The following is a 54,443-nucleotide window of genomic DNA, read 5'->3' as shown; positions in this document are numbered from 1 at the left end:
CGCGCGGCGAGGCGGTCGCCCTCATGAAGGCGGACGGGGTCGAGTACGAGGAGCGCATGGAGCGCCTCCAGGACATCTCGTATCCCAAGCCGCTCGAAGAGCTGCTCTTCCACGCCTACAACACGTACCGCACGAGCCACCCGTGGGTCGGTGACCACCCGCTGTCGCCGAAGTCCGTCATCCGCGACATGTACGAACGGGCGATGACGTTCACGGAGTTCGTCTCCCACTACGAGCTGGCCCGCACCGAGGGCATCGTCCTGCGGTACCTGGCGAGCGCGTACAAGACGCTCGACCACACCGTGCCCGACGACCTGAAGTCGGAGGACCTGGAGGACCTGATCGCCTGGCTCGGCGAGATGGTGCGCCAGGTCGACTCCAGCCTCCTGGACGAGTGGGAGCAGCTCGCCAACCCCGAGGTGATGAGCGCCGAGGAGGCGCAGGAGAAGGCTGACCAGGTCAAGCCGGTCACGGCGAACGCCCGGGCCTTCCGCGTGCTCGTCCGCAACGCCATGTTCCGCCGGGTCGAGCTCGCCGCGCTCGACGACGTGGCCGAGCTGGGCGAGATGGACGGCGAGTCGGGCTGGGACGAGGACGCCTGGGGCGAGGCCATGGACGCTTACTGGGACGAGTACGAGGACCTCGGAACGGGTCCCGACGCCCGCGGCCCCAAGCTCCTCATGATCGAGGAGGACCCCGGGCACGGGCTGTGGAAGGTCCGGCAGACGTTCGCCGATCCCAACGGCGACCACGACTGGGGCATCAGCGCCGAAGTCGACCTCGCGGCCTCCGACGCCGAGGGCCGTGCCGTCGTCCGGGTCACGGACGTCGGCCAGTTGTAGATCCCGGGCCGCGGGGACCGTCGTGTCCCCGCGCGTCCACGCGCCGGAGCGGTCCGGCCGCACACACGAGAGAGAACCACGCATGACGAATCCTGCGGAGCGGCTCGTCGACCTGCTCGACCTGGAGCAGATCGAGGTCAACATCTTCCGCGGACGCAGCCCGCAGGAGTCCCTGCAGCGGGTCTTCGGCGGCCAGGTGGCCGGCCAGGCCCTGGTCGCAGCCGGCCGCACCACGGACGGCGACCGGCCCGTGCACTCGCTGCACGCGTACTTCCTGCGTCCGGGCCGCCCGGGCGTCCCCATCGTGTACCAGGTCGAACGGGTCCGCGACGGCCGCTCGTTCACCACCCGCCGGGTCACCGGCGTGCAGCAGGGTCGCACGATCTTCAATCTCACCGCCTCCTTTCACAAGCCCGAAGAAGGAGCCTTCGAGCATCAGTTGCCGCCGGCCCGGCAGGTGCCGGACCCGGAGTCGCTGCCGACGATCGCCGACGAGATCCGGGGGCATCTGGGCGCGCTGCCCGAGGCCCTGGAGCGCATGGCGCGCCGCCAGCCCTTCGACATCCGCTACGTCGACGGGCTGCGCTGGACCCCCGAAGAGGTCGAGTCCGCCGAACCGCGCAGCGCCGTATGGATGCGCGCCGTGGGCCCGCTGGGCGACGACCCCCTCGTGCACACCTGCGCGCTGACCTACGCGAGTGACATGACGCTGCTCGACGCGGTGCGTCTGCCGATCGAGCCGCTGTGGGGCCCGCGGGGCTTCGACATGGCCTCGCTCGACCACGCCATGTGGTTCCACCGTCCTTTCCGCGCAGATGAATGGTTCTTGTACGACCAGGAGTCGCCGATCGCGACGGGGGGCCGGGGTCTCGCCCGCGGCCGCATCTACGACGTGGAGGGACGGCTGCTGGTCTCCGTGGTGCAGGAGGGTCTGTTCCGGAAGCTCCCGGCGTGACGGGCCGGCCGGACGACGTCGGCGTCCTGCTCGCGCAGGCCGTACGGCTACGGGAAGCGGGCCGCCCGGAGGAGGCGCGGGCGCGCCTGCTCGAGCTCCGCGACCGGTTCCCCGACGACGCGCAGGTCGCCTACCAGACGGCCTGGGTGCACGACACGCTCGGCCTGGAAGCGCAGGCCGTGCCGCACTACGTCGACGCGCTGGCCCTCCCCGGTCCGGGCCCCGGTCCCGGTCACGGCCCTGGTCTCGATGCGGACGACCGCAAGGGGGCCATGCTCGGTCTCGGCAGCACCTACCGCACGCTGGGTCGCTACGCGGAGGCGGTGGCGACACTGAGCGAGGCGACCGCCGCGTTCCCCGCCGACAACGCCCTCAAGACGTTCCTGGCGATGGCGCTGTACAACGCGGGCCACGCGCATGACGCGATGCGGGTGCTGCTCACGGTGCTGGCCGCGACCAGCGCCGACCCGGACATCGCCGGATACCGGAGAGCGATCGAGCACTACGCCCAGGACCTGGACGCCGTCGAGGGCGCCACCTAGGCCGGCGGCTCGGCGCGACCGTCGGCGGCTCGGCGTGACGGTCGTCTGGTGAACAGCCGCCGCCACCGTCCGGGTGCCGGAGCCGCGGTCTCCGGCGCAGGTCCGCCTGGGTGCGGTCCCGGCGGGCGTGACTCCGGTGCTGCCGGTACCGGTGCTGCCGGTACCGGGGCGGCGGGTCCCGGGATGGCGGGCCCCGGCGTGTGCGCCGCCGCAGGGGTGGGTTTCGCCACTGCTGCGCGTGCGGCCGGCTCCTCCCGTGTCGCGGGCCGTGGCGCGGGCCGTCGGAGCCGTGCTTCGGCCAGACTGAGCAGCAAGTTCGCCCTCAGCCAGCTGATCTCGTCCGGGTCGTCGGCGATCAGGATGCGCTCGACGACCCGCGCCGTCGGCGACTCGGGCACCCCGTACCAGGTCTCCTCGGGGCGCAGCTGCCGCAAGTAGGCGCGCTCGTAGGGGTTCTCGACCAGGTCGACGAGGTGGGTCGGGTCGAGGAGCGTCGCCATCGCCGCGGCCCGCTCCCAGGGGTCGCTGGACTGTCCCAGCAGATACCCCGCATGCCGCCCCCGCCACCTGCGCGGACGCAGATCCTCACCGGCCGACAGCCGGGCCCGCATCGTGTCCGGCGCGCGGCCGGTCAGCAGCGGCGCGTGGAGCGGGGAGTCGGCGAACTCCCGCAGCTCTTCGGCCAGATAGAGCCACACCACTGTCCGGTAACGGTTCAGGTAGAACTTGGCCGGGGTCAGCAGTCCGGCGCGGGCGAGCCGAGTGAAACGGGTCGGCGGGACGCCCATGAGCTGGGCGCCCTCCGCGGTCCCGACCACCCTGACCTGCCGCCGCAGCGTCTCGGGGAACCCCTCGCCCTCGCGGATCCGCTCGATCTCCTCCCGCGGGACGCGACGGCGGCCGCCGTCCGGCGCCGCGACGGTCCGAATGCGGCCGAGACGTACCGCGAGGTCGAACTCGCCTCGTTTCAGTCCCAGTTCGCGGGCGGCGCTGCCCTGGGGCCTGGTCATGGTCGTGATGGAGCTGTGCACGATGGTTCTCCCCCGTCGGTCGACGACCCTCGGTCACGCTCTGTGACCGCTCGGGAAAACCGTAGCCCGCCGCCGAGATCCGCGTCGGAGCCTGTGGACAACTCCGCCGCGCCCCGTCCCAGTGACGGTCATCTGCGCAGCTCAGGGCTGAATGTAAGAAGTATGACCGGGGTGCCGGGCGTCGACGGCCAGGTGCTCCCCCACCCGGTTCACCAGCAGGGTCATCTCGTACGCGACCTGACCGATGTCGGCCTCGGCGGAGCTGAGGACGCACAGGCAGCTGCCGTCACCCGCCGCGGTGACGAAGAGCACCGCGTCGTCGAACTCGATCATCGTCTGGCGCACGCTCCCGGCGCCGAAGTGCCGGCCGGAGCCCTTGGCGAGGCTGTGCAGCCCGGACGAGACCGCGGCGAGATGCTCGGCGTCCTCGCGGCGCAGGCCCGTACTGGCTCCGGTCACGAGGCCGTCGTTGGACAGCACCAGAGCGTGCTGCACGTGCTCGACACGCTGCGTCAGATCGTCCAGCAGCCACCCGAGTCCCGCGTTCTGCGCCATGTCCCTGTCTCCCCGCTTCCTCTGGCTCCCCGTGCCCCGGTGGGGACCGCTCCCCTGACCGGAGGATCTCTTTCGCCAGCCTTCCCCACGGCCGACGTCCGGGCAAGCAGGATGGACGCATGGCACACAAGATGACCGATGAGGAATGGCACGCCTTCGTCTCCGAGGGCACCCGCACCGCCAAGCTGTCCACCGTGCGGGCCGACGGCAGCCCGCACATCGCCCCTGTCTGGTTCGTCCTCGACGGCGACGACATCGTCTTCAACACCGGTAAGGACACGGTCAAAGGCCGCAATCTGGCACGGGACGGGCGGGTGGCGCTGTGCGTCGACGACGAGCGGCCTCCGTTCTCCTTCGTGACGGTCCAGGGCCGCGCCGAACTCAGCGAGGACCCGGCCGCGTTGCTGGATTCGGCCACCCGGATCGGCGGCCGATACATGGGTGAGGAGCGCGCCGAGGAGTTCGGCCGCCGCAACGCCGTCCCCGGTGAACTGGTCGTGCGGGTGCGGGTCGAGAAGGTGGTGGCCATGGGCGACGTCGCCGACTGACCCGGCCGGCCGGTCCGTCCCGCCGTGACGGGCTGCGGCGGGCTGCGGCGGGCTGCGGCGGGCTGCGGCGGGCTGCGGCGGGCTGCGCCATCATGGATCACATGAGCGATGACCCCACACAGGTGCAGGAGTTCTTCGCGGCCCGGGCCGCCGGCTGGGACTCCCGCTTCCCGGACGACGGCCCCGCCTATGCCGCGGCGGTCGCCGCGCTGGGTCTGCGTCCTGGCAGCCGGGTGCTGGACGCGGGGTGCGGCACCGGCCGCGCGCTGCCGCCGCTGCGCGCGGCCGTGGGCCCCACGGGCGCGGTGCTCGGCGCCGACCTGACCGCCGCCATGCTGGCGGCAGCCGTGCGGGCGGGCCGGGACCTTGCGGGGCAGTTGCTCCGCACGGACGTGACACGGCTGCCCGTGCGGACGGGTGCGCTGGACGCGGTGTTCGGCGCCGGGCTCATCTCGCATCTGCCCCGTCCCGCCGACGATCTGTGCGAGTTGGCCCGCGTGGTGCGGCCCGGCGGCCTGCTCGCACTCTTCCACCCCCTCGGCCGGGAGGCTCTCGCCGCACGCCGGGGACGCCGCCTGACCCCCGATGACCTGCGCGCGGAGTCCAACCTGCGCCCGCTGCTCGCCGCTTCGGGCTGGCGCCTGACCTCCTACGTGGACAAGGACGCGCGCTTCCTTGCGCTGGCCGTGCGCGAGGCGTGATCGTGATCCACGGCCGGACCAGGGCGGGCGGACGCGGTCCCGCGAGGCTGCCTACCCCCGGACAGCCGCCACGAAGGCGCCCGGGTTGTCGAACATGACGTTGTGCCCGGCGCCCGGGACCTCCAGTTCGGAACCGTGCCGGTCGGCCTCCTCGTGACGTGAAGCTCCGGCGCCCGGTCCGACACCGGAGCCACACGAAGTGCGCACAGGAACGGGACATGCCGTCGCCGGCGGCGCGAGCGACCGGGGTGACCATGGATTTTCCTGGTCATCGCCCCTGTACGACATCGTCCGCGACTGACTAAGGTCACGCCGACGGACAGAAGCTCAGGGGAGGCTGGCATGGCCGGGACGGACGACGCGGTCGTCACCGAGGACGACGCGCTGTACGTGCTCACGGCAGTGTTGCTCACGCCGGCGAAGTTCCCCAGCGTGCTGGGTGACGACTACCCCGAAGCGTGTGCCGCGCTGGGACTCGCGCCGCTCGCCGACGGCTACGGCCTCGTCCTCGGCCAGGACGCGGACGGGGCGCGCTGGACGGTCGTCGTCGACGACGTGTCCCTCGTGGCCGTCGCCATCGCCTCCTGGGACTGCGGCATGGAGTACGAGCTCTCGCCCGACGAGGACAGCATGGTCGACGCGCTGCCCGGCTGGCCGCTCGCGCTGGCGGTGGCGGCCCCGGACGTCCCGGCGCCGCACGATCCCGAACCGGACCCCGGGACGGTCGACATGCCGCCTCTCTGCCCGCCTGACACGACGACGTGGGGTCCGGCGCAACGGCGTCTGGGCGCGGACGAGATAGCCCTCCAGTGGGCCGCGTGGCGGGGCCAGATCGACGACGCGCAGTTCGCCTCGGACGCTACGGGGGAGAACGCCGGCGAAGGTGCCGGGGCGGACGGCGAGAAGGCCGCGCCGGGCAGCGCGCACCAGGGGATTCGGCGGGTCCTGGCCGAGGCGCGGGCCTACGTGGACGCTCCTCCCCCGCTCGGGCGGGTGCGGTCCGCGTTCGCGTCGGGGGACGCCCGCACCCTGCGTGCCGACGGGCCCGGCTGGTCGATGGTGGCGCGCACGGACGACATCGCTTTCATCCTGCTCGACGAGGAGCCGGGCGAGGTGCTGCCGGTCGGCCGCGGCGCGGAGCTGCCCAGCCTGCTGGACGCGCTCGACAAGATGGCGGTGCGGCCGGCCTGACCGCCGGTCACCGCCATTGCGCGGCAGGCGTCGTACGCGGGCCCACAAGCACCATCGCCGGGCGCAGGCCCGTACCGCACCGCATCCCACAGGGCCCGCCCGCACCCCACAGGGCGCGCCCGCCGTATGTGGTCCCGCCCCATGGATGCGCGCGGGCCGCCCCCCGACGATGGGCCTCTTCCCGCCACTTCGAGGAGGCCCCCGCGATGCGCACGTCCAGAGCCGTTCCCTTGTTGGCCACCACACTCTTGGCGTTGGCCGCCTCCGGTCCGCAGGCCGCGCATGCGGCCTCCCCTCAGGAGGCTCAATCGCGGCACGGAGCCCACTGTGCGGGTCAGACGCACACGCGCGTACCGGGTGCCCGGTTCCAGCAGCGCACCTGTCTGGACGATCTGACGACCACCGGTCTCGCGGGCACCCCCTACACGGACACGGCCGACCAGGCCGGCCTGACGGCCACGGGGACCCACCGCCCGTCCGGCGTCCCCGGCGTGCAGATCGACGGCTACTTCGCGGACGGCTCCCGGACGAACACGACGCACGGCTGGAACCACGACGCCCAGTTCGTGATCCGGCTCCCCGACCGCTGGAACGGCGGACTGGTGGTGACCGCCTCCCCCGGCAACCGCAAGCAGTACGCGACCGACGCGGCGCTCTCCGACCGCGCCCTGGCCCAGGGGTACGCGTACGCGGCGACCGACAAGGGCAACACCGGACCCGACTTCTACCGGGACGGCACGCGGCCCGGGGACGCCGTCGCCGAATGGAACGCCCGCACGACACAGCTGACTCGCGCCGCCAAGAGGACGGTCGCCCTGCGCTACGGCACCGCGCCGCGCCACACGTTCATGACGGGCATCTCCAACGCCGGTTACCTCACGCGCTGGCAGTTGGAGAACCATCCCGAGCTGTACGACGGAGGCGTCGACTGGGAGGGCGTCCTGTGGACGGCGGACGACGCGCCCCTGCTGACGTCCCTGCCCACGGCCGTGGCCTACGGGCAGGGAAAGGCCGATGCGGACGACATGTATGCGGCCGGTTTCGCGCGGGGCTCGGAGTTCCTGTGGCCGTATCACCAGAAGGCGTACTGGGGGCTCACGCAGAAGGTGTACCGGGCGGAGTTCGACCCCGCCTACGACCCCGGCTGCCCTGGCGACTCCGCCGGTTCGACGACGGGGGAGCTGCTCGCCCCGTGCGCGTCCGACGCCGTCTACGCCTACGCGGCGCGCCCGGCGTCGGTGCGCCGCGCCGTCGCGCGCGTGGCCCTCACCGGACGCGTCGGGAAGCCCTTGCTCACCCTCCAGGGCGATCTGGACACCTTGCTGCCGATCTCCACGGACGCCGCGGTGTACGCGCGCATGGTCGACCGGCAGGGGCGCGGCCCGCTGCACCGCACGTACACCATCGAGGGCGGCACGCACACGGACGGGCTGTACGACAGCTATCCGGACCGGCTGCGGCCGATCCTGCCGTGCTACCAGGATGCCTTCGACACGCTGGTCCGGTGGACCCGGGACGGGACGCGGCCGCCCGCGGACCGGTCCGTCGGACGGCCCACGGGCGCTGACGTCGTCAACTCCTGCTCGGTGCGGACTTCTTAGCGGCCGTCGCGCGAGGGGCGGGGCTGGTCCGGCCCGGGACGGGACGCCAGGGCCCGCCTAGCGGCCGATCTCCCTGCGGGAGACGCGGCGGAGCCTGCGCCGCTGCGAGGGGTCGAGCATCAGGTACGCCGCGGTGGGCACGCCGAGCACGATGAGCAGGGCCGCCCACCACGGCAGCCAGATCAGCAGGATGAGCCCGGCGGCCACGCCGCCCGCGGCGATCTTCGCGTTCCTCGACATCTGTGTGGCCTCCTTCGGAGCGGCTCGCCCTCGGCTGAGTGGGGCGAACTCGTCTCTGTTGTGAGAAACGGGCCGGTGACCTCCGTGGTTCCGGTGTCCGACCCTGATACGACCCTGATCCCGCACCCTGGAAGGCGTCCCGGGGCGGTGCCTCAGATGTCGGCGCGCAGCGGCTCTCCCACTTCATACATGTGGCGCAGGGCCTGGCGGTAGGAGTCGACGAGCCCGGTCTCCACGAACGGGATGCTGAGGTCGCGGCAGTGCGCCTTCACCATGGGCTGCGCGAGGCACAGGTGGGGCCGGGGCATGCTCGGGAAGAGATGGTGCTCTATCTGGTAGTTGAGGCCGCCGAGGAACCAGTCCGTCAGGATGCCGCCCTTGATGTTGCGGGACGTGAGGACCTGGCGCCGCAGGTGACCCCACTTGTCGCCCTGCGGGTCGGGCATCTCCATGCCCTTGTGGTTGGGTGCGAAGGCCATCCCCAGGTGGAGGCCGAAGAGGGCCTGGTGCAGGGCTGCGAAGGCGAGAGCGTGGCCGAGGGGCATGGTGACCGAGAGCAGGGTCACGTAACCGACGACGTGGGCGAGCAGGAGGCCGCCCTCGACGAGGCGCTCCCGTCCGGTCTGCCGGCGCAGATCCCGGAAACCCGACACCTTCAGAGCGAGGCCTTCGAGCAGGGTGAGCGGGAAGAAGAGCCACGCCTGATGACGGGTGAGCCAGCCCCGGAAGCCCACCCGGGTCGCCGCCTGTCCACTGGTGAAGACCAGGACGTCGGCGGCGACGTCGGGGTCCTTGTCGATGTGGTTCGGGTTGGCGTGGTGCCGGTTGTGCTTGTCGTTCCACCACGCGTAGCTCATGCCCAGCAGGAGGTTGCCGTGGATCAGGCCGATGACCCGGCTCACGGAGCGGTTGCCGGTGATCTGCGAGTGCCCCGCGTCGTGGCCGATGAAGGCCGTGCGGGCGCCCAGGACGGCCAGGAGCGGAGCCAGGGCGAGGACCCACCAGGAAGCGCCGAGGAACGCCATGCCGGTCACGACGGCGGCCAGGGTGAGGGCGTTGACCGCGATGGTACGTACGTACCAGCCGGTGCGCCGGTCGAGCAGACCCTGTCCCTTGACGTCGCGCAGCAGCGGGGTGAATTCGCTGCCCCCTTCGGGTGGCCGGCGCCGCGGCGCGGCTTCTTGGGCGTCTTCCGGCAGGGTTCCGAGGGCCAGGGCCATGGCTGTTCTCCGGTCTGTGGCGGGCGAGGTCGAGGCGACGGGCTACGCGTCGGCCCGGCCTGGAAAACCTACGAATCGCCGGCCTCATGGAGCCATGGCGCCACCACCCGGCCTCGACAGGGGCCAGCCCTGCTGCGGAAGGGGGGTTAACCACACCCTTAAGGGGCGCGTGACCCAGATCACTCCCTGAGGAAGTCCTTCCGTGGAGTCCGCCGTGTACCCTCACCGACTCCAGGGTGAGTAGTCAAAATTGAGGAATACGAGGAAGCCGCCATTCCCGCGTACACACATGCCGCACCCACCTCCACCGAGACCACCGAACTCGCCCGTTGCTCCGCGGTGTTCACACCCGGTGATCCGGCCCGCACCTCCACCGTCGCCTTCTGGCGGCCCGACGGCGGCGAACCGCCGCTCCTGGAGGCGGGCGCCCGGACCGAACTGTCCCTGGCGCTGCCCGGCGAGGAGGGCGGCGTCGAACTGGTGACAGTGGCCGCGGTCGCCCTTCCTGTGCGGGCCGCGCTGCCGGTCCTCACCCGCGCGCGTGGCGCCGCGCACGCGGACGCCACGACGGCGTTCTGGGGCGCGGCCGCGCTGCTCGCCCTCCAACTGGCCGCGCGCGGCCTCCTCCTGCCCGGCCTGAGCGCCGACGACCACGACGCCTGGCGGGCAGGTCCCCTCCGCCCCCAGGACGTGGAGCGGCTGCGCGAGCTGGCCGCTGCGATGCCTCCCGAGGCGCACGCGGTGCCCTTGGAAGGCCACGAGCCGCCCCGGCTGCACCTTCCCGAGCGGCTGCTGCGCGCCTTCCTTGACGCCGTGGCCGACACGCTGCCCCGCTCCCCCGCCGCCGCGCTCGCGGCGGGCGGCCCGGCGTTCGCCGCACGGGCTCCGCACAGAGCGCCGCAGTTGCGCGCGTGGGCGGGTGACGTGGCGGCCGGGCACGACGCCGGGGTGCGCGTCTCGCTGCGGGTCGAGGTGCCCGGCCTCGCCGAACCCGTCGACGTCACGGCCGCCACCGACGCCGCCCACGGAGCGGACCGCCCGGTCTTCCGCGCCGTGTTGCAGATGCACAGTGTCAGCGACCCCGGCGTGGTCGCGGACGCGACCGAGGTCTGGGCCGGGGCCGGCGCGTCGGACGCCGCGTTCGGGGCACGGGCCCGGATGGACGCGCTCCTGGCACTGCGCCGCGCGGCGCGCGCGTGGGCGCCCCTGACGCCGTTGCTGTCGGCCTCCGTGCCCGATGCGGTCGAACTCGCCGACGACGACGTGACCGACCTGCTGGGCCCGGGGGCCCGCGCCCTCGCGGCGGCCGGGGTCGACGTGCACTGGCCCAAGGAGATGGCCCGCACGCTGACGGCCCGTGCGGTGATCGGCCCGCCCCAGGGCGACCGGGACGCGTCGGCGGCGCAGACGCCGTCGTTCCTGTCGGCGGACGCCCTCCTGGGCTTCGACTGGTCGTTCGCCATCGGGGACCAGGAAGCGAGCCGTGCGGAACTGGACCGGCTCGCCGAGGCCAACCATCCCGTGGTGCGGCTGCGCGACCAGTGGGTGCTGATCGATCCGGAACAGGCCCGGCGCGTCCGCGCCCACCAGGACCGCAAGGTGACCCCGGTCGACGCGCTGAGCGCCGTCCTGACGGGCTCCACCGAGGTCGAGGGGGACCGCGTCGAGGTGCGGCCCTCCGGCTGGCTGGCCGAGCTCAGGGACCGCCTCGCGGACCCCGAGGCGATGGACCCCGTCGGTCAGCCGGCCGCGCTCGCCGCCGACCTGCGCGACTACCAACTGCGCGGCCTGAACTGGCTCGCCCGCATGACCTCGCTCGGCCTGGGCGCCTGCCTCGCCGACGACATGGGCCTCGGCAAGACGATCACGCTGATCGCCCTGCACCTGCACCGGCAGCAAGCACCGGAGACCGCGGGCCCCACCCTGGTGATCTGTCCGACGTCCCTCATGGGCAACTGGCAGCGCGAGATCGAGAAGTTCGCCCCCGGCACGGCCGTACGGCGCTTCCACGGCGGGCGCCGCTCCCTGGAGGACCTCGACCGCGGCGAGTTCGTGCTCACCACCTACGGCACCATGCGCCTCGACGCGGCCCACCTGGCGGGCACCGGCTGGGGCATGGTGGTCGTCGACGAGGCCCAGCACGTGAAGAACCCGCACTCGGCCACCGCCAAGGAGCTGCGCACCATCGGCGCCCGCGCGCGCGTGGCGCTCACCGGCACCCCGGTGGAGAACAACCTCTCCGAGCTGTGGGCGATCCTCGACTGGACCACACCCGGTCTGCTGGGCCGGCTCGGCACCTTCCGCACCCGCTACGCCAACGCCGTCGAGGGCGGCAAGGACCCGGCCGCCGCCGAACGGCTGGCGCGACTCGTCCGCCCCTTCCTGCTGCGGCGCCGCAAGGCGGACCCGGGCATCGCCCCGGAACTGCCGCCCAAGACCGAGACCGACCGGGCCGTGTCGCTCACCACGGAGCAGGCGGGCCTCTACGAAGCCGTGGTACGGGAGACGCTCGCGGAGATCTCCGGCGCGGACGGCTTCGAACGGCGCGGTCTGATCGTCAAGTTGCTGACCGGCCTCAAGCAGATCTGCAACCACCCGGCGCAGTACCTGAAGGAGGACGAGCCGCGGATCGTCGGCCGCTCCGGGAAACTGGAGCTTCTCGACGAGCTGTTGGACACCATCCTCGCCGAGGACGCCGGCGTTCTCGTCTTCACCCAGTACGTGCGGATGGCGCGCCTGATCGAGCGGCACCTCGCCCACCGGGGCGTCCCGTCGCAGTTCCTCCACGGAGGCACCCCGGTCGCGGGACGCGAAGCGATGGTGCGCCGTTTCCAGGACGGCGAGGTGCCCGTCTTCCTGCTCTCCTTGAAGGCCGCCGGCACCGGGCTCAACCTCACGCGCGCGGAGCACGTGGTGCACTACGACCGCTGGTGGAACCCGGCGGTGGAGGCACAGGCCACCGACCGTGCGTACCGCATCGGCCAGACCCGGCCGGTCCAGGTGCACCGGCTGATCACCGAGGGCACCATCGAGGACCGCATCGCCGACATGCTGTTGCGCAAGCGGGCGTTGGCGGACGCCGTCCTCGGCGCGGGCGAGTCGGCCCTGACCGAACTGACCGATGCCGAACTGGCCGACCTGGTCGAGCTGCGAGGGGGCGCCCGATGAGTGACCTGCATGACGAGCACGACGAGCACGACGAGCCGTTCTCGTCCGGGGAGCCGGGCCCGGGGGCGCGTGCGGACCTGGATGCACGTACGTTCGCCGCGTTGCCGGCCACGCACGGCCGCGGCTTCGCGCAGACCTGGTGGGGACAGACGTGGCTGAAGGCCCTGGAGGACACGGCCCTTGACCTCGCACAGCTCAAGGCGGGCCGGCGCCTCGCGCGTGCCGGGGCGGTCGGCGCCGTGTCGGTGCGGCCCGGGCGCATCACCGCCCTCGTCACGGACCGCGGAGGCGCCCAGCACCGTGCGGACGTGCTGTGGCAGCGGCTCGGCGAGGAGGACTGGGACCGCTTCCTCGGCATGGCCGCCGAGCGGGCCGGGCACATCGCCGCCCTCCTGGACCGCGACATGCCACCGCACCTGGTGGAGGACGCCGCCGCGGCCGGCGTGGACCTCCTGCCCGGCATCGGCGACCTGGAGCCGCGCTGCGACTGCGAGGCCTGGGACCACTGCGCGCACACGGCGGCGCTGAGCTACCAGGTGGCGCGGCTGCTCGACCAGGATCCGTTCGTGCTGCTCCTGTTGCGCGGGCGGGGCGAGCGGGCCCTGCTCGACGCCCTTCAGGTGCGCACCGCCGCCCGCGCCGAACCGCGGGCCACGCCCGTACCGGAGACCGAGGGCGTGGACGCGGCGGAGGCGTACGCGTCGGCGTTCTTGCTGCCCCCGCTGCCGCTGCCACCGGAGCTGCCGCCCGAGCCCGGTCTGCCGCCCTCCCTGGACACGGAGGCGCCGCCGCCCGCGGGCGCAGACGTCGCCGCGTGGGCGTTCCTGGGCGCCCAGGCCGCCGTCGAGGCGCACCGGTTGCTCGCGGACGCCCTCGCCGCGGGACACGGGCAGCGGAGTCCGGCGCCGGAGCCAGGGGTGGCGCAGGATGCCGTGCGGCTGGCCGCCGCCGGGCCGGAGCGGCACATCGCCGAGCGGCTCGCCGCGGGCTCGGGCCGGGACCGCGCGGGACTCGCGCTGGCCGTGCGGGCCTGGGGGCACGGAGGCGCGGCCGCACTCGCCGTCCTGGAGGAGGAGTGGGTTCCGGGCGCGGAAGAGGCGGCACGCGCGCGTGCGGCGCTCGCGGCGGCCTGGGAGCCGGGCGAGCAGCCCGCGCTCGAAGCCGCCCGCGGCCGCTGGACCGTCCGCGGCACCGGCCTCCAGTTGCGGCTGGGACGCGACGGGCGCTGGTGGCCCTACCGCAAGGAACGGGGCCGCTGGGCCCCGGCCGGCCCCGCCGCCACCGATCCGGCGTCGGCACTGGCCACGGCGGTGGAGAGCGGCGAGGAGCGGCGCGAGCGGTGACCGGGCCCGCACGGTGACGTGTGGTCCCGTGCGGGACCGGTGCCGCACGATGACGCCCCGCCTCGCCCGGGCCCGGGCCCGCGCGACGACGCCCCGTCCCGCGCGGGCCGCCGACCACCGGCCACCGGCCACCGGCAGGCCGTGCCCTAGCGGATCGGCATCCCCGAGAGTGTGCGGGCGATGACCAGGCGCTGGATCTCGCTCGTGCCCTCGAAGATCGTGTAGATCGCCGCGTCACGGTGCATGCGCTCCACGGGGTACTCCCGCGTGTAGCCGTTGCCGCCCAGGATCTGGATGGCCTGCGCCGTGACCTTCTTGGCGGTCTCGCTCGCGAACAGCTTCGACATGGAGCCCTCGGCGTTCTCGAACTTCTTGCCGGTCGTCCCCATCCAGGAGGCGCGCCACACCAGGAGCCGTGCGGCGTCGATCTGCGTCCGCATGTCGGCAAGTTGGAAGGCGACACCCTGGTTGTCGATGATCGGGCGGCCGAACTGCTCGCGCGTCTTCGCGTACTCCAGCGCTTCCTCGTAGGCGGCGCGGGCGGTGCCGACCGCCATGGCGCCGACGGCGGGGCGCGAGGCCTCGAAGGTCGCCATCGCGGCGTTCTTCACGCGCTCGCCGCCCTTCCTGGCCTTCTCGCGCGCGCGGGCCAGCCGCTCGTCGAGCTTCTCCTTGCCGCCGAGCAGGCAGGAGCCGGGCACCCGGACGTTCTCCAGGACGACCTCGGCGGTGTGCGAGGCGCGGATGCCGTGCTTCTTGAACTTCTGCCCCTGGGACAGCCCCGGCGTGTTCGGCGGGACGATGAAGGAGGCGTGCCCCTTGGAGCCGAGTTCGGGGTCGATGGAGGCGACCACCACGTGGACGTTGGCGATGCCGCCGTTCGTCGCCCACGTCTTGGTGCCGTTCAGGACCCACTCGTCCTTGGCCTCGTCGTAGACGGCGCGGGTGCGCATGGACGCCACGTCGGAGCCCGCGTCCGGCTCGGAGGAGCAGAAGGCGGCCACCTTGACGTCGTTGACGTCGCCGTACATCTGCGGGATCCAGGTGCCGATCTGCTCCTCGGTGCCGTTGGCGAGCACGCCCACCGCGGCCAGGCCCGTGCCGACGATCGACAGGGCGATGCCCGCGTCGCCCCAGAACAGCTCCTCCATGGTCATCGGGATGCCGAGACCGGTCGGGTCGAAGAACTGCTGCGCGTAGAAGTCGAGGGAGTAGATTCCCAGCTTGGACGCTTCCTGGATGACGGGCCAGGGGGTCTCCTCGCGCTCGTCCCACTCGGCGGCCGCGGGGCGGATCACATCGGCGGCGAAGCCGTGAAGCCAGTCACGGACCTCCTTCTGCTCGTCGTTGAGATCCATCGTGAACTCGGCCATGACCCCTCCAGGACTGCGTACACTGCATGTGTTACTTACGGTAACAGGAGTCTGTTACCGACCAGTAGCCCCTGTCAACCTCCGAGTACGCGTTCGATATCGGTCGGCGGGCGGGTGTTACCTTTCGCGTGCGTCAAGCAATCGCACGGGCGGGGAGACCTCATGGAGACCACACAGCGGACCGACCAGCGCGCGGAGCAGCAGTCCGCCGCCGAGCGTCGGCGGCGCGAGCTGCTCGAGGCCGCGGACCGTGTGGTGCTCCGGGACGGCCCGGGTGCCTCGATGAACGCGATCGCGGCGGAGGCCGGGATCACCAAGCCGATCCTCTACCGGCACTTCGGCGACAAGGGAGGGCTGTACGCGGCCCTCGCCACGCGGCACACGGACGCCCTGCTCGCCTCCTTGCGCGCCGCCCTGGACGCGCCCGCCCGGCGCCGTGAGCGCGTGGAGGCGACGCTGGACACCTACTTGGCGGCGATCGAGGCCAGGCCCCAGGTCTACCGGTTCCTGATGCACCCGGCGGAGGGCTCCCCCGGCGACTCCGGCTTCGACGTGGGGCGCCACTCCGCTCCCCTGCTGCGCCGGATGGGCGAGGAGCTGGCGGAGGTCATCGAGGAGCGGGTCGACCTCGGTCCGGCCGGTCAGCAGCTCGCCCGTGTCTGGGGCCACGGCATTGTCGGCATGATGCACGCCGCCGGCGACTGGTGGCTGGGCGAACGGCCGTGCACGCGCGCCGCGTTGGTCAACGCCCTTGCGGACCTGCTGTGGGGGCGGCTCGCCGCCGCGGGCGACAAGGCGGGCGGCCCGGGCTTCTGAGGCCCGTCCGAAAGCGCGGAAAGCCCGCCTCTAAAGCGGAACGAGCGCCCGGAAGGCCCCGCCCAGGAGGCCGCGGAAAGCCCGCCTAGGAAGCCGCGTTCCGCGCCCAGGGCGCCCGCGCCGCCTGCCGCAGCACCTTGCGGCGCCGCCAGCCCGTGACCCGGTCCGTGTACGTGCGGCCCGCCAAGTGGTCGCATTCATGCTGGAGGCACCGCGCGAACCACCCCGTGCCGTCGACGACCACCGGAGCGCCCGTCACATCGACCCCCTCCACGCGCGCGTGGTCGCAGCGCGGCGTGCCCGCTTCGAGGCCGGGCAGCGACAGGCAGCCCTCGGGCCCCCGCACGACGACGCCGTCCGCCGCCACCAGGCGCGGGTTCACCACATGGCCCACGTGGCGCACGTCGTCGTCGTCCTCACAGTCGTAGACGAAGACCCGCAGCGCCTGTCCCACCTGATTGGCGGCGAGGCCCACGCCCTGGGCCGCGTACATCGTGGCGAACATGTCCTGCACCAGCCGCCCGAGCGCGGGACCGAAGTCCGTGACGTCCGCGCAGGGTTGGTGCAGCACGGGGTCGCCGAGCAGGGTCAGGGGTCGTACGCGCCCGGAGGCGCCCGGGATCGAGCCGTGTCGCATGGCCGTAAGGGTACGGTCCGAGGAGCACCCCGATCCGCTGGTGGTGCCGCGGTTCGGGCTTGTCAGAGGATCTCGATAGGCTGAGGCCGGAAGCGATGCCCGGGGCAGGCGCGGCGCCGTACGCAAGGAGGACCCAACAATGTCAGGCAACTCGGAGTCGATGACTCCGCGGGCCAAGCTGGCCGTGACGGCCGGAAAGGCCGCGGCCGCGGTGTCGCGGGCGGCGGGCCGCGGCAGCGGGTCGGTGATCGGCGGCAAGGTCGCGCTCAAGTTCGACCCCGAGCTGCTCGGACGGCTCGCGCAACACCTCGACGTGGTGCTCGTCTCGGCCACGAACGGCAAGACCACGACCACCCGCCTGATCGCCGAGGCCCTGCGCGCCAGCGGCCCGGTCGTCTCGAACGCGCTGGGCGCGAACATGCCGGCGGGCATCACCTCCGCCCTGGCCGGCGGCTCCGACGCCAAGTTCGGCGTCATCGAGGTCGACGAGAAGTACCTGGCCGGGGTGGCCCGGGACACCGCTCCCAAGGCGATCGCCCTGCTGAATCTCTCGCGCGACCAGCTCGACCGCGCCGCCGAGACCCGCATGCTCGCCGAGAAGTGGCGCGAGGGACTCGCCGGCTCGAAGGCCATCGTCATCGCCAACGCGGACGACCCGCTCGTGGTGTGGGCCGCCTCCTCCTCGCCGAACGTGGTGTGGGTCGCCGCCGGCCAGGAGTGGAAGGACGACGCCTGGTCCTGCCCGGCGTGCGGCGGCGTGATGCAGCGCCCCGGCGACGACTGGTTCTGCGGCGAGTGCGGCTTCCGGCGCCCCACCGCGAGCTGGGCCCTCCAGGGCGACTACGTCCTGGACCCGCACGGTTCCGCCTGGCCGATCCACCTCCAGCTGCCCGGCCGCGCCAACAAGGCGAACGCCGCCTCCTCGGCCGCCGTCGCCGCCTGCTTCGGAGTGCCGCCGCAGGTCGCCCTGGAGCGCATGTACCAGGTGCAGGCCGTGGCCGGCCGGTACGACGTCGTACGGTTCCAGGACCGGGACCTGCGGCTGCTGCTCGCGAAGAACCCGGCGGGCTGGCTGGAGACGTTCACCCTGATCGACCCGCCGCCCACCCCGGTGATCCTCTCGGTGAACGCGCGCGGCGCCGACGGCACCGACACCTCCTGGCTCTGGGACGTCGACTACACGCGTCTGGCCGGCCACCCGATCTGCGTCATCGGCGACCGCAAGCTCGACCTCGCGGTCCGCCTGGAGGTCGCGAACCTCGACTTCCGGGTCTGCGAGACGCTCGACGAAGCCGTGCAGATGTCCCCGCAGGGACGGATCGAGCTCATCGCCAACTACACCGCGTTCCAGGACGTCCGCCGCCGCGTGGGCAACTGACCGGATCCGCACGAGGACCAGCTAAGGATCATGAGCATGAGCGACAACAGCCTGCGTCTGGTGTGGGTCTACCCCGACCTGCTGAGCACCTACGGCGACCAGGGCAACGCCCTTGTGGTGGAGCGCCGCGCCCGGCAGCGCCGCCTCCAGGTCGAGCGCTACGACGTGCGCAGCGACCAGCCGGTTCCCACCTCCGGCGACATCTACCTGATCGGCGGCGGCGAGGACCGGCCGCAGCGGCTCGCGGCCGAGCGGCTGCGCCGCGACGGCGGCCTGCAGCGCGCCGTGGGCAACGGGGCGATCGTCTTCTCGGTGTGCGCCGGGTACCAGATCCTCGGCCACGAGTTCATCAACGACCTGGGTGAGCGCGAGCCGGGCCTGGGCCTGCTCGACGTGGTCTCCACCCGCGGCGAGGGCGAGCGGTGCGTCGGTGACGTACTGGGCGACATCGACCCGCAGCTGGGACTGCCGCCGCTGACCGGGTTCGAGAACCACCAGGGCGTGACCCACCTCGGGCCGTCGGCGCGGCCGTTCGCCCGCACCCGGATCGGCAAGGGCAACGGCACCGGAGACGGCACCGAGGGCGCCTTCAACGACACGGTGTTCGGTACGTACATGCACGGTCCCGTCCTCGCGCGCAACCCGCTCATCGCCGACCTGCTGCTGAAGCTGGCGCTCGACGTGAACGCGCTGCCGCCGGTGGACGACCGGTGGTACGAGGCGCTGCGCAACGAGCGGATCGCCGCCGCCACGGCCCAGCCCGCCTGACCGCCCCTCCGCGGCCCCTAAAGGGCGCTTCCTCGCCCATCTGAGCGGGACTGTCCATCTGTCGGACGGCCCTTACGGAGGGGGCCCCGGGCGCCGATAAGGTACGGAGAATCCAGCCGGACGACGTGGTCCGGTCACCGGCCCACTTTGCAAAGGTATTCCGGGCTTATGCGTATTGGTGTCCTCACCTCCGGCGGTGACTGTCCCGGTCTGAACGCCGTGATCCGTTCGGTCGTCCACCGTGCCGTCGTCGACCACGGCGACGAGGTCATCGGCTTCCACGACGGGTGGAAGGGCCTGCTCGAATGTGACTACCGCAAGCTGGACCTGGACGCGGTGGGCGGCATCCTCGCCCGGGGCGGCACCATCCTCGGCTCCTCCCGGGTACAGCCGGCGCACCTGCGGGACGGTGTGGAGCGGGCCAAGGGGCACCTCGCCGACCTCGGCCTGGACGCGGTCATCCCGATCGGCGGCGAGGGCACGCTGAAGGCGGCCCGGCTGCTGTCCGACGGCGGGCTGCCGATCGTCGGCGTACCTAAGACCATCGACAACGACATCGCTGTCACCGACGTGACATTCGGCTTCGACACGGCCGTCGGGGTCGCGACCGAGGCCCTCGACCGGCTGAAGACGACCGCCGAGTCGCACCAGCGCGTCCTGATCGTCGAGGTCATGGGGCGGCACACCGGCTGGATCGCGCTCCACTCCGGGATGGCCGCGGGCGCGCACGCGGTCGTCGTGCCCGAGCGTCCGTTCGACATCGAGGAGCTGACCCGCAAGGTCGGCGAGCGGTTCGAGGCGGGCAAGAAGTTCGCCATCGTCGTCGTCGCGGAGGGCGCCAAGCCCCGGGCCGGCTCGATGGAGTACGACGAGGGCGGCAAGGACGTCTACGGCCACGAGCGCTTCGCGGGGATCGCCCGCCAGCTCTCCATCGAGCTGGAGCACCGCCTCGGCAAGGAGGCGCGCCCGGTGATCCTCGGCCACGTGCAGCGCGGCGGCACGCCCACCGCCTACGACCGGGTCCTCGCGACGCGGTTCGGCTGGCACGCCGTGGAGGCCGTGCACCGCGGCGAGTTCGGCAAGATGACCGCGCTGCGGGGCACCGACATCGTGATGGTGCCGCTCGCCGAGGCCGTCGAGACCCTGAAGACCGTGCCGGCCGAGCGCTACGCCGAGGCCGAGTGCGTGCTGTGAGCCACTGACCACGACGGTTGCGTCCGTTCCCCGCACAGAGCTGCCCCCGGCCTCCACCCCGGCCGGGGGCAGCTCTACGCTGGTCCAGCACAATCCGTACGAAACGAGCAACAGGAGCCGGCGGATGGATCACAGCGGGCACGGCATGAACATGGATCTGCCGCCGTTCACGCTGGGGCGCGGCCTCGAGTGGTCGGCCGACCCCTTCTTCCTCGTCGGCTGCCTCCTGGCGCTCGCCCTCTACGGCTGGGGCGTGGTACGGCTCGGCCGCCGCGGTGACTCCTGGCCGGTGGCGCGGACCCTCGCCTTCGTCGTGGGCGTCCTGACCATCGGCCTGGTGATGTGCACCAAGCTGAACGACTACGGCATGGTCATGTTCAGCGTGCACATGGTGCAGCACATGGTCATCAGCATGCTGTCGCCGATCCTGCTGCTCATGGGCGCTCCGATCACGCTGGCGCTGCGCGCCCTGCCGGTGGCGGCACGGCGCGGCAGCAAGGGGCCGCGGGAGCTGCTCCTGATGCTGCTGCACAGCCGCTACATGCGGATCATCACGCACCCCGCGTTCACGATCCCACTGTTCATCGCGAGCCTGTACGCGCTCTACTTCACGCCGCTGTTCGACTTCCTCATGGGGTCGAAGGTCGGGCACATCGCGATGATGGTGCACTTCCTCGCGGTCGGTGTGGTCTTCTTCTGGCCGATCATGGGTGTGGACCCGGGGCCGCACCGCCCCGGGTACGTGATGCGGATGCTGGAGCTGTTCGCCGGCATGCCGTTCCACGCCTTCTTCGGGATCGCGCTGATGATGGCGAGCACGTCGATGGTCGGCACGTTCGACAACCCGCCCGCCTCGCTCGGCATCGATCCGCTCGCCGACCAGACGGCGGCGGGCGGCATCGCGTGGGCCTTCAGCGAGGTGCCGTCGGTCCTCGTGCTGCTCGCGCTGCTCTTCCAGTGGAAGAAGTCCGAGGACCGCCAGGCCCGCCGCAAGGACCGGGCCGCGGACCGGGACGGCGACCAGGAGCTGGCGGCGTACAACGCCTATCTCGCCTCTCTGAACGCGCGCGGACAGTAGCGCCACCACCCCCTCACGGGTGACTATGGCCTTCTGGCCGCGGTTCGGGCGCCGCACGTCGCGTACGCCGTCCGGGCTGCCGGGAGGAGCGTGCGTGATGCCCGGATCGACGAAGACGATGGGTGTGTTCACCGTCGGCGGCCTGGTGGCCGTCACCGCCTACACGGTGGCGCTCGGCAGCAACGGCTGGCTGTGGTTCGGCTGGGTGGTGCTGGGACTGATCACGGTCGCGATGGTGGCTTCGCGCAGCGCCTGACGCGTCCGGACCGATGCGTGGGGGAAGGCGACCGGCATGTTCTACCGTCTGCTCAAGTACGTGATCCTCGGGCCGCTGCTGCGCCTGATGTTCCGGCCGCGGATCGAGGGCCTTGAGCACATCCCGGAATCGGGGGCGGCGATCATCGCGGGCAACCACCTGTCGTTCGCCGATCACTTCCTGATGCCCGCGATCATCAAGCGGCGGATCACGTTCTTGGCGAAGGCCGAGTACTTCACCGGGCCGGGCGTCAAGGGACGGCTGACCGCCGCGTTCTTCCGCAGCGCGGGTCAGATCCCGGTGGACCGCTCGGGCAAGGAGGCCGGGCAGGCCGCGATCCGGGAGGGGCTCGGGGTGCTGCGCCGCGACGAACTGCTCGGCATCTATCCGGAGGGCACCCGGTCGCACGACGGGCGCCTCTACAAGGGCAAGGTCGGCGTCGCCGCGATGGCGTTGCAGGCCCAGGCCCCGGTGGTCCCCTGCGCGATGATCGGCACCTTCGAGGCGCAGCCCCCGGGACGGAAGATCCCCAGGATGCGGCGGGTAACGATCCGGTTCGGCGCCCCGCTGGAGTTCTCGCGGTACGCGGGGATGGAGGGCGAGAAGACCGTCCTGCGTGCGGTCACGGACGAGATCATGTACGCGATCCTCGACCTGTCCGGGCAGGAGTACGTCGACAAGTACGCGGCGCTGGTGAAGGCGGAGGCCGAGGAAGCCAAGGCGCGCAGGTTCCCGCGGATGCCGCTGAGCTGATCACTCTGCGCTGAGCAGAATCCGCCGGGCCCGGCCCGCGCGGCGACGTACGGTCCGCTCATGAAGACGGCATTGGTGATCGGTGGAGCGGGACAGATCGGGCGCCCCGCGGTGCGGGCGCTGGCGCGGGACGGCTGGGCGGTGACGGCGGCCTCCCGGGGCGCGCGGCGGGACGCGGCCTGGCCCGAGGAGGTGCGGTCGGTGGCGCTCGACCGGGACGACGACGAGGCGCTCGCCGCGCTGGTCGGGGACGGCGTCGACCTGGTCGTGGACCTGGTGGCGTTCGAGCGGCGGCACGGGCGCCAGCTGGCGGCGCTGGCCGGCCGCGTCGGCTCGGCGGTCGTGATCTCCAGCGGCGCGGTGTACGAGGACGAGCGGGGACGCAGCTTCGACACCCAGGACGAGCCGGACGGACAGCCGCGCTTCCCCGTGCCGGTGACGGAGGACGGCCGGACGGTCGCGGCGGGCGACGCCACGTACGGGACGCGGAAGGTGCAGCTGGAAGGGGACCTGCTGGCCCTCGGGGAGAAGCTGCCGACGACGCTGCTGCGGGCGAGCGCGGTCTACGGGCCGCACTGCCGCACACCGCGCGAGCTGTACTTCGTGAAGCGCAATCTCGACGGGCGGCGCACGCGAGTGCTCAGCTATGCCGGGCGCAGCCGCTTCCACCCGGTGAGCGTGCACAACCTGGCGGAGCTGGTGCGCCTGGCCGCGGCCCGTCCCGGCTCGCGGGTGCTCAACGGCGCGGACCCGGGCTGCCCGACGGTCGCGGAGATCGGCACCATGATCGACGCCCTGATGGGCGTGGAGACCGAGACGGTGCTGGTCGAGGGGGCGCCTCCGGCGCCGACGGTCGGGGACACGCCCTGGTCCCTGGCGCACCCGTTCGTCTTCTCCATGGCGGCCGCCGAGAAGGAGCTGGGCTACCGGCCCGTCACGGCGTACGCCGACGCGCTGCCGGAGACGGTGGAGTGGCTCGCGGCGCGGTTGCGGGAGCGGGACTGGGTGGACGGCTTCCCGACGATGGCGGCGAACTACACGACGGGGATCTTCGACTACGCGGCCGAGGACGCGTGGCTGGCGGCGCGGGGCTGACGCCCCGCACGCGGCCCGGCCCCCGCCGGTGCGGCGGGGGCCGGGCCTGTGGTGCTCCGGACGCTCAGGCTGCCGTCAGGGCTTCGGGGTGGCGTGCGGCGCGCACGTCACGTCCTTGCTGTCGGTCTTGCCGGTGAGCAGGTAGGTGTCGACCCGGTCGTTGATGCAGGGGTTGGTCAGACCGGTGACGCCGTGGGAGCCCGCGTCCTTCTCGGTGATCAGGCGGGAGCCCTCGAAGCGCTTGTGCAGCTCGACGGCGCCCTCGTACGGGGTGGCGGCGTCCCGCGTGGACTGCACGATCAGGACCGGCGGCAGGCCCTTGCCGGTCTTGACGTCGACCGGCGTCTGCTGCTTGGTCTTCCACGTGGCGCAGGGCAGGTTCATCCACGCGTTGGCCCACGTCATGAAGGGGTAGTCCTTGTGGAGCCGCGTGTTGTCCTTGTCCCACTTCTGCCAGCTGGTGGGCCACTTGGCGTCGGCGCACTCGACGGCGGTGTAGACCGCGTTGCTGTTCTCCGACGCGGCGTTGCCCGCGGTGTCCGACAGGTCGGGGGCGATGGCGTCGACCAGGGCCTGCGTGTCACCGGCGACGTACTTGCTCCACGTCTGGGCGACCGGCACCCAGGACGAGTCGTAGTACGGCGCGCTCTGGAAGAAGCCGATCAGCTCGGCCGGGCCGACGACCCCGCCCAGCGGGCTCTTCTTCGCGGCGGCGCGCAGCGTCAGCCACTGCTGCTGCACCTCGGCACGCGTGTCGCCGAGGTGGAAGGTGGCGTCGTTCTTGGCGACCCAGTCCTGCCAGTCCTTCCAGCGGCCCTCGAAGGCGATGTCCTGGTTGAGGTTGGCCTCGTACCAGATGTTCGACTTGGCCGGGTTGACGACGCTGTCCACGATCATGCGGCGGACGTGGCCCGGGAAGAGCGTGCCGTAGACGGCGCCCAGGTAGGTGCCGTAGGAGACGCCCAGGTAGTTGAGCTTCTTGTCGCCGAGGGCGGCGCGGATGACGTCGAGGTCGCGCGCGGTGTTCGGCGTCGTCATGTGCGGCAGCATCTCGCCGCTGCGCTCGTAGCAGCCGTCCGCGTACTCCGCGGCGAGCTTGCGCTGGGCGCGCTTGTCGGCCTCGTCGTCGGGGACCGGGTCGGCCTTGGGGGCCTTCACGAACTCCTGCGGGTCGATGCAGGAGATGGGCGCCGAGTGGCCCACGCCGCGCGGGTCGAAGCCGACGAAGTCGTACGCCTTCGCCATCTTCGCGTAGATCGGGTTCTTGGTGGTCACGCGGGTCGGGAAGCGCAGGCCGGAGCCGCCGGGGCCGCCCGGGTTGTAGACGAGCGAGCCCTGGCGCTCGCCCTTGGTGCCGGTGGAGCCGACGCGGTCGACGGCCAGCTTGATCTGCTTGCCGTTCGGCTTGGCGTAGTCGAGGGGCACGGTGACCCAGCCGCACTGGATCGGCTTGGCGAAGCCCCAGTCGGCGGGGCAGTCCTGCCAGTCGACGCCCTTGTGGCCGGCGCGGGCGGCGGCGATGACGGCGCCCACCGCCTCACGGACCTGGCCGTGGTCGCCGTTCGGACGCTGCTCGGCGTTGGCCGCGGGGGCGGCGACCGCTCCCGCTATCAGCGCCGCGGCGGCGAACGCGCTCGCGGAACCGACCACCGCCTTCCGGCTGCCGCGACTCGTGCGTCGAGTCTGTCTCACGTGAGGCCTCCGCACATCGATTCGATCGTTACGTCGATCGTGTTGCCGATCGGTACGCGGATCCTGTCGTGTGGAGGGTCCCTGACAACAGAGAAGGAGGGGGTTCTTTACCAATCCGATAAACGGTATGACCCGTCCCGGTGAGCGGTCAGAGCAATCGGCCCAGTGCGGCGTCCAGGGTGCGACGCAGCCGCAATGCGTCGGTGGCGACCGCGGTGACCAGCACCGCGGGCCCCGGGAGCGGGGAGAGCACGGCGGTGCCGTCCGCGTCGAGAACCGTAGCGGACGGTTGTTCCCTCGCGAACTCGGGTCGCACGACCACGAGTTGTCCTAGGGCGCGGTGCCCGGCCAGCACCGCGGGGCCGTCCCAGCCGCCGGGTGCGCCGGGGCCGCAGGCGAGTTCCTGGTCGAGCAGCGGGCGGCCGGCGTGATGGAGCGTCAGGCGGCTGGTGAGGCGGCCGGGCCGCTCGCCGACGCGGCCGAGGACCTGCTCCTCCCGGAACACGAGATGCGCCTCGGGGGCGAGGTCGACGCGGGTGGTGACCCGCAGATCGCTGTCGGCCGCCGAGATCAGCTGTTCCGGCAGCCAGTCGAGGCGGGCGCCGTCGGCGACGGTGAGCCGGACGTCGTACCGGGCCTCCTCCGTCGCCTGCCCCGGCAGGGCGAGGGTGGCCGCGACCGAGCCGAGGCGCAGGTGGGCGCTGTGGTCCGCGTGGGCCTCGACGGTGATGTGGTCGCCGCCGAGCGGGCCGCTCATGGCGCCGACCAGCACGACGCGCGCCTCGGCGCCGGCGGCGCGGACCCGGCGCAGGGCGAGCGAGCCCTCGCTCTCCAGCACGGGCAGCGCGGTGCCGCCGCGGCCGTCGGCGCGGGCGGTGACCCGGGCGGTGGAGCGGACGCCCGCACGCGAGCCGCCGGGCCCGCTCCCCTGCTCCCTGCCCGGGACGGGCCGGACTGCGGGCTCCGCGCCGCGGACAGCGGGCCGGACCGCGCCCGTGCGCACGCTCACGCGGTCCACGCGGCGAACCGGCCGCGCACCCAGGCCGCGACGTCGTCGACGCCGGTCTGCGAACGCAACGACTGGAGCACGACGGGCAGTTCGCCCCGCGCCTCCTTGGCGTCGGCGGCCATCCGGGCGAGGTCCGAGCCGACGTAGGGGGCGAGGTCGGTCTTGTTGATGACGAGCAGGTCGGCGGTGGTGACGCCGGGGCCGCCCTTGCGTGGGATGTCGTCGCCGCCCGCGACGTCGATGACGAAGACCTGGGCGTCGACGAGGCCCTTGGAGAAGGTGGCGGTCAGGTTGTCGCCGCCGGACTCGACGAGGATCAGGTCGAGGGGGCCCGCGCGCCCGGCGAGGTCGGTCTCCAGGTCCTCGACGGCTTCGAGGTTGGCGGAGATGTCGTCGCGGATCGCCGTGTGCGGGCAGGCCCCGGTCTCCACCGCGGTGATCCGCTCGGGCGGCAGCACCGCCTCGCGCAGCAGGAACTCGGCGTCCTCGCGCGTGTAGATGTCGTTGGTGACGACGGCGAGGGAGAGTTCGTCGCGCAGGGCGCGGCACAGGGCCGCGACGGTGGCGGTCTTGCCGGACCCGACGGGCCCGCCGAGCCCGATGCGCAGCGCGCGGCGGGTCCCGTCGGGCCGGTGGGCGTCGGCGGAGACGGCGGCGGGACCGTCGTGGGAGTGGTCGAGGTGCATGGTCTACGGCTCCGGTTTCGTGAGGGTCATGAGCCGGGCGGCCGGCCCGGCGGCACTGCGGGTCCGTCGCGCGACTGCCTCCGCGGGCCGGGGCGGAGCGGGCTCCGGCGTGACCCGCGAGGGCGTAACGGTGGTACTAGGACGCGAAGAGGCGGACCGGCCAGGCGGCGTGCGCCTCCGCCCCGATGTCGAGCAGGGGCGCCGAGCAGGCGGGCAGCGCGTCCGGCCCCTCGTCGCGGGCCCGTCTCGCCGCGTCCACGGCCTGCCGGGCGACGAGGTCGAGTTCGGGCGCGAGCCGCGCGAGGGCCCCGGTCGCGTCGAACGGATCGAGGCTGAGCAGCCGTACGACGGCCGTCGCGGGCCCGCTGACCCCCTCGTACGCCGAGCAGTACGCGGCGTCCTCGGGGCCGAGCCCCGCCGCGCGGGCGGTCAGGCCCAGCACGACCGGCTGGTGTGCCCCCTTGGGGAACTGCCGCGCCAAGGCGTCGAGTTCGGGGCCCGGCCAGGTGGCACGGGCGGCTCGGGTCAGCTGCCGGCCGAGCTTGCGCGCGGTCGTGCGCAGGGCGGCCGACGGCGTACGGGCGTCGGCCGCCGCGTCCAGGGCGACGGGGTCGACGCCCAGGGCCGCCGCGGCGGCGAGGGCGGCCGCGACGAGGCCGCTGGTGTGCAGGCGGCCGCGGCAGAACTCCTCCAGGCTCGCCGCGTCGGTGACGCGGCCCGCCCTGACCGCGGCCTCCGCGCCGCCGGAGTGGGCGTGCCCACCGGCGGGGAAGCGGCCGTCGGCCAGGACGAGCAGGGCTGCGCGTGTCATGACGTGGCGGCTCAGAACAAGAAGTACCGCTGGGCCAGCGGCAGTTCGGCGGCGGGGGCGGGTTCGACGAGTTCGCCGTCGATGGTCACGGCGAACGAGTCGGGGGCGACCTCCACGCGCGGCAGGGCGTCGTTGTTGCGCATGTCGGCCTTGGTGCGGCCGCGGGTCGAGAGGATCGGGACGAACGCCCGCCCCAGGCCGAGCCGCTCGGGCAGACCGTCCTCCAGGGCCCATTCGCTGGTGAAGTTGACCGAGTTGGCGGCGGGAGCCCGACCGTGCGCGCCGAACATCGGGCGCGGCAGCACGGGCTGGGGCGTCGGGATGGAGGCGTTGGCGTCGCCCATCTGCGCGTAGGCGATCTGCCCGCCCTTGATGACGAGTTGCGGTTTCACCCCGAAGAACTGCGGGTCCCACAGCACCAGGTCGGCGAGCTTGCCGGTCTCGACGGAGCCGACCTCGCGCTCGATGCCCTGGGCGATCGCCGCGTTGATCGTGTACTTGGCGACGTAGCGGCGGGCGCGCTGGTTGTCGGCGCGGGTGTCGCCGGGCAGGAAGCCGCGACGGCGCTTCATGACGTGGGCGGTCTGCCAGGTCCGCATGATGACTTCGCCGATACGACCCATGGCCTGCGAGTCCGAGGACATGATCGAGATGGCGCCCATGTCGTGCAGGATGTCCTCGGCCGCGATGGTGGTGGGCCGGATGCGGGACTCGGCGAAGGCGAGGTCCTCGGGGACGGCGGGGTTGAGGTGGTGGCAGACCATCAGCATGTCGAGGTGTTCCTCGACGGTGTTGACGGTGTGCGGCCGGGTCGGATTGGTGGAGCTGGGCAGCATGTTGGGCAGCTGCACGGCGGTGATCATGTCGGGCGCGTGGCCGCCGCCCGCCCCCTCGACGTGGAAGGCGTGCAGGGTACGGCCGCCGACCGCGTCGAAGGTGTCCTGGACGAAACCGCTCTCGTTCAACGTGTCGCTGTGGACCGCCAGTTGGGCTCCGGACTCCTCGCACACGTCGAGGCAGGCGGAGATCACGGCGGGGGTGGCGCCCCAGTCCTCGTGGATCTTGAAGCCGAGGACGCCCGCGCGCAGCTGGTCGCGCATCGACTCCTTCGACATGGTGTTGCCCTTGCCGAGGAACCCGATGTTGACGGGGCTGTCCTCCAGCGCCGCGAACATCCGGGCGAGGTGCCAGGAACCGGGGGTGATGGTGGTGGCCTTGGACCCCTCGGCGGGTCCCGTGCCGCCGCCGATGAGGGTGGTGACGCCGGAGGCGAGGGCCTCGTCGACGATGGTCGGCGAGATGAAGTGGATGTGCGTGTCGATGCCGCCGGCCGTGACGATCTTGCCGTTGCCCGCGAGGATCTCCGTCTCCGGGCCGATCACGAGGTCGGGGTGGACGCCGTCCATGGTGTCGGGGTTGCCGGCCTTGCCGATGCCGGTGATCCGGCCGTCGCGGACGCCGATGTCGGCCTTGACGATGCCCCAGTGGTCGATGATCAGGGCGCCGGTGATGACGGTGTCGGGGGTGCCTTCGGCGCGGGTGGCCCGCGACTGGCCCATGGATTCGCGGATGACCTTGCCGCCGCCGAAGACGGCCTCGTCGCCGGAGCGGCCGGGGCCGCCGGAGCGGTCCTCCTCGATCTCGACGAAGAGGTCGGTGTCGGCGAGGCGGACGCGGTCGCCGGTGGTGGGGCCGAACAGGTCGGCGTAGGCGGCGCGGGACAGGCTAGGCATCGAGGGGTCCTCCGGTCTCGCCGCGCAGTCCGGGGACGATCCGGCGTCCGCCGAGGGGGACGAGGTCGACGTCGACGGGGATGCCGGGCTCGAAGCGGACGGCCGTGCCGGCGGGGATGTCGAGCCGGTGGCCGCGGGCGGCGGCACGGTCGAGGTCGAGGCCGGGGTTGGCCTCGGCGAAGTGGTAGTGGGACCCGACCTGGATGGGCCGGTCCGCGGCGTTGAGCACCGTCATACGTATGACGTCGCGGCCTTCGTTGAAGACGACCGGCTCGTCGGCGAAGAGGATCTCTCCGGGAATCATGGCTGCCGCTTCCCCGTCAGACGATCGGCTCGTGGACGGTGACGAGTTTGGTGCCGTCCGGGAAGGTCGCCTCGACCTGGACGTCGTGGATCATCTCGGGGATGCCCTCCATGACGTCGGCCCGGGCGAGCACCGCCCGTCCGGAGGACATGAGTTCGGCGACGGTGCGGCCGTCGCGTGCGCCTTCGAGTACGTGCGAGGTGATCAGCGCGACCGCCTCGGGGTGGTTGAGCTTCACACCCCGGGACCGTCGCTTCTCAGCCACGTCGGCGGCCACATGGATCAGGAGTCTCTCCTGCTCGTGCGGGGTCAGTTGCACGCGTCCCACCTCACAGTCTCGCTCCGGACCGTGCGGGGCCCGGCTGCCGCGGCCACCGCGACGGGTATAGATGTAACACACAAGAATGGCGCGCGACGGCGCGCACCCCGGTTACCAAAACCCCTGGTGGCGTGCGGTGCAGGCTAGTTGGGCGGAGTTTCAACGACGTTAACCGTTGCTTGACCACCGCATTGCTGTCAGCTGACCTCACTCATACCCATCAGCCCCCGCAGCCCGATCTGCAACGTCTCGACCGGCACCTCGCCGAAGAGGGCCTGCTGGGTGAGGAATCCCTGCGCCGCGGAGATCATCGTGCGCGCGACCGCCTCCGGATCGACGTCCGGGCGCATCATTCCGGCCGCCTGATAGCCCTGGACGATCGCGATCCAGACCGCGCGCACCTGGTCGAACCCGTCCCGGATCACGGCGGCCAGCTCTTCGTTGCGCAAGGTCTCCGTCCACACCTGCACCACCAGGCGCGGGAAGTAGGACGTCCCGTCGACGCGCAGCCCCGGCCGCTCGCGCAGCACCTCGGTCATCACCGTGCCGATCAGCTCGTACGGGGGCGGGGGCGGCACCTGGCGGCCGGCCGCCTCGAAGGCGGACCGCACGTCGTCGAGGACCTCCGTGACGATTGCACGGATCAGCTCGTCCTTGCCGCGGAAGTACCGGTAGACCGCGCCCGCCGAGAGGTCCACCTCCTTCAGGACGTCCTGCATCGACGTGGCGTGGAAGCCGTTGCGGGCGAAGCAGAGCGCGGCGCCGTCCAGGATCTGGCGGCGGCGGGCGTCGAGGTGCTCTTGGGATACGCGGGCCATGGGGTTGAACGTAAAACGAACATTCCTTCTTGACAAGTCGCCACGGCACGCCGACAGTGAAGGCGTCACGTAAAACGAACGATCCTTCGCTTTGGCTGCCCCGCTGGAGATCCCATGCCCTCCCCCACCCCCGTCTCGCCCTCCGCGCACGGCCGCACCATGGTCGCCGTCATGGTGCTCGTGCCGCTCGTCGCCGCGCTGGCCCTCTGGGCGTTCGCCTGGCCCGCGGCCCGGACGGCGCCGCGCGATCTGCCGCTCGGCGTCGCGGGGCCCGCGGCCGCGGCGGCCCCGCTCGACCGCCAACTGCGCGCGCAAGAAGGGGCGTTCGAGGTACACCGGTATGCGGACGAGGCCGCGGCGCGCGCGGCGATCGAGGGCCGTGTCGTCTACGGGGCCGTGGTGGCGGCGCCGGACGGACCGCGGCTGCTGACGGCGTCGGCGGCGAGCCCGGTCGTCGCGCAGCTCTTGCAGCAGGCGGTGGCGGCCCAGGCGCCCGCGGGGACGAAGGTGACGACGGTGGACGTGGTGCCGACGCCCGCGGCCGATCCCCGTGGCGCGACGCTGAGTTCGAGCGTGCTGCCGCTGGCTCTCGCGGGGGTCGCCGGGGGTGCGATCGTGACGCTGCTGCGGCTGCGCGGGGTCCGGGCCGTCCTGACCCTGCTGGTGGCCGCGGCCGCCGTGGGGGTCGTGGCCGCCGCGCTGGCGCACAGCTGGCTCGGCGCGCTGACCGGTGACTGGTGGGCGGAGGCCGGGGTGCTGGGCCTGTCGACGCTCGCGGTGGGGGCGACGGTGGCGGGCCTCGGGGCGCTGCTCGGCCCGGCGGGCATCGGGGTCGGCGCGATGGCGATGGTGCTGCTCGGCAACCCGTTCTCCGGGGTGGCGTCGGCGCCCCAGCTGCTGCCCGCGCCGGTCGGCGCCCTCGGCCAGCTGCTGCCGCCGGGCGCCGGCGGGACGCTGCTGCGCTCGGTCTCCTACTTCGACGGGGCGCGGGCGGCGGGCCCGGCGTGGACGCTGGCCGTCTGGGCCCTGCTCGGCCTGGTGGCGGTGGTGCTCGGGTCGCTGCGCGGGCGGCGGGCGGAGGCGGCGGCACGGACGGCGCCGCCCGCACGGACCCCGCTCCCGGTCGGCTGAGCGGGCCGACCGGGGGCGGGGTCCCGCTGTGGCCCACCGACCGACGGCGCGTCCTCGCCGTTGCGGGCCGGCGGACCGACCGCACCTTCCCACGCAGACCAGCCGGCCTGCTGACCGCGCATCTCCGCCCCGGCGGACGACCCGAACGACCGTGCACCCCCGCCGTAGCGGACCGGGGTGCACGGTCTTCTTTGTCTCCGCCACGGGCCGGGGCGGCCGCGCCTCAGCCGCGACCTACCGGATTTCCGGCCCTCGGTGCTCCGCCGCGATGCCGAACCGCTGTCGTTCGCCCGGAGCGAATGGCGAGGAGTCGACCCGGGAGACGGACGTGGCCACCGGCTCCTCCCCCGGGCCCCCCGTGGCCCCCGCCGCGGCCGCGAGCGCTTCGAGTCGCTCCAGGTCAGCGGCCGAGACGAGACCGACGAGCGGCTTGCCGTGCCGGGTGACGACGACGCGCTCCCCGCCGTACACGACACGGTTGATCAGTTCGGCGAGTTCAGCCCTGGCTTGCGTCACCGGAATCTCGTAGGCCATGCTCCTCATCGTACGTGATGTACGTCCTGTACATTTTTTACGGACGGGCCTCCGCGGGCGATCCGCCACACGAGAGGTCCGTGACGAGCAGTGGAGGTACGCGCACCATGAACCGTGACCGGCCGTCCGGCCGCCATGTCCTGCCCGAGTTCACCGAGCGCTCCGCCTCGGGCCACCGCACGCTCGACCCCTACTCCAAGCTCCTTGAGGAGCGCATCGTCTTTCTCGGCACGCCCGTCGACGACACGTCCGCCAACGACGTGATGGCCCAGTTCATGCACCTCGAACACGCGGCGCCCGACCAGGACATCTCGCTCTACATCAACTCCCCCGGCGGCTCGTTCACCGCGATGACGGCGCTCTACGACACGATGCGGTACGTCAGTTGCGAGGTGGAGACGGTCTGCCTGGGGCAGGCCGCGTCCGTCGCGGCCGTACTGCTCGCGGCCGGGGCGCCGGGCAAGCGGATGATGCTGCCGGGCGCGCGGATCGTGCTCGACCAGCCCGCGCTGCCCGAGCCGGCCCGGGGGCACCCCACCGACCTGGAGATCCAGGCGCGCGAGGTGGCGCGGACGCGCGAGCTGCTGGAGGAGCTGCTCGCCCGGCACTCCGGCCGGACGGCGGAGCAGGTCGGCCGGGACATCGAGCGGGACACCGTGCTGGACGCGCGGCAGGCCGTGGCGTACGGGCTCGTGGACCGGATCGTGCAGAGCCGCCGGGCCGGGCTCGGCATGCCGGGCGCGAGGTGAGGGGCCGGTGCTCCCACCTGAACTGCCGCCGCTGCCCGCGCTGACCCGGGCCGAGTGCGCGTTCGTGGACAGCTATCTGGCAGTGGTCGATCTGCTCGCGCGCATCAACCCGGCGCGGGCCGACGACACCTATCGCGGGGTGCGGGCGGCGCAGGCCCTCGTCGCGCAGGCCACGGCGCTGCGCGACGCGCTGGAACTGATGCACCGGCGCGGCGAGAGCGAGGTGCACGCGGCCACGCTGACACGCGCCCTGCGCGTCCTTGACGGAGAGAAACGGACACAGAGGGTCACACTGCCGCCAGAAACGGTCAGTTGACGTCGCGGTGTGGGCGCGGCGTCCGCGCCCGCGCCGAAACGGTCCAGATGGTGTACCACCAGATGGCGTAGACATCGCTCCCGCGACGGGACCGCTGCGGTTGCGCTCCAGCGGTACGCGGAGACCGGATTCAGGTGTTCCGCCGCTGGTACGCGCGTGGTCGGGGGAAGTGGCCGGTCCCCGAACGGCGCATTGTCCACCTGAACGGGTCAAGCGTGACGAGCCTCACTTACCGCCGGTTCGACTCGGTTTCCGCTGCGGATCTGGGTCAAGATCCCTCCGACGACAAGCCCCCGCCGCCGCGGCGGGGCGGTCCGTGCGGACGCCGAGTCCTGCCGCCGTGCGGATGCCAGGTCGACAGGATGTGCATCGGCAGGAGTGGAGGACCCAGCACGACGGGCCGCCGGCCCACCTCGACGGAGGTGGTCACCGAGGGGCCCTTGGGGTGAAGCCGCACCACGCGGCCGGGCATCTTCGCCTGCCCGAACCCGACAGGTCACCCTTCACAGGCGGTTGACGAAGGGTTGCGCATGACTGCGCTCAATCGTGTTCCCTCGCTGCTGACCCGGGCCGGAACCGCTTCGGCCCTCACCCTCGCCGTCGCCGGTGCCGGGCTCATGGTCCCCGGCACCGCGACCGAGGCGTCGGCGGCCGTGGCCTCGACCAAGGCACTGAAAGTCGCGGCCTCCAAGAAGGGAGCGCCGTACAAGTGGGGTGCGACGGGTCCGCACCGGTTCGACTGCTCGGGCCTGACGCTCTACTCGTTCAAGCGGGCGGGCAAGAAGCTGCCGCGCACCGCGGCCCAGCAGTACAACAAGACCCGCCACGTCGCCGCGTCCCACCGCAGGACCGGCGACCTCGTCTTCTTCCACTCGGGCCGGAGCGTCTACCACGTCGGCATCTATGCCGGTAAGGGACGGATTTGGCACTCCCCGAAGACCGGGGCGGTGGTGCGGCTGGAGAAGATCTGGACGCGGAGCGTCTGGTACGGGCGGGTGCGCTGACGCGGGCGCCGCGCGAAGCGGTCCGCGGGGGCGGCCGGGGGCCCGGCCGTCCCCGTGCGGCACCGCACGGCATCCGGCAGGGCGGAGCCCGCGGGCATCACCAGACCGCGTCCGGGCGGGTGTGGTGCCCGGTCACGGGCGCGACCCAGGGCAGGGAGATCCACACGGTCTTGCCGCCTTCCGCGGTGGGCGCCACCGAGAGCCGGCCGCCGCACTCCGCGGCGAGGCAGCGGATGATGACCATGCCGCGGCCGTTGTCCTGCTGGACCGCGGCGGGCAGCCGCTTGGGGTAGCGCGGGTGGCTGTCGGTCACGCCGATGCGCAGCCGCTCGTCGCGCTCCAGCTCCAGGTCGACGGTGAAGGTGGGCGACAGGCCCAGGGTGTGCTGCACCGCGTTCGTGGCGAGCTCCGAGACGATCAGGCGCACGCTGTCGGCCAGGTCGGCGTCCCCGGGCAGGCCCCACTCCGCCAGCACGTGGCATACGTACCGGCGGGCCGCGGAGACCGAGGCGGGATCGCTCGGCAGCGTGAGGGATGCTTCCTGGTGGTCTGCCATGGCGACGTCGTCCCTTTCCACCGGGTTTCCACCGGGTCCGCACCCGCGACACTCACGCGTCGCCGGGGTGCGGCCTCCGACTTCTGCTTCGCGCCAGCGTGCCACTTCGATGTCCGCCCGTGGTGCCGATCCCCCAAGATATGCATATATCTGTCGCTCGAAGCGGTGAACTCTGCGACGGCCGACCGTATTTGGGCGGGCGCCCGCGGGTTCCTCTACCGTCTGCTCAGAGGTCATGCCGCACGGGCCAGGAAAGGAGCCCGGCCGCGCGGCCCGAGGTACTGAGGAGTCGGCATGAGGTACGGTCCCGCGGTCCGGCGCCGCAAGCTCGGCGCGGAACTGCGCGCGCTGCGTATACAGGCCGGTCTGACGAGCGGTGAGGCGGCCCGCCGGGTCGGCTGGCACCAGTCGAAGGTGAGCCGGATCGAGACAGGCCGCAGTGGCGTGAAGGCGTCGGACGTCCTGCGGCTGCTCGACGCGTTCGAGACAGCCGACCCGCGGCAGCGCGAGCTCGTGGTGGCGCTCGCGGGAGCGGAGGAGGCGGGCGGGCACAACTGGTGGCACGCCTATCGCGGCCTGTTGCCGCCGTCCTACCGCGACTTCATCAGCCTGGAGTCACAGGCGTCCCGCATCCGGACGCTGGAGACGAGCGTCGTGCCGGGGCTGTTGCAGACGCCCGAGTACGCGCGGGCGGTGACGCGGTCGGTGCTGGCAGGGACGCCGGAGCGGCACATCGAGGCGCTGGTCGAGGTGCGGCTCGCGCGCCAGGACGTGCTGCGGGCGCGGCCGCCGCTCGAGCTGAGCGCGGTGCTCGACGAGGGGGTGTTCCGGCGCGAGGTGGGCGGCCCCGGCGTGCTGCGGCGACAAGTGGCACATCTGGCCGAGGTGGCGCAACTCCCCCATGTCCGAATTCAGGTGCTCCCTTTCTCCGCGGGTGGCCACATCGGCCTCACCGGCCCTTTCGTTGTGTTCTCATTTCCGAACACTTCTGATCTGGATGTGGTTGTTCTCGACCATTTGACGAGTAGCCTCTACCTCGAACGGAAAGAAGACCTCATGGCGTACACCGAAGCCTTCGATGCTCTTCTGCTCCGTGCTTTGTCGCCCGAGGACTCGTTGGAATTCATCGCACAGATCGCCGGATGACCGAGCGGACGAGGACGCCGACGCCTCGCCCCCGGCCGGCACCGCGTAAGGGGGCACCATGACCGCACTGCCTCGGTACGTTCCGACCGTTCCCTCAAGCTCGTCGCTGACCGGCGCCCGGTGGCGGCGCAGCAGCCGCAGCACCGGCGCGAACAACTGCGTCGAGACAGCCGCCCTGACCTCGGGGCCCGCGTGCGGGCTGCGAGGTGTCCGTGATTCGAAGGACACCGCGGGGCCCGCCCTGCTGTTCACCCCAAGCGCCTGGGAGGCGTTCGTCAACTCCCTGCGCTGACAGCACCGTTGGGCGCCAGGCGGCTGATCACCTCCACCGCCTCGCCGATCTGCGGGTCGGTGAGGTCGGCGCGGGCGGTCAGCCGCAGCCGCGAGATCCCGTCGGGTACGGACGGCGGGCGGAAGCATCCCACCGAGAGGCCGGCCGCACGGCAGTCCGCGGCCCAGCGGACCGCCTCGTCGGGCGAGGGCGCGCGCACCGAGACCACCGCCGCGTCCGGCCGCGCGACGCTCAGACCGGCCGCGGACAGGCGCCGGTGGAGCAGCGCGGCGACCTCGCGGGCCCGGCCGGCGCGCTCGGGTTCGCGGCGCAGCAGCCGCAGGGCGGCCAGCGCGGCACCGGCCGCCGCCGGGGCGAGCCCGGTGTCGAAGATGAAGGTGCGCGCCGCGTTGACGAGGTGTTCGATGACCGGGGCCGGGCCGAGCACCGCGCCGCCCTGGCTGCCGAAGGACTTGGAGAGCGTCACGGTGACGACGGTGTCGGGCGCGCCGGAGAGCCCCGCCGCGTCGGCGGCGCCGCGGCCGCCGGAGCCGAGCACGCCGAGCCCGTGCGCGTCGTCGACGAGCAGCCCGGCGGCGGACTCCCGGCAGACGGCGGCCAGTTGCTCCAGTGGCGCCCGGTCCCCGTCGACGGAGAAGACGGTGTCCGAGACGACGACGGCCGGTCCGTCGTGCGTCGCCAGGGTCTTGCGGACCGCGTCCGGGTCGGCGTGCGGCACGACCCGGGTGGCGCCGCGGGCCAGCCGGCAACCGTCGATCAGGGACGCGTGGTTGGCCGCGTCGGACACGATCAGCGATCCGTGCGGGGCGAGCGCGGTGACGGCCGCGAGGTTGGCGGCGTATCCGGAGGAGAGGACGAGCGCGGCCTCGAACCCGCAGAACTCCGCGAGTTCGCGCTCCAGCCGGGCGTGCAGTTCGGTGGTGCCGGTGACCAGACGGGAGCCGGTGGCGCCGCCGCCCCAGGTCCGCGCGGCCCCGGCGGCTCCCGCGACGACCTCGGGGTGGCGGGACAGGCCGAGGTAGTCGTTGCTCGCGAGGTCGAGAAGCGGGGAGTCGGCCGGGCGGGGGCGCAGGGTGCGCACGAGTCCGGCGGCTTCGCGGCTGCGGCGCGCGTCGTCGAGCCAGCCGAACGCACGGGTGGAGGTCGGGGCCATGACTCCCTCTGTTTGTAGGTAACGCACAGACCTTAGTCGTCCCGCCACCGGGCCACGGTGTGGCAATACCCACACGTCGAACACCGTCCTTTGTCCGAAGTCTCCTTTCGCGGGAGCGCTTCGATAGGCAAGGATCAGGCGCCATGGACCTGCTGAACACGCTGGTGGACAAGGGGCTGCGGCGCGAACTGCCGAGCCGTGAAGAGGCGCTCGCCGTGCTGGCGACGTCGGACGACGAGCTGCTGGACGTGGTGGCCGCGGCGGGCCGGGTGCGCCGCACGTGGTTCGGCCGCCGGGTCAAGCTGAACTACCTGGTGAACCTCAAGTCGGGGCTCTGCCCGGAGGACTGCTCGTACTGTTCGCAGCGGCTCGGGTCGAAGGCCGAGATCCTCAAGTACACCTGGCTCAAGCCCGACGAGGCCGGGAAGGCCGCGGCGGCCGGTGTCGCGGGCGGCGCCAAGCGGGTCTGTCTGGTGGCGAGCGGGCGCGGCCCCACCGACAAGGACGTGGACCGGGTCGCGCGGACCATCGACGCGATCAAGGCGGAGAACGAGGACGTCGAGGTGTGCGCCTGCCTCGGACTCCTCTCCGACGGGCAGGCCGAGCGGCTGCGTGCGGCGGGCGCGGACGCGTACAACCACAACCTGAACACGTCCGAGGCCACGTACGGCGACATCACGACGACGCACACCTACGCGGACCGGGTGGACACCGTCCGCAAGGCGCACGGGGCCGGCCTCTCGGCCTGCTCCGGGCTGATCGCCGGGATGGGCGAGAGCGACGAGGACCTCGTCGACGTGGTGTTCGGGCTGCGGGAGCTGGACCCGGACTCGGTGCCGGTGAACTTCCTGATCCCCTTCGAGGGGACGCCGCTGGCCAAGGAGTGGAACCTGACGCCGCAGCGCTGCCTGCGGATCCTCGCCATGGTCCGCTTCGTCTGCCCGGACGTGGAGGTGCGGATCGCGGGCGGGCGCGAGGTGCACCTGCGCTCGATGCAGCCGCTCGCCCTGCACATCGCCAACTCCATCTTCCTGGGCGACTACTTGACCAGTGAGGGGCAGGCCGGCAAGGCGGATCTGGAGATGATCGCGGACGCCGGTTTCGAGGTGGAGGGCGCCGGTGAGGTGACGCTGCCCGAACACCGGGGCGGTGGGTGCGGTGCGGTGTGCGCCCCGGACGCGACCGCCGCCGTGGAAGCGGTGGACAGTGCACCGGACGCGGTGCCCGGCCCGCGGACCGACCTGGTGGCCGTGCGCCGCCGGGGCGCGGGGACGGACGTCGCGCCCAATGCCTGATCCGCACGAGGGCGTCCTGCGCGGCGAGGAGCTGCTGGCGCTCGACCGGCAGCACGTGTGGCATCCGTACGGACCCATGCCGGGCCGGCAGGAGCCCCTGGTCGTCGAGGAGGCGGCCGGGGTGCGGCTGCGGGTCACCGGCCACGGCGAGCTGGTCGACGGCATGGCGTCGTGGTGGTCGGCGATCCACGGCTACAACCACCCGGTGCTGAACGAGGCGGCGCGCGGGCAGTTGGAGCGCATGAGCCACGTGATGTTCGGCGGGCTCACGCACGAGCCCGCCGTCCGGCTCGCGAAGCGGCTGGTCGACATCGCGCCCGACGGTCTGGAGCACGTGTTCCTCGCCGACTCCGGTTCGGTCTCGGTCGAGGTCGCGCTCAAGATGTGCCTGCAGTACTGGCGCTCGCTCGGCCGGCCCGGGAAGCGCCGGATGCTGACCTGGCGCGGCGGGTACCACGGCGACACCTGGCAGCCGATGTCCGTGTGCGACCCGGAGGGCGGGATGCACGGGCTGTGGGCGGGTGTCCTGCCGCAGCAGATCTTCGCGGACGCGCCGCCGAGCACGTACGAGGAGACGTACGCGGAGCAGCTGCGGGAGCTGATCGGGCGGCACGCGCACGAGGTCGCGGCCGTCGTGGTCGAGCCGGTGGTGCAGGGCGCGGGCGGGATGCGGTTCCACTCCCCCGCGTATCTGCGGGTGCTGCGGGAGGCGTGCGACGCGCACGACGTGCTGCTCGTGTTCGACGAGATCGCCACCGGGTTCGGGCGGACGGGCTCGCTGTTCGCGGCCGGGCACGCGGCGGTGATACCGGATGTGATGTGTGTCGGCAAGGCGCTGACCGGCGGCTATCTGACCCTGGCGGCGACGCTGTGCACGCCGCGGGTGGCCGAGGGGATCTCCCGGGGCGAGGTGCCGGTGCTCGCGCACGGCCCGACGTTCATGGGCAATCCGCTGGCCGCCGCGGTGGCCTGCGCCTCGATCGACCTGCTGCTGGGCCAGGACTGGCAGGCGGAGGTCGAGCGGATCGAGAGCGGACTGCGTGACGCCCTGTCAGAGGCCGTCGATCTGCCGGGTGTTCAGGACGTACGGGTCTTCGGCGCCATCGGGGTCGTGCAGCTGGACCACGAGGTGGACATGGCGGCGGCGACCCGGGCGGCGGTCGCGGAGGGGGTCTGGCTGCGGCCGTTCCGGGACCTCGTCTACACGATGCCGCCGTACATCACCGGCGACGAGGACCTGGCACGGATCGGGCGCGCGGTGTGCGCGGCCGCGCGGGAGGGCTGAGGGGTATGACGCGTTCGAAGGTGCTCGTCGTCACGGGGACCGGGACCGAGATCGGCAAGACGGTGACGACGGCGGCGGTGGCCGCCGCCGCGGTGCGGGCCGGGCGGTCGGTGGCCGTGCTCAAGCCGGCGCAGACCGGGGTGGCGCCGGGTGAGCCCGGGGACGCCGACGAGGTGGTGCGGCTGGCGGGCGGCGCGGTGACCCCGGTCGAGCTTGGCCGGTACCCGGAGCCGCTGGCCCCCGGTACGGCGGCGCGGCGGGCCGGGCTCGCGCCGGTGCGGCCCGGGCAGATCGCCGAGGCGGCCGAGAAGCTGGCGGCCTCGCACGATCTGGTGCTGGTCGAGGGCGCCGGCGGGCTGCTGGTGCACTTCGACGCCGAGGGGGCGACGCTGGCCGACGCGGCGCGGCTGCTGTCGGCACCGGTCCTGGTCGTCGCGCGGGCCGGGCTCGGCACGCTGAACTCGGTGCAGCTGACGGCCGAGGCGCTGCGCGCCCGGGGACTGGCGCAGGCGGGGGTCGTCATCGGCAGCTGGCCCCGGCGGCCGGGGCTCGCCGAGCGGTGCAACGTCGGGGATCTGCCCGGGGTCGCGGGAGCCCCGCTGCTGGGGGCGGTGCCGGAGGGGGCCGGGGGGCTGGACGCGCAGGCGTTCCGGACCCGGGCCGCACAGTGGCTCGCGCCCGGCCTCGGCGGGTCGTGGGACGCGGCGGAGTTCGCGCGGCAGGAGGGGTGAGGCGAGGGGGCCGAAGGTCCCGGGTTCGCGGGCCCGGGGCCGGGAGGCCGTTCGGCAGGGGCACGGCGCGGGAAGGATCGGCGTAGCGCAGTCGGCCCGAGGAGGGTCCCATGGTGGACCGCATACCGCCCCCCGGTGGGGAAGCGGCGCGGCAGGCGTCGCGTGACGTGGTGAGCCATCCCGTCTTCGCGCGGTACTACGCCCGCTTCAGCGAACGCGCCGAGCCGTTCCTGGCGCCGCTGCGCACGGAGTTGCTCGCGGGGCTCTCGGGGCGGGTCGTCGAGATCGGCGCGGGCAACGGGCTGAACTTCGCGTACTACCCCGGCACGGTCGCCGAGGTCGTCGCCGTCGAACCGGAGCGCTCGCTGCGGGACGCGGCCGTGGAGGCGGCGCGGCGCGCCGGGATGCCGGTCGACGTGGTGCCGGGGGCGGCGGAGGCGCTGCCGGTGAAGAGCGAGGGGTTCGACGCGGCCGTGCTCTCCCTCGTGCTGTGCAGCGTGCGGGACGCGGCCCGGGCGCTCGCCGAGGTGCACCGGGTGGTGCGGCCCGGCGGCGAGGTGCGGTTCTTCGAGCACGTACGGGCGCCGGGGCGCGGCATGCGGGGTGTGCAGGCGGCGCTGGACCGGACGGTGTGGCCGCGGCTGTTCGGCGGCTGCCATGTGGGGCGGGACGCGGTGGGGGCGCTGCGGGAGGCCGGATTCGCCTGTGCGGGGGACGCGTACCGTGAGGTGCTGGTGCCGGAGCGCGGGCTGCGGCTGCCCACCTCGTACTGCGTGCTGGGTACGGCGCGGCGGGCTGGGCGCGGCGGGCCGTAGCGGTCCGCCGTCGCGTGGACCCACCGGGCGGTCCGGCGCCCGGTGTGCGAAGGCGGCCCAGCGGCCCGGCGCCCGGCGTGCGAAAGCGGCCCAGCGGGCCAACGCCCGGTGTGCGAAAGCGGCCCGGCGTCCGCCCCGTGAAAAAGGCAGCGCGCGGCGCCGGGCCGGTGGTTGGATCGCGGCATGAGTGATCTTCGTATCCGGTCCGCGTCCCCCGCCGATCTCGACGCCGTGCTGGCGTTCTGGAAGACGGCCGCCGAGGGCGCGAGCATCAGCGACGACCGGGCCGGGGTGGAGCGCCTCGTCGCCCGGGACCCGGCGGCGCTGCTGCTCGCCGAGCGCGGCGGGGAGCTGGTGGGCACGGTCATCGCCGGGTTCGACGGCTGGCGCTGCCACCTGTACCGGCTGGCGGTGCGGCCGGACGCGCGCCGGCAGGGCATCGGCTCCGCGCTGCTGGCCGCGGCCGAGGAGCGGTTCGTGGCGCTCGGCGGGCGGCGCGGCGACGCGATGGTGCTGGACCGCAACGAGCGGGCGCACACCGCATGGCAGGCGGCCGGCTACGCGCGCCAGCCGCAGTGGTCGCGGTGGGTGAAGCCGCTGGTAGAGGGCTGATCACCGCCGATCACCCGCAACACGCCACCTCGCTTTGCTGATCCTTTACCATGGTGGGGTCATTCGAACTCCTGCGAGAGGTGTGAGCGTCCGCCCATGGGCGAGCCCCCCAGTACCCGGTCCATCCCCCCGCGCGGTCCGCACGAGCGCGCGCCCCTCCCGTCTCTGGCCGATTATGGGACGGAGGTGACCCGATGACCGAAGTGCTCCTGCTCACCGCCGCCGTCCTGCTCTCCTTGGCCTGTGGCGCCTTCGTGGCCGCGGAGTTCTCGCTCACGACCGTGCAGCGCGGCGATCTGGAACTCGCCGCCGAGCGCGGTGAGCGGGGCGCCGCCGGTGCCCTCAAGGCGGTCCGGAACCTGACCTTCCAGCTGTCCGGCGCCCAGCTCGGCATCACCGTCACCAATCTGGTCGTCGGCATGCTCGCCGAGTCCTCCATCGCCAAGCTCATCGCCGGTCCGCTCGAAGCGGTCGGCATCCCGGCCTCGGCGTCGACCTCGGTCGCGCTGGTGATCGGCACCGCCCTGTCGACCGTCTTCCTGATGGTCGTCGGCGAGCTGGTGCCGAAGAACTGGGCGATCTCCTCGCCGCTGGCCGTGGCGAAGCGGGTGGCGACGCCGCAGCGCTGGTTCAGCGCGGCGTTCCGCCCGTTCATCACGCATCTGAACAACACCGCGAACCGGCTGGTGCGCCGCTTCGGCATCGAACCGACCGAGGAGCTGGCCTCCGCGCGCGGCCCCCAGGAGCTGATGGCGCTCGCCCGGCACTCCGCCAAGGAGGGCGCCCTGGAGGCGGACACCGCGGAGCTGTTCGTCCGTACGCTGAACCTGGCGGACCTGACCGCGGAGAACGTGATGACGCCCCGCGTCCAGGTCATCGCACTCGACATGCAGGCCACCTGCGAGGACGTGGCCAACGCGACCCGGGCCACCGGACTGTCCCGCTTCCCCGTCTACCGCGGCAGCCTCGACTCCGTCGTCGGCGTCGCGCACATCAAGGACGTCCTGGCCGTCCCCGCCGAGCAGCGGCACCGCAAACGCGTCTCCGAGCTGCTGCGCGAGCCGCTGCTCGTCCCGGAGTCGCTGACCGTGGACCGGCTGCTCGACCGGCTGTCGGGCAGGCGCACCATGGCCGTCGTCATCGACGAGTACGGCGGCACCGCCGGGGTCGCCACGCTGGAGGACATCGTCGAGGAGGTCGTCGGCGAGGTCCGTGACGAGCACGATCCGCACGAGACGCCCGACATCGCCCCCGCGGGCACCGACGACGAGGGCCGCGCCCTGTACTCGGCGGACGGCGCCGCCCGCACCGACCAGCTCGCCCGAGTGGGCCTGCGGGTGCCGGACGGCCCGTACGAGACGCTGGCCGGTCTGGTCGCCGCCGAGCTGGGGCGCATCCCCGACGTCGGCGACAGCGTCGAGGTCACCGGATGGCGGCTCGACGTCGTGGACGCGCACGGCCACCGCGCCGCCCGCGTCCTGCTGCACACGCCGCTCGCCGGCACGCCCGCCGAGGAGGAGGTCCGATGACCGCGGTCCAGTTGCTGATCGGGCTCGCGACGCTGGTCGTCAACGCCTTCTTCGTCGGTGGTGAGTTCGCGCTGATCTCGGTGCGGCGCAGCCAGATCGAACCCTACGCCGAGAACGGCGACCGGCGGGCCCGCAGCGTCCTGTGGGGGCTGCAGCACGTGTCGGCGCTGCTGGCCGCGGCGCAGCTCGGCATCACACTGTGCACGCTGGTGCTCGGCATCGTCGCCGAACCGGCCATCGCGCACCTGCTGGAGCCGCTCTTCGACGCGGTCGGGGTGCCGCACGGCCTGGTCCACCCGATCTCGTTCGTGATCGCGCTGACCGTGGCGACGTACCTGCACATGCTGCTGGGCGAGATGGTGCCGAAGAACATCGCGCTCGCCGAGCCGGTGCGCTCCGCGCTGCTGCTCGGCCCGCCGCTGGTGGCGCTGGCGCGGGCCCTGCGCCCGGTCATCTTCACGGTGAACGCCTTCGCGAACACGCTGCTCAAACTGTTGCGCGTGGAGGTTAAGGACGAGGTCACGGCCGTGTTCTCGGACGACGAGCTGGCCCGGATGGTCAAGGACTCCTCCGAGGCGGGGCTGATCGACGACCGGGCGCAGGAGCGGCTGCACGACGCGCTGGAGCTGGGCAGGCGCCCCATCAAGGACGTCGTCCTGCCGTTGGAGAAGGTGGTCTACGCGCGCGTGGGCGTCACCCCGGAACAGCTGGAGCAGTTGTCGGCGGAGTCCGGGTTCTCCCGGTTCCCCGTCGTGGACGAGGGCCGGCGCATCGTCGGCTACCTGCACGTGAAGGACGCGCTGGACGCGATGCCGCGCGATCTGCCGTTCCGGGTGCCGGACATGCGCTCCATCGCGCGCGTCCGGGAGACGACGCCGCTGGACGACGTCCTGACGGCGATGCGCGGCAGTCGCACGCACGTGGCGGCGGTGCTCGGCGCGGACGGCCGGCTCGCCGGCATGGTGACCATGGAGGACGTGCTGCGCGAGCTGTTCGGGCAGCCCGTGTAGAGCCGACACGGTCTGGGCAGGGCCGCCGTCGGGGGGCCGCTGCCCAGACCTGCCGTGTGCGCGCCGGACGGCCGGGATACGATTTCTGGCGCCATGGAGATGAATGTCGAATACACCAGTCTCGTCGCGGTCGGCGACTCGTTCACCGAGGGCATGTCGGACCTGATGCCCGACGGCTCCTACCGCGGCTGGGCCGACCTGCTGGCCGCCCGCATGGCGGCGCGGACCCCCGGTTTCCGGTACGCGAACCTCGCCGTGCGCGGCAAGCTGATCCAGCAGATCGTCGACGAGCAGGTCGACGTGGCCGCCGCCATGAAGGCCGACGTGGTGACCCTGGTGGGCGGGCTCAACGACACCTTGCGGCCCAAGTGCGACATGGTCCGGGTCCGTGACCTGCTCACCGAGGCGGTCGAGCGGCTCGCGCCGTCGTGCCGGCGCCTCGTCCTGATGCGCAGCCCCGGGCGCAACGGTCCGGTGATGGAGCGTTTCCGGCCGCGGATGGAGGAGCTGTACGTGTGCATCGACGAGCTGGCGGCGCGGCACGACGCCCTGGTCGTCGATCTGTACGGGGTGCCCGTCCTCGGCGACCAGCGGATGTGGGACGTGGACCGGCTGCACCCGACGGCGGAGGGCCACGAGCGGATCGCCGAGGCGGTCTGGCAGGCCCTCGGGCACGACGCGGAGTCGGACTGGCGCACGCCGCTGGCGGCCGCGGTGCCGGCGGGCTGGGTCTCGCGGCGCGTGGCCGACGCCCGGTTCGCCAAGCAGCACCTGGTGCCCTGGATCGGCCGCCGGCTGACCGGCCGCTCCTCCGGCGACGGCCGCCCCCCGAAGCGCCCCGAGCTGGCGCCCTGGGAGCGGGACTGAGCGACGGCACGACGGACGCCCGGCACCGGCCTGGCCCACCGTGCGCTCTCAGGTCACATGCGGTGCGCCGACAGGCAATTCGCCGGGCTCCCGCGCCTCTAGCGTGACGGCATCGCCCACGGGACGGCCCGTGGGCGGCCGAGCGCTGAGGAGCAGTTCATGTCGGATGGTGTCCTTCGGATCGAGCCCGTCGTGCCCGTACTGGAACCGGCGGCGGCCGCGTTCGCGGAGGCGACGGCCACTCCCCCGTTCCTGTTCGAGCTGGCGCCCGCGGACGGCCGCAAGGCCGTCGACGAGGTGCAGTCGGGCCCGGTGGAGCTGCCGGAGGTGGACGAGGAGTGGGTGACCGTCACCGGCGGCCCGACGGGCCGGGTACGGGCCCGCGTCGTGCGGCCCGCCGGGGTCTCCGGGACGCTCCCGGTCATCTTCTACATCCACGGCGCGGGCTGGGTCTTCGGCAACGCGCACACCCATGACCGGCTGGTGCGCGAGCTCGCGGTGGGCGTGGGCGCCGCCGTCGTCTTCCCCGAGTACGACCTCTCGCCGGAGGCCCGCTACCCCGTCGCGATCGAGCAGAACTACGCGGTGGCCCGCTGGGTCGTCGCCGAGGGCGCCGCGCACGGCCTGGACGGGCAGCGCGTCGCGGTGGCCGGGGACTCGGTGGGCGGCAACATGAGCGCCGCGCTGACGCTCATGGCCAAGGAGCGCGGGGACGTCCCGCTCCTGGGCCAGGTGCTGTTCTACCCGGTCACCGACGCGCGCTTCGACACCGGCTCCTACCGCCAGTTCGCGGAGGGGTACTTCCTGCGCCGCGACGGCATGGAGTGGTTCTGGGACCAGTACACGACCGACGAGGACGAGCGCGCGCAGATCACCGCGTCGCCGCTGCGGGCCACCACCGAGCAGCTGGCCGGGCTGCCGCCGGCCCTCGTCATCACGGGCGAGGCGGACGTGCTGCGCGACGAGGGCGAGGCGTACGCCAACAAGCTGCGCGCGGCCGGGGTCCCGGTCACCGCGGTCCGCTTCCAGGGCGTCATCCACGACTTCGTGATGCTCAACGCGCTGCGGGACACGCATGCCGCCGAGGCGGCCATCGCGCTGGCCGTCTCCACGCTGCGGACGACCTTCGACGCGCGCTGACCCGCCCGCTCCCTTCCCGTTCACGACGTTCCACGACTCCCCGAGGAAGTGCCCCATGGCCTCCAGCACCCCGCCCGGTAATCCGCCCACCGTCGTCCTCGTGCACGGCGCCTTCGCCGACGCCGCCAGCTGGTCCGGCGTCATCGCCGAACTGCGCGAGCACGGCATAGCGGTGCTCGCACCGCCCAACCCGCTGCGCGGCCTCGCCGCGGACGCCGCGTACATCGCCTCCGTCGCCGCGCAGATCGACGGGCCCGTGATCCTCGTCGGTCACTCCTACGGCGGCGCGCTCATCACCGTCGCCGGCACCGCGGAGAACGTGGTCGGTCTCGTCTATGTCGCCGCCTACGTCCTCGAAGAGGGCGAGAGCCTGGGCGAGTTGCAGGGCCGCTTCCCGCTCTCGCCGCTCGTCAGCAACCTGAAGCAGGCCACGTACCCGGTGGCCGGCGCGGCGCCGGCCACCGAGGTGACGATCGTCCCGGAGGCGTTCCCGGAGATCTTCGCCGCGGACGTGCCCGCCGCGACCACCCAGGTCCTGGCCCTGGCCCAACGGCCGCTGGCCGCTGCCGCGTTCGAGGAGAAGGCGGCAGCGGCGGCCTGGCACACCACGCCGGCCTGGGCCCTCGTCGCCGGCGCCGACCGGGCCATCAACCCCGAGGTCGAACGCTTCGGCGCCGAGCGCGCCGGCGCGACCGTCGTCGAACTCGACGGCGCCTCGCACGCGGTGGCCGTCTCCCGGCCCAAGGACGTCGCGGGGCTGATCCTCGACGCCGTCCGCGCCATCGCCTGACGTTCCTGCCGCGCGGGCCCGCCCTTCGCCGGGCGGGCCCGCGCTCACGTCACGGCAGTGGTGCGCGCGCTGCGCCACTCGCGGGGCGAGATTCCGTAAGCGCCCCGGAACGCGCGGCTGAAGTGCGCGGGGCTGGCGAACCCCCAGCGCTGCGCCACCGACGCCACGGACGGCGGGTTCCGTCCGCCGCGAGCCAGTTCCCGGGCGCACTCCTCCAGGCGGCGGCGCTGGACCAGCCGGCCGACGGTGAGCTCCTCGTCCTCGAAGAGCCGGTGGAGGTAGCGCACGGAGATGTGGTGGGCCCGGGCGATGGCCTCCGGCGTCAGCTCCGGGTCCCCCAGGTTCCGGTCGATGTGGTCGCGGATCCGGGCCACCAGGTGAGGGCGGGCGTTCTCCTCCCCGGCGCCCGCGCCCCGGGCCTGCTCCGCCACCAGGACGGCGACGAGATCGACGACGCTGGAGGCCAGCCGGCCCGCGAGCCCGGGGGCGTACGCGGCGGCGGAGTCGACCAGCGACGACAGGAAGGGGCCCAGGACCGCGCCGCAGCCCCGCTCGGTGCCGATGGCGGTGCCGGTGACGCGGCGCAGGTCCTCGGCGGGCAGGCCGAGGGTGCGGTGCGGGATGTGGACGAGGCGGGCGGTGAAGGGGCCGGGGTGTGCCCAGTGGCAGGGGCGCGCCGTGTCGTTGACGAAGAGGTCGCCGGGGCCCACGTCGGCCCGCCGGCCGTCCTGGGTCAGGGCGGTGCGGCCCGACACCTGGACGCCGACCACGACACAGGGGTCGGCGGAGCGCGCGACGTGCGACGCCGTCCGGCTGACCCGGTGCGCGTCCGCCTCGACGGTGCTGACCCGCAGGAAGCCCACCTGCGCGGTGGTGAGCCGGCCGGTGAACGGGCCGTCCCCGCTCCGTGTGACGGCCGCGGGCACCCGGACCCGGGCGAGCGCGGCCCGCCAGTGGTCGAGTCCCTCGGGCCCGGACACCGCGTCCGTGGTCAGCACCGGGTTCATCCGGCTCTCCTCTCCCTGCACAGCAAGGGCGGAGCGTTCGGCTCCTCGGCGCACAGGGATGCGGTGCGCCGGGGGCGGCGCCTGGTCCTGCGCGGAGGTCCGGCGGCGACGTCGACGCCCGGTTTCTCCGCCATGTCCAGACAATCAGGGCCCTGTCGCGTTCTCCAGGCAGAAAGCAGGCAGAAACCGTGCCGGGGGCCGGGGCTACGGTGTCCGGTCCAGCTCCGTGAGGTGGCGGCGGGCGTCGGTGCGAGCCTGCGGGGCGGCGTCCGGGCCGAGGTCGAGGCAGCGGGTGAAGGCCTCGCGCGCTCGGGCCGCCCGGCCCGCGGTCAGCAGGAGCAGGCCGAGACGGACCAGTTCGCTGCTCTCCTGCGTGGTGTTGCCGGAGTCGTGCCAAAGGTCCACCGCGATCCGCCGGTGCGCGACGGCGTCGTCCCACCGCTCCAGGTCGGCGAGGCCGTGGGGCATCCCGGAGTGCAGTCCGGAGCGCACGTTGACGGCGATGTGCGGGGCGATGCCGTCGCCGGCCTCGTCCAGGAAGGCGAGCGCCGACTCGAAGGCCCGCAGGGACGCCTCGGCCCGGTGCTCCTCCGCGAGGATGAGGGCGTGGCCGTGCCGGGCGTTCAGACTGCCGTACAGGTCGTCGGCGGCGGCGAAGAGGCGGCCCGCGCGTTCCATGTGCGTGCCGGCCGACGCGTACTCGTGGAGTTTGCGCAGGGCCCAGGCGCTGTAGAAGTCGGCCCAGGCCTCCTGGGTGACGTCGGCCGCGCGGACGGCGGCGGCGCGGGCCGCGGCGGACCGGCCGAGGCTGTCGCGGAAGCGGCCCTCGCACAGCAGGAGCGCCCAGGCGTGGTAGTTGAGGTGCGTCGCTTCGAGGGACGGGTCGTCCAGGGCGCGGGCGGCGCGCGCGGCCGCGGCGAAGACCTCGGGCCAGTGCCCCCAGAAGATCCACTGGTCGGAGAACCAGTGCAGTGCCTCGGCGACCTCGACCACGGTGGCGTGCTCACCGGCCGCGGCGGCGGCGCGCAGGGCCGCGAGCCAGTTGGCGCCCTCGGCCTTGAGCCAGTGCCGGGCGTGGTCGGCGTGGGACAGGTCGACCTCGCCCTGCCACTGCGCGGGGGGTGCGCCGTGGCCGGGTTCGAACCAGCGGCCCGCCACCACGGTCGTCTCCAGGAGCCAGCGGTGCAGCTCCGCGCGGACCCGGTGGACGGTCTCGGTGTCCTCCTCGGCGGCAAGCCGGGCCCGGGCGAAGAGGCAGACCAGGTCGTGCAGGCGGTAGCGGTCCCCGTCGCTGCCGAGCAGACCGGCCTCGACCAGCTCCTCCAGGGTGTCCTCGGCGTCGTGGAGCCGCCGGCCGGTCAGCCGGGCGGCGGCCGGGGCGCCGGTGTCCGGGCCGGGGACCAGGGACAGACGCCTAAACAGGCGGGCGGCCGCCGGTGTGAGCTGCCGGTAGGACAGCTCGAAGGCGGCGGAGACCCGCAGGTCGCCGGCGGCCAGGACGTCGAGCCGCCGCTCGTCGGCCGCCAGCCGGTCGGCGAGGCGGCGCACGGACCAGCCGGTACGCGTGGCCAGCCAGTTGCCCGCCACGCGCAGGGCCAGCGGGAGGTGGCCGCAGCGGGACGCGACGTCGGCGAGGGCCGCCGGGTCGGCCGCGGCCCGCTCGGCCCCGACGAGCGCGGTCAGGAACGCGGCGGCCTCCCCGGGGCTCAGTTCGCCGAGCGGCAGCCGGTGCACGCTCTCCAGGCCGGTGAGCATGCGCCGGCTCGTCACGACGACCAGGCCCGCGCCGGCGCCCGGCAGCAGCGGGCGCACCTGCGCCTCGTCGCGGGCGTTGTCCAGGACCAGCAGGACGCGGTGGTCGGCCAGGGTCTGCCGGTACAGGGCGGCATGTCCCCGCGGTCCGGCCTTCGTGAGGTCCCGGTCGGCCACGTGGAGCGCCTTGAGCACGGTGAGCATCAGTTCGGCGGGCCCGGGCGGCTCGTCGTCCAGGCCGCGCAGGTCGAGGACGAGCTGGCCGTCGGGGAACCGGCCGGCGAGCGCGCGGGCGGCGTGCAGCGCCAGCGTCGTCTTGCCGGTGCCCGGCGGGCCGGAGACCGCGACCGTCACCGGGTGCCCCGGCGGGACGCCGTCCTCGCCGGGGCCGGCGGCGGTGGCCCGCTCCGCGAGGGCACGCAGCCGCGCCAGCTCGGGCCCCCGGCCGACGAAGTCGTCGACGCCGCGGGGGAAGGTGCCCACCCCGGCCGGCCGGTACGCGCCGCCGCGGCCGCTGCGGGCGACGGCGAGCAGCCGCTCCCGCTCCGCCTCGTTCAGGCCCAGTCCGTCCGCGAGGGCGGCCACCGTGCGGCGCTGCGGCGCCGCCCGTCGTCCGCGCTCCAGGTCCCCGATGCCGCGCACGCTGACGCCCGAGGCCTCCGCCAGTCCTTCCAGGGTCAGTGACGCCGCGAGCCGCAGTTCCCGCAGCGCGGCCCCGAACGCTCCGCGTCCCCCGCCCACCTGCTCGTCCCTCCCGGCACGCCCTTGTCCGTCCCCCGGCGCGCACCCCTGGATCTTAGGAGAGCGCCGGGGCGCCTGCGGCGCCGGGCCGCGCCCGTGGACCATCGAGGACCTGGCCGACTTCCCAGGCCCGTACGGTGTGGCGTCCGTCACCTCTCAAGCGGCGCTGACCTGTACGTTCCTCCATTCCGTCCGCGGTTCGGAGCCTGTAGGGACGCCCGGTAAACTCCGTCCACGTGACTGCGCCTGCCAAGCCCCGTATCCCGAACGTTCTCGCCGGACGCTATGCCTCCGCCGAGCTCGCCACCCTCTGGTCGCCGGAGGAGAAGGTGAAGCTGGAGCGCCGCCTCTGGCTCGCCGTGCTGAAGGCACAGAAGGACCTCGGGATCGAGGTGCCCGACGCCGCGATCGCCGACTACGAGCGGGTGCTCGACCAGGTCGACCTCGCCTCCATCGCCGAGCGCGAGAAGGTCACCCGGCACGACGTGAAGGCCCGTATCGAGGAGTTCAACGCGCTCGCCGGGCACGAGCAGGTCCACAAGGGGATGACCTCCCGCGACCTGACGGAGAACGTCGAGCAGTTGCAGATCCGGCTCTCGCTCGAGCTGGTGCGCGACCGGACCGTCGCCGTCCTCGCCCGGCTGGCCAGGCTCGCCGGTGAGTACGGCGAGCTGGTCATGGCGGGCCGCTCGCACAACGTCGCCGCGCAGGCCACCACGCTCGGCAAGCGGTTCGCGACCGCCACGGACGAACTGCTCGTCGCCCACGGCCGCGTCGAGGAGCTGCTGACCCGCTACCCGCTGCGCGGCATCAAGGGCCCGGTCGGCACCGCGCAGGACATGCTCGACCTGCTGGGCGGGGACGACGCGAAGCTCGCGGAGCTGGAGGAGCGGATCGCCGGGCACCTGGGCTTCGCGCAGGCGTTCACGTCGGTGGGCCAGGTCTACCCGCGCTCGCTCGACTACGAGGTCGTCACCGCGCTGGTGCAGCTCGCCGCGGCGCCCTCCTCGACGGCGAAGACGATCCGGCTGATGGCCGGGCACGAGCTGGTGACCGAGGGCTTCAAGCCGGGTCAGGTCGGCTCCTCGGCGATGCCGCACAAGATGAACACCCGCTCCTGCGAGCGCGTCAACGGCCTCATGGTGATCCTGCGCGGCTACGCGTCGATGACCGGCGAGCTGGCCGGCGACCAGTGGAACGAGGGCGACGTGTCCTGCTCGGTGGTGCGCCGGGTCGCACTGCCGGACGCGTTCTTCGCGCTGGACGGCCTGCTGGAGACGTTCTTGACGGTGCTCGACGAGTTCGGCGCGTTCCCCGCGGTCGTCGCCCGCGAGCTCGACCGCTACCTGCCGTTCCTGGCCACCACGAAGGTGCTCATGGCGTCGGTGCGGGCGGGCGTGGGCCGCGAGGAGGCCCACGAGGCCATCAAGGAGAACGCGGTGGCCGCCGCGCTCGCCATGCGCGAGCAGGGCGCGGAGCGCAACGAGCTGCTCGACACGCTGGCCGCGGACCCCCGCATCCCGCTGGACCGGGCGGGCCTGGACGCACTGATGGCGGACAAGCTGTCGTTCACGGGCGCCGCCGCCGGTCAGGTGGCGCAGGTCGTGGCGCGCGTCGAGGAGATCGTGAAGCGGTACCCGGAGGCCGCCGGTTACGCGCCCGGGGCGATCCTCTGACCCGGCCGACCCCCGCGGAGCTGGAGGCCGCCCGTGACCGTCCGGTGCCGGACATCGTCGCGAGCGGCCTCTCCGTGCTCTTCTGCGGGATCAACCCGGGGCTGATGACGGCGGTGACCGGGCACCACTTCGCGCGGCCGGGCAACCGCTTCTGGCCGGTGCTGCACCTGTCCGGCTTCACGCCCCGCCTCCTGCTCCCCGCCGAGCAGGAGGAACTCCTGTCGTACGGGCTCGGCATCACGAACGTCGTCGCGCGGCCGACCGCGCGGGCCGACGAACTGAGCCCCGCGGAGTACCTGGAGGGCGGCCGACTGCTGGAGGAGAAGGTCGCGCGGCTGCGGCCCGCATGGCTCGCGGGCGTCGGCGTGACGGCGTACCGCTCGGCCTTCCAGGATCCCAAGGCCCGTATCGGCCCCCAGGAGCGCACGATCGGTGGCGCCCGGGTGTGGGCGCTGCCCAATCCCAGCGGGCTGAACGCGCATTGGACGAAGGAGACGATGGCGGAGGAGTTCGCGCGGCTGCGGGTCGCCGCGGCGGCGTCCTAGCGGCGAGCCGCGGCCCGGGGCGCGACGGCTACGGTTTGCGGGCCACCGCCCGGGGCGCGGCGGCTACGGCTTGCGGGCCACCGCTCCGAACTGGGCGACCAGCGGGCCCTCCTCGGTCCCCTCGGTGCGCCAGCGGGCGCAGGAGACGAGGCCGGGCGCGACCAGCTCCAGGCCGTCGAGGAAGGCCGAGACCTCCGCGCCGGTGCGGGCGGTGATCGGCGGTGTCGCGTTCTCGTTCCAGAACTTCATCGCCGCCTCGTTGCCCTCCCCGCCCAGCTCCAGCGTCGGGTGGGTCAGGACGACGTAACTGCCCGACGGGATCGCGTCGACGAGGCGGCGCACGATGGACGTGGCCTTCTCGGTGTCGACGACGAAGTTCAGGATGCCGAGCAGCATGACGGCGACGGGCCGCTCGAAGTCGAGGGTGCCCGAGGCGGCCGCGACGATCGCGTCCGGGTCGTGCGCGTCCGCGTCCACGTACTGGGTGGCGCCCTCGGCGGAGCTGGTGAGCAGCGCGCGGGCGTGCGTGAGGACGATCGGGTCGTTGTCGACGTAGACGATGCGGGCGTCGGGCGCGACGCGCTGGGCGACCTCGTGCGTGTTCTCGGCCGTCGGCAGGCCCGTACCGATGTCGAGGAACTGCCGGATGCCCGCCTCACCGGCGAGGAAGCCGACGGCGCGGCCGAGGAAGGCGCGGTCGGCGCGGGCGACCTCCCCGATGCTCGGGTACATGGACGTGATCATGGAGCCGACCTGCTCGTCGACCTCGTAGTGGTCCTTGCCGCCCAGCCAGTAGTTCCACACACGGGCGTTGTGCGCGATGTGGGCGGCGATCCGGTCCCCCGGCTGCTGCTGCGGCGCGCTGTCGTCGCTCATGTGCTCTCCTTCGTGCGGTGTACGGCGGGTGCGGGGCACGGACGCGGCCCGGGCCGACACCGGCCGGGCTCAAGATCCCATGGTGGCACGGGAGTTCCCGCGGCGCGCGGCGCGCGCGGGCTACGGCGGGGCGACATCGGTGACCACGGCGAGGAGTTGGCAGGGCTGCTCGTCGCCCTGCCGGGCGACGGCGAGAGCCACCCAGCGCTCCCCGACGCTCCACAGGTGCAGATC

General features: G+C 73.1%; 56 protein-coding genes and 1 riboswitch (2 of these 57 only partly in view). Of the genes, 35 read left to right on the top strand and 21 right to left on the bottom strand.

Annotated features, from left to right (window positions below; translation table 11 throughout):
* The 3 genes from ACIBW6_RS31535 to ACIBW6_RS31525 form a co-directional block, all read left to right on the top strand.
* A protein-coding gene (locus tag ACIBW6_RS31535) for a DUF3516 domain-containing protein (RefSeq protein ID WP_399065668.1) crosses the window boundary here: on the top strand, positions 1-842 show its end. 1,804 nt of this gene lie to the left of the window's left edge; the window shows 842 of its 2,646 coding nt (coding positions 1,805-2,646); the start codon falls outside the window, past its left edge; its stop codon occupies positions 840-842.
* Between the two features lie 82 nt (positions 843-924).
* Positions 925-1,797 carry an acyl-CoA thioesterase gene (locus ACIBW6_RS31530; protein WP_399065667.1) on the top strand — a complete coding sequence of 291 codons (873 nt, stop codon included), beginning with the start codon at positions 925-927 and terminating at the stop codon, positions 1,795-1,797.
* Positions 1,794-2,339 carry a tetratricopeptide repeat protein gene (locus ACIBW6_RS31525; RefSeq protein ID WP_399065665.1) on the top strand — a complete coding sequence of 182 codons (546 nt, stop codon included), beginning with the start codon at positions 1,794-1,796 and terminating at the stop codon, positions 2,337-2,339. The genes ACIBW6_RS31530 and ACIBW6_RS31525 overlap by 4 nt, the downstream gene beginning before the upstream one ends.
* Here the strand turns inward: ACIBW6_RS31525 and ACIBW6_RS31520 are convergent.
* Together ACIBW6_RS31520 and ACIBW6_RS31515 are read right to left on the bottom strand one after the other, a co-directional pair.
* The gene (locus tag ACIBW6_RS31520) at positions 2,336-3,349 is read right to left on the bottom strand and encodes a DUF6397 family protein (protein ID WP_399065663.1); all 1,014 of its coding nucleotides are present in this window, start codon (positions 3,347-3,349) and stop codon (positions 2,336-2,338) included. The two genes, ACIBW6_RS31525 and ACIBW6_RS31520, sit on opposite strands and share 4 nt — an antisense overlap.
* A 162-nt stretch (positions 3,350-3,511) precedes the next feature.
* Positions 3,512-3,925, bottom strand: coding sequence for a roadblock/LC7 domain-containing protein (locus ACIBW6_RS31515; RefSeq protein WP_399065661.1), 414 nt, complete (start codon positions 3,923-3,925; stop codon positions 3,512-3,514).
* 119 nt (positions 3,926-4,044) lie between these two features.
* On the opposite strand from ACIBW6_RS31515, the gene ACIBW6_RS31510 reads away from it, so the two are divergent.
* The 4 genes from ACIBW6_RS31510 (at position 4,045) to ACIBW6_RS31495 (ending at position 7,966) form a co-directional block, all read left to right on the top strand.
* Positions 4,045-4,473, top strand: coding sequence for a PPOX class F420-dependent oxidoreductase (locus ACIBW6_RS31510; protein WP_399065659.1), 429 nt, complete (start codon positions 4,045-4,047; stop codon positions 4,471-4,473).
* 101 nt (positions 4,474-4,574) lie between these two features.
* Positions 4,575-5,174, top strand: coding sequence for a class I SAM-dependent methyltransferase (locus ACIBW6_RS31505; RefSeq protein WP_399065656.1), 600 nt, complete (start codon positions 4,575-4,577; stop codon positions 5,172-5,174).
* 342 nt (positions 5,175-5,516) lie between these two features.
* Positions 5,517-6,365 carry a hypothetical protein gene (locus tag ACIBW6_RS31500; protein WP_399065654.1) on the top strand — a complete coding sequence of 283 codons (849 nt, stop codon included), beginning with the start codon at positions 5,517-5,519 and terminating at the stop codon, positions 6,363-6,365.
* A 206-nt stretch (positions 6,366-6,571) separates the two neighbouring features.
* Positions 6,572-7,966 carry a tannase/feruloyl esterase family alpha/beta hydrolase gene (locus tag ACIBW6_RS31495; protein ID WP_399065652.1) on the top strand — a complete coding sequence of 465 codons (1,395 nt, stop codon included), beginning with the start codon at positions 6,572-6,574 and terminating at the stop codon, positions 7,964-7,966.
* A gap of 57 nt (positions 7,967-8,023) precedes the next feature.
* On the opposite strand, the gene ACIBW6_RS31490 is transcribed toward ACIBW6_RS31495, so the two are convergent.
* Together ACIBW6_RS31490 and ACIBW6_RS31485 are read right to left on the bottom strand one after the other, a co-directional pair.
* Positions 8,024-8,206 (bottom strand): hypothetical protein, encoded by a 183-nt coding sequence (locus ACIBW6_RS31490; RefSeq protein WP_399065650.1) that lies wholly within the window; start codon positions 8,204-8,206, stop codon positions 8,024-8,026.
* A 152-nt stretch (positions 8,207-8,358) separates the two neighbouring features.
* Positions 8,359-9,426: a fatty acid desaturase family protein gene (locus tag ACIBW6_RS31485; RefSeq protein ID WP_399065647.1), complete on the bottom strand. Its 1,068-nt coding sequence runs from the start codon at positions 9,424-9,426 to the stop codon at positions 8,359-8,361.
* A 339-nt stretch (positions 9,427-9,765) separates the two neighbouring features.
* Between ACIBW6_RS31485 and ACIBW6_RS31480 the strand changes: the two genes are divergently transcribed.
* Entirely contained in the window at positions 9,766-12,594 is a 2,829-nt protein-coding gene (locus ACIBW6_RS31480; protein WP_399065645.1) for a DEAD/DEAH box helicase, read from the top strand.
* Positions 12,591-13,937, top strand: a complete 1,347-nt coding sequence (locus ACIBW6_RS31475) for an SWF or SNF family helicase (RefSeq protein ID WP_399065643.1) — start codon at positions 12,591-12,593, stop codon at positions 13,935-13,937. The genes ACIBW6_RS31480 and ACIBW6_RS31475 overlap by 4 nt, the downstream gene beginning before the upstream one ends.
* A 146-nt stretch (positions 13,938-14,083) precedes the next feature.
* Here ACIBW6_RS31475 and ACIBW6_RS31470 read toward each other — a convergent pair whose 3' ends face one another.
* Complete coding sequence (locus ACIBW6_RS31470; protein ID WP_399065640.1) at positions 14,084-15,310, bottom strand: acyl-CoA dehydrogenase family protein; 1,227 nt, start codon at positions 15,308-15,310, stop codon at positions 14,084-14,086.
* Between the two features lie 162 nt (positions 15,311-15,472).
* Here ACIBW6_RS31470 and ACIBW6_RS31465 point away from each other — a divergent pair, with 162 nt between their 5' ends.
* On the top strand, positions 15,473-16,126 hold the full coding sequence (locus tag ACIBW6_RS31465; protein WP_399065638.1) for a TetR family transcriptional regulator: 654 nt from the start codon (positions 15,473-15,475) through the stop codon (positions 16,124-16,126).
* A gap of 85 nt (positions 16,127-16,211) precedes the next feature.
* Here the strand turns inward: ACIBW6_RS31465 and def are convergent, their stop codons facing one another.
* Entirely contained in the window at positions 16,212-16,763 is a 552-nt protein-coding gene (gene def, locus ACIBW6_RS31460; protein ID WP_399065636.1) for a peptide deformylase, read from the bottom strand.
* A 139-nt stretch (positions 16,764-16,902) separates the two neighbouring features.
* Between def and ACIBW6_RS31455 the strand changes: the two genes are divergently transcribed.
* The 7 genes from ACIBW6_RS31455 (at position 16,903) to ACIBW6_RS31425 (ending at position 23,285) form a co-directional block, all read left to right on the top strand.
* On the top strand, positions 16,903-18,141 hold the full coding sequence (locus ACIBW6_RS31455; protein WP_399065634.1) for a MurT ligase domain-containing protein: 1,239 nt from the start codon (positions 16,903-16,905) through the stop codon (positions 18,139-18,141).
* A 36-nt stretch (positions 18,142-18,177) separates the two neighbouring features.
* On the top strand, positions 18,178-18,909 hold the full coding sequence (locus ACIBW6_RS31450) for a type 1 glutamine amidotransferase (protein WP_399065632.1): 732 nt from the start codon (positions 18,178-18,180) through the stop codon (positions 18,907-18,909).
* 168 nt (positions 18,910-19,077) lie between these two features.
* On the top strand, positions 19,078-20,103 hold the full coding sequence (locus tag ACIBW6_RS31445) for a 6-phosphofructokinase (protein ID WP_399065629.1): 1,026 nt from the start codon (positions 19,078-19,080) through the stop codon (positions 20,101-20,103).
* A 124-nt stretch (positions 20,104-20,227) separates the two neighbouring features.
* Positions 20,228-21,181 carry a cytochrome c oxidase assembly protein gene (locus ACIBW6_RS31440; protein ID WP_399065626.1) on the top strand — a complete coding sequence of 318 codons (954 nt, stop codon included), beginning with the start codon at positions 20,228-20,230 and terminating at the stop codon, positions 21,179-21,181.
* 97 nt (positions 21,182-21,278) lie between these two features.
* Positions 21,279-21,437, top strand: a complete 159-nt coding sequence (locus ACIBW6_RS31435) for a hypothetical protein (protein ID WP_324768595.1) — start codon at positions 21,279-21,281, stop codon at positions 21,435-21,437.
* A gap of 36 nt (positions 21,438-21,473) precedes the next feature.
* Positions 21,474-22,190: a lysophospholipid acyltransferase family protein gene (locus tag ACIBW6_RS31430; protein WP_399065623.1), complete on the top strand. Its 717-nt coding sequence runs from the start codon at positions 21,474-21,476 to the stop codon at positions 22,188-22,190.
* Positions 22,191-22,250: 60 nt separating this feature from the next.
* Positions 22,251-23,285, top strand: a complete 1,035-nt coding sequence (locus ACIBW6_RS31425) for an NAD-dependent epimerase/dehydratase family protein (RefSeq protein ID WP_399065621.1) — start codon at positions 22,251-22,253, stop codon at positions 23,283-23,285.
* A gap of 75 nt (positions 23,286-23,360) precedes the next feature.
* Here the strand turns inward: ACIBW6_RS31425 and ACIBW6_RS31420 are convergent, their stop codons facing one another.
* The 8 genes from ACIBW6_RS31420 to ACIBW6_RS31385 form a co-directional block, all read right to left on the bottom strand.
* Positions 23,361-24,935 carry an alpha/beta hydrolase gene (locus ACIBW6_RS31420; protein WP_399065756.1) on the bottom strand — a complete coding sequence of 525 codons (1,575 nt, stop codon included), beginning with the start codon at positions 24,933-24,935 and terminating at the stop codon, positions 23,361-23,363.
* Positions 24,936-25,125: 190 nt separating this feature from the next.
* A complete protein-coding gene (locus ACIBW6_RS31415; protein ID WP_399065618.1) occupies positions 25,126-25,986 on the bottom strand; it encodes an urease accessory protein UreD in 861 nt (286 codons plus the stop codon).
* Entirely contained in the window at positions 25,983-26,672 is a 690-nt protein-coding gene (ureG, locus tag ACIBW6_RS31410) for an urease accessory protein UreG (RefSeq protein WP_399065616.1), read from the bottom strand. The genes ACIBW6_RS31415 and ureG overlap by 4 nt, the downstream gene beginning before the upstream one ends.
* Positions 26,673-26,808: 136 nt before the next feature.
* Positions 26,809-27,483 (bottom strand): urease accessory protein UreF, encoded by a 675-nt coding sequence (locus ACIBW6_RS31405; RefSeq protein ID WP_399065614.1) that lies wholly within the window; start codon positions 27,481-27,483, stop codon positions 26,809-26,811.
* Between the two features lie 11 nt (positions 27,484-27,494).
* Entirely contained in the window at positions 27,495-29,216 is a 1,722-nt protein-coding gene (locus tag ACIBW6_RS31400) for an urease subunit alpha (protein WP_399065611.1), read from the bottom strand.
* Complete coding sequence (locus ACIBW6_RS31395) at positions 29,209-29,520, bottom strand: urease subunit beta (RefSeq protein ID WP_399065609.1); 312 nt, start codon at positions 29,518-29,520, stop codon at positions 29,209-29,211. Before ACIBW6_RS31395 ends, ACIBW6_RS31400 begins: the two co-directional genes overlap by 8 nt.
* Positions 29,521-29,536: 16 nt before the next feature.
* On the bottom strand, positions 29,537-29,839 hold the full coding sequence (locus tag ACIBW6_RS31390; protein WP_399065606.1) for an urease subunit gamma: 303 nt from the start codon (positions 29,837-29,839) through the stop codon (positions 29,537-29,539).
* A 197-nt stretch (positions 29,840-30,036) separates the two neighbouring features.
* The gene (locus ACIBW6_RS31385; RefSeq protein WP_399065604.1) at positions 30,037-30,657 is read right to left on the bottom strand and encodes a TetR/AcrR family transcriptional regulator; all 621 of its coding nucleotides are present in this window, start codon (positions 30,655-30,657) and stop codon (positions 30,037-30,039) included.
* Between the two features lie 114 nt (positions 30,658-30,771).
* Here ACIBW6_RS31385 and ACIBW6_RS31380 point away from each other — a divergent pair, with 114 nt between their 5' ends.
* Positions 30,772-31,788, top strand: a complete 1,017-nt coding sequence (locus ACIBW6_RS31380) for an ABC transporter permease (RefSeq protein ID WP_399065602.1) — start codon at positions 30,772-30,774, stop codon at positions 31,786-31,788.
* 234 nt (positions 31,789-32,022) lie between these two features.
* Here the strand turns inward: ACIBW6_RS31380 and ACIBW6_RS31375 are convergent, their stop codons facing one another.
* Positions 32,023-32,322, bottom strand: coding sequence for a type II toxin-antitoxin system Phd/YefM family antitoxin (locus tag ACIBW6_RS31375; protein WP_399065600.1), 300 nt, complete (start codon positions 32,320-32,322; stop codon positions 32,023-32,025).
* Positions 32,323-32,429: 107 nt separating this feature from the next.
* On the opposite strand from ACIBW6_RS31375, the gene ACIBW6_RS31370 reads away from it, so the two are divergent.
* The 3 genes from ACIBW6_RS31370 (at position 32,430) to ACIBW6_RS31360 (ending at position 34,391) form a co-directional block, all read left to right on the top strand.
* Entirely contained in the window at positions 32,430-33,071 is a 642-nt protein-coding gene (locus ACIBW6_RS31370; protein ID WP_399065598.1) for an ATP-dependent Clp protease proteolytic subunit, read from the top strand.
* A gap of 7 nt (positions 33,072-33,078) precedes the next feature.
* A complete protein-coding gene (locus ACIBW6_RS31365) occupies positions 33,079-33,387 on the top strand; it encodes a hypothetical protein (RefSeq protein WP_399065597.1) in 309 nt (102 codons plus the stop codon).
* 313 nt (positions 33,388-33,700) lie between these two features.
* Positions 33,701-33,914: riboswitch (cyclic di-AMP (ydaO/yuaA leader) on the top strand.
* 3 nt (positions 33,915-33,917) lie between these two features.
* Positions 33,918-34,391, top strand: a complete 474-nt coding sequence (locus tag ACIBW6_RS31360; RefSeq protein WP_399065595.1) for a C40 family peptidase — start codon at positions 33,918-33,920, stop codon at positions 34,389-34,391.
* Between the two features lie 97 nt (positions 34,392-34,488).
* On the opposite strand, the gene ACIBW6_RS31355 is transcribed toward ACIBW6_RS31360, so the two are convergent.
* On the bottom strand, positions 34,489-34,947 hold the full coding sequence (locus ACIBW6_RS31355) for an ATP-binding protein (protein ID WP_399065593.1): 459 nt from the start codon (positions 34,945-34,947) through the stop codon (positions 34,489-34,491).
* Positions 34,948-35,241: 294 nt separating this feature from the next.
* On the opposite strand from ACIBW6_RS31355, the gene ACIBW6_RS31350 reads away from it, so the two are divergent.
* Positions 35,242-36,093, top strand: a complete 852-nt coding sequence (locus ACIBW6_RS31350) for a helix-turn-helix domain-containing protein (protein WP_399065590.1) — start codon at positions 35,242-35,244, stop codon at positions 36,091-36,093.
* Positions 36,094-36,151: 58 nt separating this feature from the next.
* Complete coding sequence (locus tag ACIBW6_RS31345) at positions 36,152-36,385, top strand: DUF397 domain-containing protein (protein ID WP_399065588.1); 234 nt, start codon at positions 36,152-36,154, stop codon at positions 36,383-36,385.
* Here the strand turns inward: ACIBW6_RS31345 and ACIBW6_RS31340 are convergent.
* A complete protein-coding gene (locus tag ACIBW6_RS31340) occupies positions 36,369-37,538 on the bottom strand; it encodes an 8-amino-7-oxononanoate synthase (protein ID WP_399065586.1) in 1,170 nt (389 codons plus the stop codon). The genes ACIBW6_RS31345 and ACIBW6_RS31340 overlap by 17 nt on opposite strands.
* 143 nt (positions 37,539-37,681) lie before the next feature.
* On the opposite strand from ACIBW6_RS31340, the gene bioB reads away from it, so the two are divergent.
* From bioB to ACIBW6_RS31290, 10 genes are all read left to right on the top strand, one after another.
* Positions 37,682-38,833 (top strand): biotin synthase BioB, encoded by a 1,152-nt coding sequence (gene bioB / locus ACIBW6_RS31335; RefSeq protein ID WP_399065584.1) that lies wholly within the window; start codon positions 37,682-37,684, stop codon positions 38,831-38,833.
* Positions 38,826-40,118 (top strand): adenosylmethionine--8-amino-7-oxononanoate transaminase, encoded by a 1,293-nt coding sequence (locus ACIBW6_RS31330; RefSeq protein ID WP_399065583.1) that lies wholly within the window; start codon positions 38,826-38,828, stop codon positions 40,116-40,118. The genes bioB and ACIBW6_RS31330 overlap by 8 nt, the downstream gene beginning before the upstream one ends.
* 5 nt (positions 40,119-40,123) lie before the next feature.
* Positions 40,124-40,849, top strand: coding sequence for a dethiobiotin synthase (gene bioD, locus ACIBW6_RS31325; protein WP_399065581.1), 726 nt, complete (start codon positions 40,124-40,126; stop codon positions 40,847-40,849).
* A gap of 110 nt (positions 40,850-40,959) precedes the next feature.
* Positions 40,960-41,664, top strand: coding sequence for a class I SAM-dependent methyltransferase (locus tag ACIBW6_RS31320; protein WP_399065579.1), 705 nt, complete (start codon positions 40,960-40,962; stop codon positions 41,662-41,664).
* 171 nt (positions 41,665-41,835) lie between these two features.
* A complete protein-coding gene (locus ACIBW6_RS31315) occupies positions 41,836-42,276 on the top strand; it encodes a GNAT family N-acetyltransferase (RefSeq protein WP_399065577.1) in 441 nt (146 codons plus the stop codon).
* 194 nt (positions 42,277-42,470) lie between these two features.
* Entirely contained in the window at positions 42,471-43,805 is a 1,335-nt protein-coding gene (locus ACIBW6_RS31310; protein WP_399065574.1) for a hemolysin family protein, read from the top strand.
* Positions 43,802-44,815: a hemolysin family protein gene (locus tag ACIBW6_RS31305; protein ID WP_399065572.1), complete on the top strand. Its 1,014-nt coding sequence runs from the start codon at positions 43,802-43,804 to the stop codon at positions 44,813-44,815. Before ACIBW6_RS31310 ends, ACIBW6_RS31305 begins: the two co-directional genes overlap by 4 nt.
* Positions 44,816-44,908: 93 nt before the next feature.
* Positions 44,909-45,682 carry an SGNH/GDSL hydrolase family protein gene (locus tag ACIBW6_RS31300; protein WP_399065570.1) on the top strand — a complete coding sequence of 258 codons (774 nt, stop codon included), beginning with the start codon at positions 44,909-44,911 and terminating at the stop codon, positions 45,680-45,682.
* Between the two features lie 159 nt (positions 45,683-45,841).
* A complete protein-coding gene (locus ACIBW6_RS31295) occupies positions 45,842-46,822 on the top strand; it encodes an alpha/beta hydrolase (RefSeq protein WP_399065568.1) in 981 nt (326 codons plus the stop codon).
* 55 nt (positions 46,823-46,877) lie between these two features.
* Positions 46,878-47,612 (top strand): alpha/beta fold hydrolase, encoded by a 735-nt coding sequence (locus ACIBW6_RS31290; RefSeq protein ID WP_399065566.1) that lies wholly within the window; start codon positions 46,878-46,880, stop codon positions 47,610-47,612.
* 44 nt (positions 47,613-47,656) lie between these two features.
* Here the strand turns inward: ACIBW6_RS31290 and ACIBW6_RS31285 are convergent, their stop codons facing one another.
* Together ACIBW6_RS31285 and ACIBW6_RS31280 are read right to left on the bottom strand one after the other, a co-directional pair.
* Positions 47,657-48,619 carry a helix-turn-helix domain-containing protein gene (locus ACIBW6_RS31285; protein WP_399065564.1) on the bottom strand — a complete coding sequence of 321 codons (963 nt, stop codon included), beginning with the start codon at positions 48,617-48,619 and terminating at the stop codon, positions 47,657-47,659.
* A gap of 204 nt (positions 48,620-48,823) precedes the next feature.
* Positions 48,824-51,112, bottom strand: coding sequence for a helix-turn-helix domain-containing protein (locus tag ACIBW6_RS31280; protein ID WP_399065562.1), 2,289 nt, complete (start codon positions 51,110-51,112; stop codon positions 48,824-48,826).
* A 236-nt stretch (positions 51,113-51,348) separates the two neighbouring features.
* On the opposite strand from ACIBW6_RS31280, the gene purB reads away from it, so the two are divergent.
* A complete protein-coding gene (gene purB, locus ACIBW6_RS31275; protein WP_399065560.1) occupies positions 51,349-52,788 on the top strand; it encodes an adenylosuccinate lyase in 1,440 nt (479 codons plus the stop codon).
* Positions 52,785-53,333 (top strand): G/U mismatch-specific DNA glycosylase, encoded by a 549-nt coding sequence (gene mug / locus ACIBW6_RS31270; protein ID WP_399065754.1) that lies wholly within the window; start codon positions 52,785-52,787, stop codon positions 53,331-53,333. The genes purB and mug overlap by 4 nt, the downstream gene beginning before the upstream one ends.
* 63 nt (positions 53,334-53,396) lie before the next feature.
* Here the strand turns inward: mug and ACIBW6_RS31265 are convergent, their stop codons facing one another.
* Together ACIBW6_RS31265 and ACIBW6_RS31260 are read right to left on the bottom strand one after the other, a co-directional pair.
* Positions 53,397-54,209: an SAM-dependent methyltransferase gene (locus ACIBW6_RS31265; RefSeq protein WP_399065558.1), complete on the bottom strand. Its 813-nt coding sequence runs from the start codon at positions 54,207-54,209 to the stop codon at positions 53,397-53,399.
* Positions 54,210-54,329: 120 nt separating this feature from the next.
* Positions 54,330-54,443, bottom strand: partial view of a hypothetical protein gene (locus ACIBW6_RS31260; protein ID WP_399065556.1) — the 3' portion only. Its footprint extends 306 nt past the window's final position; only the last 114 of its 420 coding nucleotides appear in the window; the start codon falls outside the window, past its right edge; the stop codon is at positions 54,330-54,332.

It is taken from the genome of Streptomyces sp. NPDC049813 (assembly GCF_044465085.1).
GTDB lineage: Bacteria > Actinomycetota > Actinomycetes > Streptomycetales > Streptomycetaceae > Streptomyces.
Note: the sequence above shows the minus strand (reverse complement) of the source record. Positions and strands in the feature narration are given on the sequence as shown.

Excerpts from the sequence above, each read along its gene's own strand:
- ACIBW6_RS31345 (WP_399065588.1), top strand. The coding sequence starts at position 36,152 with ATGACCGCACTGCCTCGGTACGTTCCGACCGTTCCCTCAAGCTCGTCG.
- ACIBW6_RS31530 (WP_399065667.1), top strand. The coding sequence starts at position 925 with ATGACGAATCCTGCGGAGCGGCTCGTCGACCTGCTCGACCTGGAGCAG.
- ACIBW6_RS31400 (WP_399065611.1), bottom strand. The coding sequence starts at position 29,216 with ATGCCTAGCCTGTCCCGCGCCGCCTACGCCGACCTGTTCGGCCCCACC.
- ACIBW6_RS31465 (WP_399065638.1), top strand. The coding sequence starts at position 15,473 with ATGGAGACCACACAGCGGACCGACCAGCGCGCGGAGCAGCAGTCCGCC.
- ACIBW6_RS31285 (WP_399065564.1), bottom strand. The coding sequence starts at position 48,619 with ATGAACCCGGTGCTGACCACGGACGCGGTGTCCGGGCCCGAGGGACTC.
- ACIBW6_RS31435 (WP_324768595.1), top strand. The coding sequence starts at position 21,279 with ATGCCCGGATCGACGAAGACGATGGGTGTGTTCACCGTCGGCGGCCTG.
- ACIBW6_RS31355 (WP_399065593.1), bottom strand. The coding sequence starts at position 34,947 with ATGGCAGACCACCAGGAAGCATCCCTCACGCTGCCGAGCGATCCCGCC.
- ACIBW6_RS31360 (WP_399065595.1), top strand. The coding sequence starts at position 33,918 with ATGACTGCGCTCAATCGTGTTCCCTCGCTGCTGACCCGGGCCGGAACC.
- ACIBW6_RS31290 (WP_399065566.1), top strand. The coding sequence starts at position 46,878 with ATGGCCTCCAGCACCCCGCCCGGTAATCCGCCCACCGTCGTCCTCGTG.
- ACIBW6_RS31455 (WP_399065634.1), top strand. The coding sequence starts at position 16,903 with ATGTCAGGCAACTCGGAGTCGATGACTCCGCGGGCCAAGCTGGCCGTG.
- ACIBW6_RS31375 (WP_399065600.1), bottom strand. The coding sequence starts at position 32,322 with ATGGCCTACGAGATTCCGGTGACGCAAGCCAGGGCTGAACTCGCCGAA.
- ACIBW6_RS31485 (WP_399065647.1), bottom strand. The coding sequence starts at position 9,426 with ATGGCCCTGGCCCTCGGAACCCTGCCGGAAGACGCCCAAGAAGCCGCG.
- ACIBW6_RS31475 (WP_399065643.1), top strand. The coding sequence starts at position 12,591 with ATGAGTGACCTGCATGACGAGCACGACGAGCACGACGAGCCGTTCTCG.
- ACIBW6_RS31380 (WP_399065602.1), top strand. The coding sequence starts at position 30,772 with ATGCCCTCCCCCACCCCCGTCTCGCCCTCCGCGCACGGCCGCACCATG.
- ACIBW6_RS31340 (WP_399065586.1), bottom strand. The coding sequence starts at position 37,538 with ATGGCCCCGACCTCCACCCGTGCGTTCGGCTGGCTCGACGACGCGCGC.
- def (WP_399065636.1), bottom strand. The coding sequence starts at position 16,763 with ATGCGACACGGCTCGATCCCGGGCGCCTCCGGGCGCGTACGACCCCTG.
- ACIBW6_RS31395 (WP_399065609.1), bottom strand. The coding sequence starts at position 29,520 with ATGATTCCCGGAGAGATCCTCTTCGCCGACGAGCCGGTCGTCTTCAAC.
- ACIBW6_RS31510 (WP_399065659.1), top strand. The coding sequence starts at position 4,045 with ATGGCACACAAGATGACCGATGAGGAATGGCACGCCTTCGTCTCCGAG.
- ACIBW6_RS31450 (WP_399065632.1), top strand. The coding sequence starts at position 18,178 with ATGAGCGACAACAGCCTGCGTCTGGTGTGGGTCTACCCCGACCTGCTG.
- ureG (WP_399065616.1), bottom strand. The coding sequence starts at position 26,672 with ATGCACCTCGACCACTCCCACGACGGTCCCGCCGCCGTCTCCGCCGAC.
- ACIBW6_RS31445 (WP_399065629.1), top strand. The coding sequence starts at position 19,078 with ATGCGTATTGGTGTCCTCACCTCCGGCGGTGACTGTCCCGGTCTGAAC.
- ACIBW6_RS31330 (WP_399065583.1), top strand. The coding sequence starts at position 38,826 with ATGCCTGATCCGCACGAGGGCGTCCTGCGCGGCGAGGAGCTGCTGGCG.
- ACIBW6_RS31495 (WP_399065652.1), top strand. The coding sequence starts at position 6,572 with ATGCGCACGTCCAGAGCCGTTCCCTTGTTGGCCACCACACTCTTGGCG.
- ACIBW6_RS31425 (WP_399065621.1), top strand. The coding sequence starts at position 22,251 with ATGAAGACGGCATTGGTGATCGGTGGAGCGGGACAGATCGGGCGCCCC.
- ACIBW6_RS31265 (WP_399065558.1), bottom strand. The coding sequence starts at position 54,209 with ATGAGCGACGACAGCGCGCCGCAGCAGCAGCCGGGGGACCGGATCGCC.
- ACIBW6_RS31405 (WP_399065614.1), bottom strand. The coding sequence starts at position 27,483 with ATGACACGCGCAGCCCTGCTCGTCCTGGCCGACGGCCGCTTCCCCGCC.
- ACIBW6_RS31385 (WP_399065604.1), bottom strand. The coding sequence starts at position 30,657 with ATGGCCCGCGTATCCCAAGAGCACCTCGACGCCCGCCGCCGCCAGATC.
- ACIBW6_RS31430 (WP_399065623.1), top strand. The coding sequence starts at position 21,474 with ATGTTCTACCGTCTGCTCAAGTACGTGATCCTCGGGCCGCTGCTGCGC.
- ACIBW6_RS31295 (WP_399065568.1), top strand. The coding sequence starts at position 45,842 with ATGTCGGATGGTGTCCTTCGGATCGAGCCCGTCGTGCCCGTACTGGAA.
- bioD (WP_399065581.1), top strand. The coding sequence starts at position 40,124 with ATGACGCGTTCGAAGGTGCTCGTCGTCACGGGGACCGGGACCGAGATC.
- ACIBW6_RS31370 (WP_399065598.1), top strand. The coding sequence starts at position 32,430 with ATGAACCGTGACCGGCCGTCCGGCCGCCATGTCCTGCCCGAGTTCACC.
- ACIBW6_RS31440 (WP_399065626.1), top strand. The coding sequence starts at position 20,228 with ATGGATCACAGCGGGCACGGCATGAACATGGATCTGCCGCCGTTCACG.
- ACIBW6_RS31520 (WP_399065663.1), bottom strand. The coding sequence starts at position 3,349 with ATGACCAGGCCCCAGGGCAGCGCCGCCCGCGAACTGGGACTGAAACGA.
- ACIBW6_RS31310 (WP_399065574.1), top strand. The coding sequence starts at position 42,471 with ATGACCGAAGTGCTCCTGCTCACCGCCGCCGTCCTGCTCTCCTTGGCC.
- ACIBW6_RS31490 (WP_399065650.1), bottom strand. The coding sequence starts at position 8,206 with ATGTCGAGGAACGCGAAGATCGCCGCGGGCGGCGTGGCCGCCGGGCTC.
- ACIBW6_RS31300 (WP_399065570.1), top strand. The coding sequence starts at position 44,909 with ATGGAGATGAATGTCGAATACACCAGTCTCGTCGCGGTCGGCGACTCG.
- bioB (WP_399065584.1), top strand. The coding sequence starts at position 37,682 with ATGGACCTGCTGAACACGCTGGTGGACAAGGGGCTGCGGCGCGAACTG.
- ACIBW6_RS31500 (WP_399065654.1), top strand. The coding sequence starts at position 5,517 with ATGGCCGGGACGGACGACGCGGTCGTCACCGAGGACGACGCGCTGTAC.
- ACIBW6_RS31305 (WP_399065572.1), top strand. The coding sequence starts at position 43,802 with ATGACCGCGGTCCAGTTGCTGATCGGGCTCGCGACGCTGGTCGTCAAC.
- ACIBW6_RS31515 (WP_399065661.1), bottom strand. The coding sequence starts at position 3,925 with ATGGCGCAGAACGCGGGACTCGGGTGGCTGCTGGACGATCTGACGCAG.
- ACIBW6_RS31350 (WP_399065590.1), top strand. The coding sequence starts at position 35,242 with ATGAGGTACGGTCCCGCGGTCCGGCGCCGCAAGCTCGGCGCGGAACTG.
- ACIBW6_RS31470 (WP_399065640.1), bottom strand. The coding sequence starts at position 15,310 with ATGGCCGAGTTCACGATGGATCTCAACGACGAGCAGAAGGAGGTCCGT.
- ACIBW6_RS31505 (WP_399065656.1), top strand. The coding sequence starts at position 4,575 with ATGAGCGATGACCCCACACAGGTGCAGGAGTTCTTCGCGGCCCGGGCC.
- ACIBW6_RS31320 (WP_399065579.1), top strand. The coding sequence starts at position 40,960 with ATGGTGGACCGCATACCGCCCCCCGGTGGGGAAGCGGCGCGGCAGGCG.